The organism is Bacteroides sp. OF03-11BH, assembly GCF_003604005.1.
In the GTDB taxonomy this organism is placed as follows: domain Bacteria; phylum Bacteroidota; class Bacteroidia; order Bacteroidales; family Bacteroidaceae; genus Bacteroides; species Bacteroides ovatus.
In genome coordinates this window covers 1148-44572 of the sequence record NZ_QTMW01000047.1, presented here as the reverse complement: position 1 = coordinate 44572, position 43425 = coordinate 1148, and the positions used below count along the sequence as shown (strand labels likewise).

Annotated in this window: 39 protein-coding genes, 1 tRNA gene, 1 pseudogene and 1 riboswitch; of the genes and pseudogenes, 13 read left to right on the top strand and 28 right to left on the bottom strand. The window is 40.2% G+C overall.

The window, feature by feature from the left end; translation table 11 throughout:
* Nucleotides 1-53 precede the first annotated feature (53 nt).
* The 4 genes and pseudogenes from DXA54_RS23175 to DXA54_RS23160 form a co-directional block, all read right to left on the bottom strand.
* A pseudogene (locus DXA54_RS23175) lies at nucleotides 54-1241 on the bottom strand (MATE family efflux transporter); the annotation flags it as partial.
* 93 nt (nucleotides 1242-1334) lie between these two features.
* Nucleotides 1335-2069, bottom strand: coding sequence for an alpha/beta fold hydrolase (locus DXA54_RS23170; protein ID WP_120080802.1), 735 nt, complete (start codon nucleotides 2067-2069; stop codon nucleotides 1335-1337).
* 2 nt (nucleotides 2070-2071) lie between these two features.
* A complete protein-coding gene (locus tag DXA54_RS23165; protein WP_120080800.1) occupies nucleotides 2072-2710 on the bottom strand; it encodes a CatB-related O-acetyltransferase in 639 nt (212 codons plus the stop codon).
* Nucleotides 2711-2926: 216 nt separating this feature from the next.
* Complete coding sequence (locus tag DXA54_RS23160) at nucleotides 2927-3397, bottom strand: Lrp/AsnC family transcriptional regulator (RefSeq protein WP_004299136.1); 471 nt, start codon at nucleotides 3395-3397, stop codon at nucleotides 2927-2929.
* Nucleotides 3398-3575: 178 nt separating this feature from the next.
* Between DXA54_RS23160 and DXA54_RS23155 the strand changes: the two genes are divergently transcribed.
* Both DXA54_RS23155 and DXA54_RS23150 read left to right on the top strand, forming a co-directional pair.
* A complete protein-coding gene (locus DXA54_RS23155) occupies nucleotides 3576-4862 on the top strand; it encodes an O-acetylhomoserine aminocarboxypropyltransferase/cysteine synthase family protein (RefSeq protein WP_004299135.1) in 1287 nt (428 codons plus the stop codon).
* A 68-nt stretch (nucleotides 4863-4930) separates the two neighbouring features.
* Nucleotides 4931-5170, top strand: coding sequence for a hypothetical protein (locus tag DXA54_RS23150; protein ID WP_004306417.1), 240 nt, complete (start codon nucleotides 4931-4933; stop codon nucleotides 5168-5170).
* 102 nt (nucleotides 5171-5272) lie between these two features.
* Here DXA54_RS23150 and DXA54_RS23145 read toward each other — a convergent pair whose 3' ends face one another.
* Nucleotides 5273-6181, bottom strand: coding sequence for a mechanosensitive ion channel family protein (locus DXA54_RS23145; RefSeq protein ID WP_004299133.1), 909 nt, complete (start codon nucleotides 6179-6181; stop codon nucleotides 5273-5275).
* A gap of 127 nt (nucleotides 6182-6308) precedes the next feature.
* A riboswitch (TPP riboswitch) is annotated at nucleotides 6309-6405 on the top strand.
* 1 nt (nucleotide 6406) lies between these two features.
* Here DXA54_RS23145 and DXA54_RS23140 point away from each other — a divergent pair.
* Genes DXA54_RS23140 through DXA54_RS23130 form a run of 3 tightly spaced genes read left to right on the top strand, consistent with a single transcriptional unit; the run spans nucleotide 6407 to nucleotide 9903 of the window.
* Nucleotides 6407-8656, top strand: coding sequence for a TonB-dependent receptor (locus tag DXA54_RS23140; RefSeq protein WP_120080796.1), 2250 nt, complete (start codon nucleotides 6407-6409; stop codon nucleotides 8654-8656).
* Between the two features lie 12 nt (nucleotides 8657-8668).
* The gene (gene pnuC, locus DXA54_RS23135; RefSeq protein WP_004299130.1) at nucleotides 8669-9280 is read left to right on the top strand and encodes a nicotinamide riboside transporter PnuC; all 612 of its coding nucleotides are present in this window, start codon (nucleotides 8669-8671) and stop codon (nucleotides 9278-9280) included.
* Entirely contained in the window at nucleotides 9277-9903 is a 627-nt protein-coding gene (locus DXA54_RS23130; protein ID WP_008649998.1) for a thiamine diphosphokinase, read from the top strand. Before pnuC ends, DXA54_RS23130 begins: the two co-directional genes overlap by 4 nt.
* A gap of 132 nt (nucleotides 9904-10035) precedes the next feature.
* On the opposite strand, the gene thrC is transcribed toward DXA54_RS23130, so the two are convergent.
* The 3 genes from thrC to thrA are packed head-to-tail and all read right to left on the bottom strand — an operon-like array spanning nucleotide 10036 to nucleotide 15002.
* Nucleotides 10036-11337, bottom strand: coding sequence for a threonine synthase (gene thrC / locus DXA54_RS23125; RefSeq protein ID WP_004309069.1), 1302 nt, complete (start codon nucleotides 11335-11337; stop codon nucleotides 10036-10038).
* 13 nt (nucleotides 11338-11350) lie between these two features.
* Nucleotides 11351-12559 (bottom strand): cofactor-independent phosphoglycerate mutase, encoded by a 1209-nt coding sequence (locus tag DXA54_RS23120; RefSeq protein WP_004309068.1) that lies wholly within the window; start codon nucleotides 12557-12559, stop codon nucleotides 11351-11353.
* A gap of 7 nt (nucleotides 12560-12566) precedes the next feature.
* Nucleotides 12567-15002, bottom strand: a complete 2436-nt coding sequence (gene thrA / locus DXA54_RS23115) for a bifunctional aspartate kinase/homoserine dehydrogenase I (RefSeq protein ID WP_008649997.1) — start codon at nucleotides 15000-15002, stop codon at nucleotides 12567-12569.
* Nucleotides 15003-15403: 401 nt separating this feature from the next.
* Between thrA and DXA54_RS23105 the strand changes: the two genes are divergently transcribed.
* The 5 genes from DXA54_RS23105 (at nucleotide 15404) to DXA54_RS23085 (ending at nucleotide 22786) form a co-directional block, all read left to right on the top strand.
* Nucleotides 15404-16441 carry an asparaginase gene (locus DXA54_RS23105; protein WP_008777373.1) on the top strand — a complete coding sequence of 346 codons (1038 nt, stop codon included), beginning with the start codon at nucleotides 15404-15406 and terminating at the stop codon, nucleotides 16439-16441.
* An 86-nt stretch (nucleotides 16442-16527) separates the two neighbouring features.
* Nucleotides 16528-17895 (top strand): DNA repair protein RadA, encoded by a 1368-nt coding sequence (gene radA / locus DXA54_RS23100; protein ID WP_008777372.1) that lies wholly within the window; start codon nucleotides 16528-16530, stop codon nucleotides 17893-17895.
* Nucleotides 17896-17961: 66 nt separating this feature from the next.
* A complete protein-coding gene (locus DXA54_RS23095) occupies nucleotides 17962-19614 on the top strand; it encodes an NAD(P)/FAD-dependent oxidoreductase (protein WP_120080794.1) in 1653 nt (550 codons plus the stop codon).
* Between the two features lie 16 nt (nucleotides 19615-19630).
* Complete coding sequence (locus DXA54_RS23090; RefSeq protein ID WP_004306407.1) at nucleotides 19631-20233, top strand: response regulator transcription factor; 603 nt, start codon at nucleotides 19631-19633, stop codon at nucleotides 20231-20233.
* A gap of 90 nt (nucleotides 20234-20323) precedes the next feature.
* Nucleotides 20324-22786 carry a TonB-dependent receptor gene (locus tag DXA54_RS23085; protein WP_165863284.1) on the top strand — a complete coding sequence of 821 codons (2463 nt, stop codon included), beginning with the start codon at nucleotides 20324-20326 and terminating at the stop codon, nucleotides 22784-22786.
* A gap of 517 nt (nucleotides 22787-23303) precedes the next feature.
* Here the strand turns inward: DXA54_RS23085 and DXA54_RS23080 are convergent.
* From DXA54_RS23080 to metA, 4 genes are read right to left on the bottom strand one after another with little or no spacing between them, the layout of a single operon-like run.
* A complete protein-coding gene (locus DXA54_RS23080; RefSeq protein ID WP_120080792.1) occupies nucleotides 23304-23834 on the bottom strand; it encodes a GNAT family N-acetyltransferase in 531 nt (176 codons plus the stop codon).
* Nucleotides 23835-23870: 36 nt separating this feature from the next.
* Nucleotides 23871-25016, bottom strand: a complete 1146-nt coding sequence (locus DXA54_RS23075; protein ID WP_195537720.1) for a zinc ribbon domain-containing protein — start codon at nucleotides 25014-25016, stop codon at nucleotides 23871-23873.
* Entirely contained in the window at nucleotides 25013-26842 is a 1830-nt protein-coding gene (locus DXA54_RS23070; RefSeq protein WP_120080790.1) for a peptidase U32 family protein, read from the bottom strand. Before DXA54_RS23070 ends, DXA54_RS23075 begins: the two co-directional genes overlap by 4 nt.
* The gene (gene metA, locus DXA54_RS23065) at nucleotides 26839-27756 is read right to left on the bottom strand and encodes a homoserine O-succinyltransferase (protein ID WP_004299113.1); all 918 of its coding nucleotides are present in this window, start codon (nucleotides 27754-27756) and stop codon (nucleotides 26839-26841) included. The genes DXA54_RS23070 and metA overlap by 4 nt, the downstream gene beginning before the upstream one ends.
* A gap of 180 nt (nucleotides 27757-27936) precedes the next feature.
* Here metA and DXA54_RS23060 point away from each other — a divergent pair, with 180 nt between their 5' ends.
* A complete protein-coding gene (locus DXA54_RS23060; protein WP_002559159.1) occupies nucleotides 27937-28107 on the top strand; it encodes a DUF362 domain-containing protein in 171 nt (56 codons plus the stop codon).
* Between the two features lie 223 nt (nucleotides 28108-28330).
* Here the strand turns inward: DXA54_RS23060 and DXA54_RS23055 are convergent, their stop codons facing one another.
* The 4 genes from DXA54_RS23055 to DXA54_RS23040 form a co-directional block, all read right to left on the bottom strand.
* On the bottom strand, nucleotides 28331-29524 hold the full coding sequence (locus DXA54_RS23055) for a pyridoxal phosphate-dependent aminotransferase (protein WP_120080788.1): 1194 nt from the start codon (nucleotides 29522-29524) through the stop codon (nucleotides 28331-28333).
* A gap of 82 nt (nucleotides 29525-29606) precedes the next feature.
* A complete protein-coding gene (locus DXA54_RS23050) occupies nucleotides 29607-30824 on the bottom strand; it encodes a bifunctional 3,4-dihydroxy-2-butanone-4-phosphate synthase/GTP cyclohydrolase II (protein ID WP_004299085.1) in 1218 nt (405 codons plus the stop codon).
* Nucleotides 30825-30829: 5 nt separating this feature from the next.
* The gene (locus DXA54_RS23045) at nucleotides 30830-32728 is read right to left on the bottom strand and encodes an LptF/LptG family permease (RefSeq protein ID WP_120080786.1); all 1899 of its coding nucleotides are present in this window, start codon (nucleotides 32726-32728) and stop codon (nucleotides 30830-30832) included.
* Between the two features lie 76 nt (nucleotides 32729-32804).
* Nucleotides 32805-33191: an START-like domain-containing protein gene (locus tag DXA54_RS23040; RefSeq protein ID WP_004299081.1), complete on the bottom strand. Its 387-nt coding sequence runs from the start codon at nucleotides 33189-33191 to the stop codon at nucleotides 32805-32807.
* 223 nt (nucleotides 33192-33414) lie between these two features.
* On the opposite strand from DXA54_RS23040, the gene DXA54_RS23035 reads away from it, so the two are divergent.
* A tRNA-Met gene (locus DXA54_RS23035) sits at nucleotides 33415-33488 on the top strand.
* Nucleotides 33489-33834: 346 nt separating this feature from the next.
* Here the strand turns inward: DXA54_RS23035 and DXA54_RS23030 are convergent.
* Together DXA54_RS23030 and DXA54_RS23025 are read right to left on the bottom strand one after the other, a co-directional pair.
* Nucleotides 33835-35157, bottom strand: coding sequence for a leucine-rich repeat domain-containing protein (locus tag DXA54_RS23030; RefSeq protein WP_120080784.1), 1323 nt, complete (start codon nucleotides 35155-35157; stop codon nucleotides 33835-33837).
* A 223-nt stretch (nucleotides 35158-35380) separates the two neighbouring features.
* Entirely contained in the window at nucleotides 35381-35572 is a 192-nt protein-coding gene (locus DXA54_RS23025) for a hypothetical protein (RefSeq protein WP_120080782.1), read from the bottom strand.
* Nucleotides 35573-35869: 297 nt separating this feature from the next.
* Here DXA54_RS23025 and DXA54_RS23020 point away from each other — a divergent pair, with 297 nt between their 5' ends.
* Nucleotides 35870-36214, top strand: a complete 345-nt coding sequence (locus tag DXA54_RS23020; protein ID WP_120080780.1) for a hypothetical protein — start codon at nucleotides 35870-35872, stop codon at nucleotides 36212-36214.
* Here the strand turns inward: DXA54_RS23020 and DXA54_RS23015 are convergent.
* The 10 genes from DXA54_RS23015 to DXA54_RS22975 form a co-directional block, all read right to left on the bottom strand.
* Nucleotides 36209-36436 carry a hypothetical protein gene (locus DXA54_RS23015; protein WP_120080778.1) on the bottom strand — a complete coding sequence of 76 codons (228 nt, stop codon included), beginning with the start codon at nucleotides 36434-36436 and terminating at the stop codon, nucleotides 36209-36211. The two genes, DXA54_RS23020 and DXA54_RS23015, sit on opposite strands and share 6 nt — an antisense overlap.
* Nucleotides 36426-36596, bottom strand: a complete 171-nt coding sequence (locus tag DXA54_RS28285; RefSeq protein WP_243647677.1) for a hypothetical protein — start codon at nucleotides 36594-36596, stop codon at nucleotides 36426-36428. Before DXA54_RS28285 ends, DXA54_RS23015 begins: the two co-directional genes overlap by 11 nt.
* The gene (locus tag DXA54_RS23010) at nucleotides 36593-37174 is read right to left on the bottom strand and encodes a hypothetical protein (protein WP_120080776.1); all 582 of its coding nucleotides are present in this window, start codon (nucleotides 37172-37174) and stop codon (nucleotides 36593-36595) included. The genes DXA54_RS28285 and DXA54_RS23010 overlap by 4 nt, the downstream gene beginning before the upstream one ends.
* The gene (locus tag DXA54_RS23005) at nucleotides 37137-37775 is read right to left on the bottom strand and encodes a glucosaminidase domain-containing protein (RefSeq protein ID WP_120080774.1); all 639 of its coding nucleotides are present in this window, start codon (nucleotides 37773-37775) and stop codon (nucleotides 37137-37139) included. The genes DXA54_RS23010 and DXA54_RS23005 overlap by 38 nt, the downstream gene beginning before the upstream one ends.
* A 5-nt stretch (nucleotides 37776-37780) precedes the next feature.
* Complete coding sequence (locus tag DXA54_RS23000) at nucleotides 37781-38440, bottom strand: hypothetical protein (RefSeq protein ID WP_120080772.1); 660 nt, start codon at nucleotides 38438-38440, stop codon at nucleotides 37781-37783.
* Entirely contained in the window at nucleotides 38425-40068 is a 1644-nt protein-coding gene (locus DXA54_RS22995; RefSeq protein WP_120080770.1) for a trypsin-like peptidase domain-containing protein, read from the bottom strand. The genes DXA54_RS23000 and DXA54_RS22995 overlap by 16 nt, the downstream gene beginning before the upstream one ends.
* 2 nt (nucleotides 40069-40070) lie before the next feature.
* Nucleotides 40071-40757, bottom strand: a complete 687-nt coding sequence (locus DXA54_RS22990; RefSeq protein ID WP_133304695.1) for a hypothetical protein — start codon at nucleotides 40755-40757, stop codon at nucleotides 40071-40073.
* A gap of 734 nt (nucleotides 40758-41491) precedes the next feature.
* Nucleotides 41492-42079 carry a tyrosine-type recombinase/integrase gene (locus DXA54_RS22985; RefSeq protein ID WP_008021212.1) on the bottom strand — a complete coding sequence of 196 codons (588 nt, stop codon included), beginning with the start codon at nucleotides 42077-42079 and terminating at the stop codon, nucleotides 41492-41494.
* A 261-nt stretch (nucleotides 42080-42340) separates the two neighbouring features.
* Complete coding sequence (locus tag DXA54_RS22980) at nucleotides 42341-42601, bottom strand: hypothetical protein (protein WP_120080804.1); 261 nt, start codon at nucleotides 42599-42601, stop codon at nucleotides 42341-42343.
* Nucleotides 42602-42657: 56 nt separating this feature from the next.
* Nucleotides 42658-43425: DUF3871 family protein (locus DXA54_RS22975; RefSeq protein WP_243647675.1), on the bottom strand; the 768-nt coding region annotated here is incomplete at its 5' end.

Sequence of the window (43425 nt, the reverse complement as noted above, 5' to 3'; positions counted from 1 at the left end):
ATTACCCAATGCTCATTTCCAATAAATTACACTCTTTTCGTAACTTCGTGGCACAAGGCTATGAAAATAGATATTTTTGCTTGCCCCAAAGCTACAAACATATTTTGGCAGGCTCGCTGTAATCCGAAGATAGTCATACCGCCCAAGAAAACAGTCATTGTCCAACGGACTGTTTCTATCAGTCTTTCATCACTCGTAAAGGCGGAAGCTACTGTTGAGGGGAATAGAATCATAAATAGCATCAGCAGTAAGTTGAATGAGAACATAGTTATCAATGCGACACGGAAACAGTCTTTGACACGTTGTTTATCGCCGTGCCCATAATTATAACTCACAATAGGAACAAACCCTTGCGCAAATCCGGTTAATGGGACACTTGCGAATTGCATCGCACTTTGCAGAATGGTCAATGCGCTGACATAAATATCTCCAAAATCTTTCAGACTGCTGTTCAGAACAAAGCCAACCAGGCTTTCGGTACTTGCCATAATAAACGGTGATACGCCCAAAGCAAATATAGAAAGTATTATTTTCCGGTTCAACGCCATATAACGTTTTTCTAAAGGGAGAGAGGCGTGCCGGGAGAAAAGGAAAGTTAAAACCCACACTGCACTACATGCCTGTGAAAGTACTGTAGCCAGGGCCGCGCCTTTTACTCCCATATCGAGCCAAAAAATAAAAATCGGGTCGAGGACGATATTCAACAGTGCTCCTATTAATACCGAGTACATAGCGATAGCAGGACGCCCTTGTGCATTAATAAAGGAGTTTAATCCTGTGGATATTTCTACGAAGATAGTTCCTAATAAATAGATAGAAAGATAGTCGACTGCATACTCCAATGTATTTTCTGAAGCTCCTGTAAAGAGTAGAATCGGCTCCATAAAGGTATATGCGATGAGAGAAGTAAACAAGGTGAATAGTATCAGCAGGATAAAACCATTACCCAGAATTTTTCCGGCACGTGAACGATCCCCCTGTCCGAGTGCGATAGCCGCTAACGGCGCACCGCCACCTCCTACTATCGCTGAAAAAGAAGAAATCAGTATAACAAGAGAAGTCGTTACTCCTACACCCGCCAATGCATCCGTACCAATCCCAGGAATATGACCAATATAAATACGGTCGACCATGCTATAAAGCAAATTAACAAATTGCGCTGCCACAGCCGGAAGTGCCATCTTAAAAACAAGCGGTAACATGCGCTCTGTCCCCAGTCGTTCTTCATATTTATTTATCATCCCAAACTTCTTTTTCTAAAATCAGTTGCAAAGTTATAAGAAAAACAGGCTTTCGATTTAAAACCATTGGATAAAATAAATATAATACATCAGTTATCTCCATGTAAGAAATCCATAGATATACTGATTGATAAGGTTGTGTTGTTCTTCCGTCCCATTCTCTCCCATATTGCTATGTGTTACTCCATCTAATTTTACAACCTTCATCCGGAATTGTTCCTGCTCCTTTTCAGTAGGTAACACTCCAGAGTCTGTATCATAATCGCATCCTCTTAGTGTATAGAGTCGAGGTTTCTGTATTCTGGGCATTATCATTCTGCGATGATCCATAGATATGGCTTTATTTATCAACTCCGGATATCGGGTAGCAAATAACATGGTCATATCTCCGCCATTGGAATGTCCTATCAATATAAGGTCATTCCAATTTAATTGTGGCTTCAATTTCTTAAATTCCTGAATAGTAAAAAGAATATTTGCCACTCCCCTTTCCCAATTTGGCATGCGTGTTTCCATGAAATTACCTTCCATGGCCAAAAGAGGATCATCTACCAATTCATGTTGTATGCTTATTACGTAAAAGCCTTTCTGGGAAAGGAATCGTGTTAGATAGGCATAAGTCTGATTGGACTTATTGTTTTTATTTCCATCATAGCCATGGCTGAATATGATGACTTTCGTTTTCAAATTCACTTTGTGCGGCTGATAGACGGCTAGCGGTATCACTCTGTTTCTTGAAGTATCAAAAAGGCAAGTTGTAAACTCTGTTTGTGAGAAACAAGAGAGTGCCGATAATAAAAGAACAAATACAATAATTAGCTTCTTCATGTTTATAACGTAACATTTATCTTTTTCAATTCTTCAATCTTTCCACCTGTAATATAAGGTATACATTCGGATATCTTCTCAATACTCCAATCCCACCATTGCAATTTCTGCAATTGGGCAATCGTATTCTCATCAAAACGCTTCCGGATTTCTTTGGCCGGTGTCCCACCTACTATCGTATAAGGAGGAACATCTTTAGTAACCACTGCCCGCGACGCAATGACTGCCCCATTTCCAATATGTACTCCTGCCATGATAACAGCTTCATATCCAATCCAGACATCATTACCTATTACTATATCTCCTTTATTATCCCAGGCAGAAGTTACATCTCCCTTATCTAAATTCCATTCCTCAAAAAAGATAGGAAATGTATAATTGGATAAAGAATTCAATGTGTGATTTGCACTGTTGAAAAGAAACTTAGCTCCACAGGCTATGGAGCAGAATTTTCCTATTATCAAGCGATCTTTATTAATCGGATAATGATATAAAACATTGTTCTTCTCAAAAAGAACCGGATCATTTACAAAATCATTGTATATTGTATAATCACCTACGATAATAGCAGGATTCTTAATCACCGTATTCAGGTAAATAGTCTGAAAATCATTGGTACGAGGATATATGTTCGAATTCATTGTAATAGCTACTTTTATATGGTTTATTGAATAGAATAAATAAAATAACTTGTGATTTACGTTAAATCACAAACAGTTGTAACAGCAGAACTTTCTATTGTTACAATCCGTATGGGCGAAGCTATTTACAAAGTTGCCATTTCATTGTGTTAGCAGAACTGGATTTATATTACATAGCAAATATACAAGATAAATTTCATACTATCACGCAACGAACTAAATATGTATCCCATATTGATGCTTCACTTCCGCCATCACAAACGTACTTTCCAATGATCCCAAGCTATCAATCGTCCCCAACACATTCAGAATAAACTCCTGATAGTATTTCATATTGGGAGCATGAATCTTCAACAGGTAATCATAACTTCCTGATATGTTATAACATTCGGTTACTTCAGGAATATCCTGTATGATCCGCGTAAACTCGGCTGCTATATCCCTGTTCAGCCGTCTAAGCTTCACACTGCAGAATACGACAAATCCCTGATTCAGCTTTTCCGCATCCAATACGGCAATATACTTCTTTATATATCCTCCACTCTCCAACCGTTTAAGACGTTCAAAAACAGGAGTTGAAGAAAGGCTCACCCGTGCAGCCAACTCTTTTGTCGTCAATCGGGCGTTTTCTTGCAAAGTACGGAGTATTTGCAAATCGACTCTATCCAGTTTATCAAAAGTATCCATAAGAAAAATATTCTTCTAAAAGGTGATTTCTAGGAATAGCACAGTTATATTATTCCATATAATGGCACAAAAATAGCATTATTTTCTATATTTTAGATATATATTGTTCGATATATCTTCATCCAATAACTTTGCAAGAAAATAAAGAAAGAATATTAAACTTAAAAAATATACGATTATGGCAACAAAGAATTTACATTTCGAGACTTTACAAGTTCATGTAGGACAAGAACAAGCAGATCCGGCAACAGATGCCCGTGCAGTACCTATTTATCAGACTACTTCTTATGTATTTCACAACTCCGCTCACGCAGCCGCACGTTTCGGCCTGCAGGACCCGGGAAACATCTACGGTCGTCTGACCAACTCCACTCAAGGAGTTTTTGAACAACGCGTAGCCGCTCTTGAAGGAGGAGTAGCAGGGCTGGCAGTTGCTTCGGGTGCCGCTGCTATCACTTATGCTTTCGAGAACATCACTCGTGCAGGCGACCATATTGTGGCAGCCAAAACTATTTATGGAGGAAGCTATAACTTACTGGCTCATACCTTACCCAGTTATGGCATCACAACAACATTCGTTGATCCAAGTGATTTATCGAACTTTGAAAAAGCCATTCAGGAAAATACGAAAGCCGTATTTATCGAGACATTGGGAAATCCGAACTCAAATATCATTGATATAGAGGCAGTAGCTGAAATAGCCCACCGCCACAAAATACCTTTGATTATTGACAACACATTTGGTACCCCGTATTTAATCCGCCCTATCGAACACGGAGCAGATATCGTAGTACATTCCGCAACAAAATTCATTGGCGGACACGGTTCGTCATTAGGAGGAGTCATTGTAGATTCGGGCAAATTCGACTGGGTAGCTTCCGGCAAATTTCCACAACTAACCGAACCTGATCCATGCTATCATGGCGTACGCTTCGTTGATGCAGCCGGTCCGGCTGCCTATGCCATCCGTATCCGGGCTATTCTGCTGCGCGACACAGGTGCCACCATCAGTCCATTCAACGCTTTTATCCTGTTGCAAGGCTTGGAAACTCTTTCCTTGCGCGTAGAACGCCATGTAGAAAATGCATTGAAGGTAGTGAATTTCTTAAACAATCATCCGAAAGTGAAGAAAGTGAACCATCCGTCATTATCCAATCATCCTGACCATGCACTGTATCAACGTTACTTCCCGAATGGTGCCGGTTCCATTTTTACTTTCGAGGTAAAAGGCGGACAAGAGGAAGCACACCGCTTCATCGACAGCCTGGAGATTTTCTCCCTGCTTGCCAATGTTGCCGATGTGAAATCATTGGTGATCCACCCGGCAAGCACTACCCATTCACAGCTCAATGCACAGGAACTCGCCGAACAGGAGATTTATCCGGGCACCGTACGTTTATCAATTGGAACGGAACATATTGATGACCTGATTGCGGATTTGGATCAGGCGCTTGCCAAAATCTAACATTCAATCATTGAACTTTCCATGACTGCAAGATGTTATACCTATATAACATTAAAAACATTGCAGTCATGGAAAAATATTTAATACACAGCAACGAACTGCATCTGATAGACGCAGAGAAAATCCATCAAGCCGTAGAAAAGATGGTGGAATCACTCGATTTAGCCGCAGGATCAACCACTAACTTCGATCTCTATCAGGTTGTGGAAAACTACTTTAAAGATCTCGAGAAAAGGAGAAAAATTAATCATGTACTGGGAATCAAAGAAGATAGATATGAACTAGCCGAAGATTTCGGTATAAAATAAAAAAGAGATTTATTCAATCACACCAGACAAGTTTTCCAAAAAATAAGGGAGTTGCACGTTAAGTACAACTCCCTTATTTTTTGAATTATCAGAGTATAACAATCAATTTCCCTGATGCACAGTAAGCTGTGGGAAAGGGAAGTTGATACCTTTTTCATTGAAGGTTTCGTAAATAGCTTTATTGGTATCGAAATAAACACCCCAATAATCTCCGCTATTTACCCATACACGTACCACCACATTCACACTGCTGGCATCTAGCGCATGAAGAGCTATAAACGGAGCAGGTTCATTCAAGATACGTTTATCTTCAGCCAGAATATCACGAACTATCTGCTGAACCTTATTGTAATCTTCCCCATAATCTATACCAATAATCCATTCTACACGGCGGGTTTCCTGGTGACTGTAATTAATCACTACTCCACTACTTAATGAACCATTCGGTATATAAATCAGTTTATTATCCCCAGTAGTAAGGATGGTATGGAATATCTGAATTTCTTTTACTGTACCGGCTGATCCCTGCTGTGTTTCTATCCAATCGCCAACTTTATAAGGTTTGAACAAAAGAATAACCAGTCCACCGGCAAAGTTTTGCAGATTACCGGATAAAGCCATACCGACAGCGACACCGGCGGAAGCCAATAAAGCCGCAAATGAAGTTGTCTCAACTCCCAAGGCACCGACAACAGAAATGATTAACAGGATTGTCAACAGAATATTGACCAGACTTCTAACGAAAGTTTTGATACTTACATCTACTTTTCGTTTATCCATCAGACGCCTGATGAATTTGTTGAGCAGCGAGATGAGGAAACGTCCGACGACAAAGACAAGGACCGCAATCAATATACGTTCTCCGGCACGAATACCGAAGTCTATCAATTGTTGAGTAATCAGCGAAAGCTTATCCAATCCGTCAGCATTGGCAATCGCCTCTTTCATTAATTCGTCTGCAGCCACTTGCACAGAGTCCGCAGCTTGTGTTGCTTGCAATAATAGTAGCATAATTAAATATATATTAAGTGAATAAATGCAGTTTTGTTATTTCAACAATTTACAAAGTTATATTGTTTTTAGTGAATCTAAAAGTTTTTTTTGCTTTCCTCCTGCAAAAGCAGTATTTTTGTCACCGATTCACTGGTAGGGGTGCCTTAACATGACGGGCTGAGAACATACCCATAGAATCTGATCCGGGTAATGCCGGCGTAGAGAACTAATTAGTAAGCAAAAATGAAAAGAATTGTATGGATGGCCGTCGCCTTATTGGGCGCAGGTATCACTGTTCATGCACAGACGAGTGCAAAGGATAGTATGAGAGTAGTAAACCTGCAAGAGGTGCAGGTAGTGTCCACACGTGCCACAGCCAAAACTCCCGTGGCATTCACCAATATAGGCAAAGCAGAACTCAAAAAGGTAAACTTCGGACAGGATATCCCCTATTTGCTAAGTATGACTCCTTCCACACTGACCACATCGGATGCAGGAGCTGGTATCGGCTATACGACACTTCGCGTACGTGGAACCGATGGCACACGAATCAACATCACGGTAAACGGCATACCGATGAACGATGCCGAAAGCCATAACCTGTTCTGGGTGAATATGCCCGACTTTTCTTCTTCCGTAAAAGATATGCAGGTGCAGCGCGGAGCAGGTACATCGACGAACGGAGCAGGTGCTTTCGGAGCCAGTGTCAATATGCAAACCGAAGGCGCATCTATGAAACCATACGCCGAATTCAATGGTTCATACGGTTCGTTCAACACGCACAAGGAAACAGTGAAAGTGGGAACCGGCCTACTCAATAACCACTGGACGTTTGACGCCCGCCTTTCCAATATCGGTACGGACGGATACATAGACCGTGCTTCGGTGGACTTGAACTCTTACTACCTGCAAGGAGGTTATTTTGCAGAAAACACATCTGTGAAGCTCATTGCATTTGCCGGAAAAGAAAAAACATATCATGCTTGGGGATACGCAACAAAAGAGCAAATGGAAAAATTCGGCAGACGCTACAATCCTTGGGGGGAAATGTACACTGATGCCAACGGCAAAAAATATTATTACGACGACCAAACAGATAATTATCTGCAAAAGAATTATCAGCTTCTCTTCAATCATACTTTCTCGACAGCCTGGAATCTGAACGTTGCCTTACATTATACCAAAGGTGACGGTTATTACGAAGAGTACAAAGACGGCAGATACCTGATAGAATATGGTTTAAAACCATTTACAATAGATGGAACCGAAGTATCTAAAAGCGATTTAGTCCGTCAAAAGAAGATGGACAACAAATTCGGCGGCGGCGTTTTTTCTCTCAATTACATGGCTAACAGGCTAAATGCGTCTCTGGGAGGTGGTTTGAATCAATACCGGGGCAATAACTTCGGAAGAGTTCCCTGGGTGAAAAACTACGTAGGTTCTCTATCTCCCGACCATGAATATTACCGCAACAAATCCAAGAAGACCGATGGAAATATTTATCTGAAAGCGAACTACGATCTTACTAGAGGACTAAGTGCTTATGCCGATCTCCAGTATCGCCACATCAACTATACCATCGACGGAAACAATGATAAATATGACTGGAGTAAGAATGCGCTGCGTCCACTGGCAGTAGATAAAAAGTTCGATTTCTTTAATCCGAAAGTAGGATTAAACTGGAACATCACTTCCAACCATCGTGTCTATGCCTCTTTCTCGGTTGCTCAAAAAGAGCCAACAAGAAACAATTATACGGATGGCGATCCGGACTCGTACCCCAAAGCAGAAAAGCTGCTCGACTATGAAGCGGGATATACCTTTGCCAACCAATGGCTGACAGCAGGTGCAAACTTCTACTACATGGACTATACCGACCAACTGGTTCTGACCGGAGCCTTAAACGATATAGGTGAAGCACTGACCGAAAACGTGCCGGACAGTTATCGCATGGGAATCGAAATCATGCTGGGAATCAAACCGTGCAAATGGTTTCAATGGGATATCAACGCTACATGGAGCAAAAACCGTATTCAGGATTTCGTAGAGAGCCTGCCGGGCTACCACTATAATGACGACGGTAGCTCTACTTCTCTCCCGACTATTCAGATAAAGCATAAAGACACTCACATTGCTTTCTCACCGGACTTCTTACTCAACAATCGTTTCTCATTCAATTATAAGGGATTCGAAGCTGCCCTGCAATCACAGTTCGTGAGCAAACAGTATATGACAAACGCAGAAGTTGAAGAACTGACTCTTGATAAGTATTTTGTCAGCAACCTCAATCTGGCGTACAGCTTCCGTCCCAAGAAAGTACTGAAAGAAGTCACCGTAGGATTTACTGTATACAATCTGTTTAATGAAAAATATGAAAACAACGGCTGGGCATCAAGTGACTACACCGATACGCTGGAAAATCGGGGAAACTATGCCGGATATGCAGCTCAAGCAGGAACAAACGTTATGGGACATGTTTCTTTCCGCTTTTAATCACACAGAGTTATGGAATTGAATTTTCTGGAAATATTCGGTACGATTGTCGGGCTAGTCTACCTTTGGTTAGAGTACCGGGCAAGTATCTACCTTTGGATAGCGGGTATTGTGATGCCTGCCATCTACATCTTCGTATATTACAAAGCCGGATTGTATGCTGACTTTGGCATCAATATCTACTACCTGATAGCTGCCATCTACGGCTGGTTCTTCTGGATGTGGGGACACAGGAAAAAGAAAGGTCAACTGACGACAGCAGATGCTTCAACCGGTGACACCCCTAAAGATCTTCCTATCGTACATACTCCGGGAAAATGTTACTTGCCTCTTTTTCTGGTATTCGTCGTTTCTTTCCTCGGTATTGCATGGATACTGATAGCATATACGGATAGCAATGTTCCCTGGCTAGATAGCTTTACTACCGCATTGAGCATTGTCGGTATGTGGATGCTGGCACGCAAATACGTCGAGCAATGGTTTGCCTGGATTTTTGTGGATATTGTCTGCTGCGGACTTTATATCTACAAAGACCTTTATTTTACTTCCGCTTTATACGGACTTTACTCCATTATAGCTATCTTTGGCTACTTTAAGTGGAAAAAATTAATGAGCATACAATGAAATACGAACACTATACTCCCGAAGCCGTGATACTTGCCAATGGCGAATATCCCAGCCATCCTCTTCCCCTGCAAATGCTGGAAAATGCAGAATTTGTAGTTTGCTGTGACGGGGCTGCCAATGAATATATCCTGCGTGGGCATACCCCCGATGTAATTATCGGTGACGGGGATTCTCTTTCCCCGGAATATAAAGAACTTTTCTCCCCTATTGTACATCAGATAGCGAATCAAGAAACGAACGACCAAACCAAAGCCGTTCATTTCCTGCAAAAGAAAGGATTCCGGAGAATTGCCATCGTCGGAGCCACCGGCAAACGGGAAGATCATACGTTAGGAAACATCAGTCTGCTGATCGACTACATGAAAGATGGTATCGAGGTACGTACCATTACCGATTATGGTATGTTTATCCCCGCCAAAGACACGCAAACCTTCGCCTCTCATCCGGGGCAACAAGTTTCTATTTTCAATTTCGGAGCGAAAGGATTGCAAGGAGAGGGATTAGTTTATCCTCTTAGTGATTTTACTAATTGGTGGCAAGGAACGCTTAATGAAGCAACAGCAAATGAGTTTACTGTTCATTGTACGGGAGAATATTTAGTATTCTTAGCTTCTATATAAACTATATTGCAATTATCCGGTTTATGCCACCCTATTGTCACAATTGTGCCACCTTGTTGGCACGACCGTGACACTTCGATGGCACAACCGTGCCAACAAGGTGGCACAAATTCATTCATAGGAAGAAGAGGATTAAAGCGTCAACAAATACTTCTTGAAGTCCGCAAAGTCTTTTGTCATTTGAAGGCTTTTTTTCTCGCCTTTCATAAATTCCTGCAATTTGGCAGGGATTTCTACCGCTTCTCCAATAATGCTTTCCACTGTTTCGAGGAACTTGGCAGGATGAGCCGTTTCAAGGAATACACCTGTTTCTCCCTCTTTCAAGCCTTCTACCAACGCACGATATCCACAAGCACCATGAGGATCAAGGAGATAATGATGTTCTTTCCAGGTTTCCTTCACCGTTTCGCGGATTTGCTCATCGGTATAAGTTGTTCCTGAAATCTCGGCAGAGATATCAGCATGTGAACCACTATATAAATCGAGTACGCGGGCAAAGTTACTCGGATCGCCTACGTCCATAGCATTAGCAATCGTTGCGATAGACGGACGGGGATTATATTTACCTGTCTGCAGATATTGATAGAAAATATCGTTGCGGTTATTAGCAGCAATGAAACGCTTCACGGGTAAACCCATCTTCTTGCCAAACAATCCGGCGGTGATATTTCCGAAGTTTCCACTAGGTACACAGATTACAGCATTATCAGCTTTTCCGGCACGTTTCAATTGTGCATAAGCATAGAAATAATAGAATGCCTGCGGCAAGAAACGGGCTACATTGATGGAGTTGGCAGAAGTCAACGAAAGGTGTTCATTCAATTCTTTATCCATGAAAGCAGATTTCACCAATGCCTGACAATCATCAAATGTTCCGTCCACTTCAAGCGCAGTAATATTCTGTCCGAGCGTAGTGAATTGCTTCTCCTGTATTTCGCTCACTTTTCCTTTCGGATAAAGCACATACACATGAATACCTTCCACACCCAGAAAGCCGTTGGCAACAGCACTTCCCGTATCACCGGAAGTAGCTACCAATACATTGACATTCTTTTGTCCTTCTTTTTTAATGAAGTATCCCAAAAGACGCGCCATGAAACGACCGCCTACATCTTTAAATGCTAACGTCGGTCCGTGGAAAAGTTCAAGTGAATAGATGTTATCTGCCACCTTAACCAAAGGTACATCGAAACTTAATGTATCATATACAATCTGTTTCAGCGTATCGGCAGGAATATCCTCACCGAAGAAAGCATCGGCTACGCGATAAGCAATTTCCTGAAAGGATAAACTATCAATCGTATCGTAAAAGTCCTGTGGAAGAGGTTTGATAGACATAGGCATAAACAGCCCTTTGTCGGCAGCAAGCCCTTTTACCACCGCTTCTTGCAGTGAGGCAACAGGTGCTTGTTTATTCGTACTATAATATTTCATAATCTGTGGTGACTTATTTCATGAATTCTTTTATAAACTCGTCTTCTTTCAGAAGTCCGTAACTACCGTTGCAAGCGGCTATTTCATCATACGTCTGCACTTCGTCCGGCTCGATACCCGGATACCAGATAAGAAACGGAATGGGATCAGATGTATGAGTACGAAGCTCACAGGGAGTAGGATGATCGGGCAATACAGCAATGGCTACCGGTTCGTCCCAATCTTTCACTGCTTCATAAATAGGACCTACGGCACGTTTATCAAGATTCTCGATAGTGAGAAGTTTCAAGTCGATGTCTCCTTCGTGTCCGGCCTCATCACTGGCTTCGATATGCAGATAAACAAAATCATCCGTCTTCAATGCTTCCAAGGCAGCGGTCACTTTGTTTTCATAGTTCGTATTATAAAGTCCGGTCGCTCCCTCTACTGCGATGCGACGTAAATCAGCATAATAACCGATTCCGTTTATCAGATCGACAGCCGAGATGACTACTCCTTTCTTTACCTGTGGGAAAGTCTCGGAGAAAGTAGGCATCTGCGGACGGTAACCGGGGCTCCAGGGCCAAATACTGTTCGCAGGATCTTTACCTTCTGCCATACGTTTCAGATTCAATGGATGATCTTTCAGCAGTTCCTGTGATTTCAGAATCAGGTCGTTAATCAGATCTGCCGTTTCTTGTGCTTCCGGAACCAATGGTTTCACCATCAATGGACGGAAAGGTTTCAAAGGTACATCATGCGGAGGTGTACAATCCAGTTCTTTATTACCTCCCTTGATAACCAATAGATGGCGGTACTGAACTCCTGTATGAAAGCGTACGCGGTCATTGCCCAGTTTTTCTTGCAAATATTGAATCAATACATCTGCTTCTTCCGTAGATATATGTCCGGAGGAGTGATTCTTCAGAATATCTCCTTCCACACAAATCAAATTACAGCGCATTGCCATCTCACCCGGTTTCAGATCCACACCAATACTGGCAGCTTCCAGCGGTCCGCGACCTTCATATACCTTTGGCAAATTATATCCCAACACGGACATATTGGCAACTTCACTACCCGGATGGAAACCTTCCGCCACAGTAATCAGGCGGCCGTTACGTCCCATGCGAGCTAGCTTATCCATATAAGGCGTCTTTGCATATTGCAGGAGCGTCTTGTCCCCTAATGACTTCACTGGCCAATCGGCCATTCCGTCTCCCAATATGATAATATGTTTCATAAGGCGTTTAAACATTTGCGATGCTCATGATGTCGGCAAATACTCCGGCAGCCGTTACGCCGGCACCGGCACCGTATCCTTGAATCATCATCGGATATTCTTTATAGCGTTCCGTAGTGAGCAGGATAATATTGTTGCTGCCTTCCAAGCCGTAGAACGGATGGTTGGCTCCTACTTCCTGCAGGCCGACGGAGGCTTTTCCATTCTCCAGTTTGGCGACGAAACGCCAGTGCTTGTTTTCTTTTTCCAATACCTGGCGACGGGCTTCAAAGTCTGCGTCGAGACTTGGAACACGTTTCCAGAAATCTTCCAGAGAACCTTCGAAGAAGTCATTCGGAACAAAGAGGTTCTTTTCAACATCTTCCTGTTCCAGACGGTATCCGGCTTCACGTGCCAGAATCACCAGTTTACGGATCACATCTTTTCCACTCAAGTCAATACGTGGGTCCGGTTCAGAGTAGCGTTCTTCCTGTGCCATTTTGATGGTACGGCTGAAAGGAATATCGGCGCTGATTTTATTAAATATATAGTTCAGTGTACCGGAAAGCACCGCTTCAATCTTCAGAATCTTGTCACCGCTATGAATCAGGTCATTAATTGTATTGATGATCGGAAGACCTGCACCTACGTTTGTTTCGAACAGATACTTCACACCCCGTTGGCGGGCAATCGTTTTCAGTTCACGATAGTTTTCATAAGCGGAAGAAGCCGCAATCTTATTGGCTGCTACCACAGAGATATTGTGTTGCAGGAAATCTTTGTAAAGCGATGCGATGTCAGCGCTGGCCGTACAGTCTACAAATACAGAATTAAAGATATTCATTCCGATAATCTCGTCGCGGATGGTTTGCAAGCTGCTGTCCTTACCCTTTTCCAACAGTTCTTCACGGAAGTTGGCGAGGTCGAAACCTTCACGGCTGAACATTGCCTTGGCTGCATCAATGATGCCTACTACATGGAGTTTCAGTCCGTTTTCCATCATCAGCTTTTGTTGCTGGCAACGAATCTGTTCTACCAGACTACCCCCTACCGTACCGACACCACAGATAAAGAGGTTCAATACCTGATATTCGGAGAGGAAGAAAGAGTCGTGGATTACGTTCAATGATTTACGCAAGGATTTGGAATCGACCACAAAAGAGATATTAGTTTCCGAAGCTCCCTGTGCACAAGCGATAACGTTGATACCATTACGTCCCAGTGTACCGAAAAGTTTACCTGCGATACCCGGTGTATGTTTCATATTCTCACCTACAATAGCCACTGTTGCCAGATTTCTTTCCGCCAAAATCGGAGAAATCTCCCCCATCTCTATTTCTTTCGCAAATTCTTCGTTCAGCACTTCACAAGCCAGGTCGGCATCGGCATTACGCACACCGATAGAAGTACTGTTTTCCGATGAAGCCTGTGAGACGAGGAACACGCTGATTCCATTCTTTGCCAATGCTTTAAAAATGCGGTAGTTTACACCGATCACACCTACCATACCAAGACCCTGAACAGTAATCAGACTTGTGTCGTTGATGGAGGAAATCCCCTTGATAGCCTTGCTCTGCGGGTTGGAAACTTCTTGTTTGATAACCGTTCCCACTCCATCCGGGTTGAATGTATTCTTTATTATAATAGGAATATTCTTGTGACATACGGGATAGATAGTCGGCGGATAAACCACCTTTGCGCCGAAGTTACAAAGTTCGGTCGCTTCTACGTAACTCAATTCCGTAATCGTATAAGCAGTCGAAATGACACGCGGATCAGCCGTCATAAATCCGTCTACGTCCGTCCAGATTTCCAGACTTGTCGCATCTAGCGCCGCAGCAACAATGGCAGCCGTATAGTCCGAGCCACCGCGTCCGAGGTTTGTTACATCCCCTGTCGTTTTATCCGAAGAGATGAATCCCGGCACCAGCGCTACTTTAGGAATAGACTGGAAAGCCTCTTTCACCAGTTTATTAGTCAATTCGGTATCCAGCGTGTGCTTGCTATGCTTTCTTTCCGTCTTGATAAAAGTGCGCGAATCGAACCATTTTGCTCCCTCAATCAGTGCAGTGACGATGATCGATGAAAGGCGTTCACCATAGCTGACGATTGTATCCGAAGTCTTCGGGGAAAGGTCTTTAATCAGGTAAATTCCCTGAAAGATATCCTTCAATTCGTTCAGTAGTTCGCCAATCTGACGTTGCAACGATACTTGCTTTTCTCCGGCAGGAATCACCTCCTTAATCATCTCCACATGACGGTAAACGATTTCGCGGAACTCACCCTCATAGGCTGAATCTCCCACTGCCGCCATCTTCGATGTATTTATCAATTTGTCAGTGATGCCTCCCAATGCGGAAACAACTACAATTACCGGCTCATTTGCCGACTCTACAATTCTCTTTACGCTTAAAATGCTGTTCACGGAACCTACGGATGTTCCGCCGAATTTCATTACTTTCATGAAGATACTTATTTAAATGCAATGTCCTGCAGTTTGCTTTTTACAGAACGATTGGTTGTTTACGAATAAAATTGAATTTGAATTTTGCCTGCTTATACAAGCGTGAATCACGTAGATACACAAAAACTATCCATTAACCCCTAAGGGTCATGGTACACATGGATGTGACTGTATGTGGATAGTACTTCATCATAGTCCTTGTTTCTACTCTTGTTTTTGATAAGTGTCGCAAAAGTAATAATAAAAACGTTCAATCTATCACTTTTTTCGGTTTTTTTCTGATAAAAAGAATCTTTCGCCTGCGCTTTATCCGGTCATCCGCCTTCACTTTTATGACATTTTGTTACTTATTTATCAAATCTATTATTATATTTGCGAAAACAATCGCACAAAATCAGCTTATGAGCCCATTAAATACTTCCGTATTGTTAATATACACCGGTGGAACAATTGGTATGATTGAGAATGCCGCGACAGGTGCTCTGGAGAACTTTAACTTCGAGCAACTGCAAAAGTATATCCCCGAACTGCAAAAGTTCAATTTTCCAATTGACACCTATCAGTTTGATCCTCCGATGGATTCGTCGGACATGGAACCGGATATGTGGCGGAAGCTGGTACGCATTATTCATGACAACTACAATCGTTACCACGGCTTCGTCATCCTGCACGGAACGGACACGATGGCTTATACCGCTTCCGCCCTAAGTTTTATGCTGGAAGGACTGGACAAACCCGTCATTCTCACAGGCTCACAGCTTCCCATCGGCGTACTCCGCACGGACGGAAAGGAAAATCTGATGACCAGTATCGAGATTGCCATTGCACAAAACAAGGAAGGAAGGACACTGGTGCCCGAAGTATGCATCTTCTTTGAAAATCACCTGATGCGGGGAAACCGTACGACAAAGATGAATGCAGAAAACTTCAATGCATTCCGTTCTTTCAATTATCCGGTATTGGCGGAAGCGGGAATCCATATTAAATATAATAATGTACAAATTCACGGAAATGGTGAAGAACGGGAATTGAAACCGCACTATTTGCTGGATACCAATGTAGTGGTACTGAAGCTCTTTCCGGGCATCCAGGAAAATGTAATTGCCACCATTCTGGGGATTGAAGGTTTAAAGGCGGTTGTGCTCGAAACATACGGTTCGGGGAATGCTCCCCGAAAGGAATGGTTTATACGCCGGCTCTGTCAGGCCAGTGAACGTGGAATTGTGATTGTCAACGTAACACAATGCAGCGCAGGAATGGTAGAAATGGAACGTTACGAAACGGGATACCAGTTATTGCAGGCAGGCGTTGTCTCCGGATATGACAGTACAACGGAATCGGCAGTCACTAAATTAATGTTCTTACTGGGACATGGATATACCCCGGATGAGGTACGCGACCGGATGAACCGTTCGATAGCGGGAGAGATAACTCTGTAGGCTTCATCTATTTCTATTAGGCAGGGATAACTTATTTCTAATAAATTATCCCTATTTTTGTACCCTACAAGAAGAAAGGAATTTCGATGGCAAAAGAGAAAACCGTATATGTATGCAGTAATTGCGGACAGGATTCACCCAAATGGGTGGGTAAATGTCCGTCGTGTGGAGAATGGAATACGTATGTTGAAGAAATCGTACGGAAAGAACCCACTAACCGCCGTCCGGTGTCGGGCATTGAAACACAAAAGCCCAAGCCACTGGCACTTAGCGATATAGAGGCAGACGACGAGCCACGTATCAATATGCACGATGATGAACTGAATCGTGTATTGGGAGGCGGACTTGTACAGGGTTCTCTTGTCCTGATAGGCGGCGAACCGGGAATCGGTAAATCGACGCTCGTCATGCAGACCGTACTGCACATGCCGGAAAAGAAGATTCTTTATGTATCCGGTGAAGAGAGTGCACGACAGCTGAAACTTCGTGCTGACCGTCTCTCTGACACTTCCAGCGATTGCCTCATCGTTTGCGAGACTTCACTCGAACAGATTTATGTGCATATCAAGAATACGAATCCCGATTTAGTGATTATCGACTCTATACAGACTATTTCCACCGAAAGTATCGAATCGTCTCCCGGAAGTATAGCGCAAGTCAGAGAGTGTTCGGCGTCTATTCTTCGTTTTGCGAAAGAAACGCATACGCCTGTATTGCTGATCGGACATATTAATAAGGAAGGAAGTATTGCAGGACCTAAAGTGCTGGAACATATCGTAGATACTGTTCTTCAATTTGAGGGCGACCAACATTATATGTATCGTATTCTACGCAGTATCAAGAATCGTTTCGGTAGTACGGCAGAATTAGGTATTTATGAAATGCGTCAGGATGGGTTGCGCCAAGTGAGTAATCCTTCCGAACTTTTGCTAAGTCAGGATCATGAAGGGATGAGCGGGGTAGCCATTGCCTCCGCCATTGAGGGGATTCGCCCGTTTTTGATTGAGACACAGGCTTTGGTAAGCTCTGCAGTCTACGGAAATCCGCAACGTTCGGCAACCGGTTTCGATTTGAGAAGAATGAATATGCTGCTAGCTGTTCTCGAAAAGCGGGTGGGATTTAAGTTGGCACAGAAAGATGTGTTCCTGAATATTGCCGGAGGATTGAAAGTGAATGATCCGGCTATCGATCTGCCGGTTATCAGTGCAATCCTTTCTTCCAATATGGATGCAGCCATTGAGCCGGAAGTTTGCATGGCGGGAGAAATCGGATTGTCGGGAGAGATACGTCCTGTGAATCGAATTGAACAGCGTATCGGTGAAGCTGAAAAGTTAGGTTTCAAACGTTTCTTGCTACCTAAATATAACTTGCAAGGGATCGATACCCAAAAACTGAAGATAGAATTAGTACCGGTGAGAAAAGTAGAAGAGGCGTTCAGGGCTTTATTCGGATAAGACACTGATGCATAAATAGCCCGTTTTTCTAATTGGATAATCGAAAACAATATCAATAATAACTAAATGACACAAGAATACCAACTCCGTATACTTCCCGAAATCGCAGCAAACGAACAGAAATTAAAGGAATATCTTTCTAAAGAAAAAGGTCTGAATTTACGTGACATCACCGCTACCCGAATCTTGAAACGGAGTATTGATGCACGCCAGCGGACTATCTTCGTCAATCTGAAGGTAAGGGCATACATCAAGGAAATGCCGCAAGAAGATGAGTACGAACGTACTATATATAATAATGTAGAAGGAAAACCGCAAGTGATTGTCGTTGGCGCAGGTCCCGGCGGATTATTCGCTGCATTACGCCTTGTTGAACTTGGATTACGCCCTATCGTCATCGAACGTGGAAAAGACGTGCGCGAACGTAAAAAAGACCTGGCACAAATCAGCAGGGAACACACTGTTGATCCAGAATCGAATTACAGTTTCGGAGAAGGAGGTGCAGGAGCTTACTCGGATGGGAAACTCTATACCCGGAGCAAGAAGAGAGGAAATGTAGATAAGATTCTGAACGTATTTTGCCAGCATGGAGCTTCAACTTCGATATTGGTGGATGCGCATCCGCATATCGGAACAGACAAATTGCCACGTGTCATTGAAAATATGCGGAACACCATTATCGAATGTGGCGGAGAAGTACATTTCCAGACACGAATGGATGCATTGATTATTGAGAACGATGAAGTCAAAGGTATCGAAACAAATACAGGAAAGACCTTTCTCGGACCTGTGATACTGGCAACCGGACATTCTGCAAGAGATGTATATCGTTGGCTGGCTGCCAATAATGTGACGATTGAAGCGAAAGGAATCGCTGTCGGGGTACGTCTCGAACATCCGGCAATGTTGATCGATCAAATACAATACCATAATAAGAATGGACGGGGCAAATACCTGCCCGCTGCAGAATACAGCTTTGTAACACAGGCAGAAGGCAGAGGAGTATATAGTTTCTGTATGTGTCCCGGCGGCTTTATCGTTCCTGCTGCCAGCGGACCGGAACAAGTGGTAGTAAACGGCATGTCTCCTGCCAACCGTGGGTCACGGTGGAGTAATTCGGGAATGGTAGTGGAAATTCAACCGGAGGATTTGGGAAATGAAAAATTAAAAATGAGGAATGAAGAATTGGCTGCCCAACAAGATGAACAGCTGATGGCACTGAATCCAAATTTGAAAAGTTCACAACTTTCAGAGATTAATTCACAGTTACTATCTGTTCTTCACTTTCAAGAGGAATTGGAACGTCAATGCTGGTTGCAGGGAGGCAGACGACAGACCGCTCCGGCGCAACGCATGCTGGATTTTACCCGCAAGAAATTGAGTTACGATCTGCCCGAGTCATCCTATAGTCCGGGATTGATTTCGTCTCCACTTCATTTCTGGATGCCATCATTTATTAGCAAAAGGTTATCTCTTGGTTTCCAACAATTCGGACGCAGCAGTCACGGATTCCTGACTAATGAGGCAGTAATGATTGGTGTGGAAACACGAACTTCTTCTCCCGTTCGTATCATACGCGATAAGGATACTCTGCAACATGTCACCGTTCGTGGATTATTTCCTTGCGGAGAAGGGGCAGGCTATGCCGGAGGAATTGTGTCTGCCGGAGTGGACGGCGAACGATGTGCAGAAGCAGTAGCCAACTATTTCAATCATTAATTAAACTTACACTAAAATGAATTATCAACCCGAAATAGCAATTGTAGAAGCCAATACATTGACCTGTCTCGGTCTGAAAGGAATCCTGGAGGAAATGATTCCTATGGCAACCATACGGACTTTTCATCACTTCAGCGAACTGATGGACGATACTCCCGATATGTATGCCCACTATTTCATTTCCGCACAGATTTACGTGGAGCACAATGCTTTCTTTCTCCCCCGGAAACGAAAAACGATTGTATTGGCAAGCGACAGTCCGCAATTCCAACTGTCCGGCGTACCTGTACTCAACATTCACGAATCCGAAGAAGAGCTGGTGAAAAACATATTGAAACTTCACCAACATGCTCACCATGACGGTTATCCGGTAAAAGATATGCCACCCATGCCTCCGATGCAGCCTCATCAGGAAATTCTATCCGCCCGTGAAATAGAAGTGCTCGTACTGATAACCAAAGGATTAATCAACAAAGAAATAGCAGATAAACTGAATATCAGCCTGACTACCGTTATCACTCACCGAAAAAATATCACGGAGAAATTAGGCATTAAGTCCGTCTCCGGGCTGACTATTTATGCTGTAATGAACGGATATATCGAAGCTGACCGAATCTGACCTCTTAAAAAATAAGTCATAATCCTAATAAATGAGGATTGACTGTCATCTATATTTGCCGTTACTTTGCACCAGATAAATTAACAGCAGATGAAGACAAAGAATATTATGATTGCCCTCACGCTCCTGACGACAGGGACAGCATGGGCTGAAGATTTCCCCAAAGACTCACTAAAAATAGTAGACATCGAAGAGGTGGTAGTGATTGCTACTCCAAAAGAGAACCGTAAATTACGTGATCTGCCGGTAGCCGCCACCGTTTTATCGCAAGACAATATGCGCGCCAATCAGGTAAATTCCGTGAAGAACCTGACAGGTATTGTTCCCAATCTGTTTATCCCTGACTATGGTTCCAAACTGACTACTTCGATTTATATCCGTGGAATCGGTTCACGCATCAATACTCCGTCCGTAGGACTTTATGTAGACAATATCCCTTATATCGACAAATCCGCTTTCGACTTCAACTATGCTGATATCGAACGTATTGATATTCTTCGCGGACCACAAGGTACTCTCTACGGGCGTAACACGATGGGAGGGCTTATCAAGGTACATACTAAATCTCCTTTCACTTATCAAGGCACCGATATTCGCATGGGAGCAGCAACTTACAATAATTATAACGTTTCACTCACCCATTATCACCGTACATCCGACCGCTTTGCTTTTTCTACCGGAGGTTTCTACGAGCATACAGGCGGCTTCTTTGAGAATTCTGCACGAAATAACGAAAAGGTCGACAAAAGCAACGCCGGAGGCGGACGTTTTCGTGGAATTTACCTACCGACATCTAATCTGAAAATAGATATGGCACTTAGCTATGAATATAGCGATCAAGGTGGGTATCCGTATTATTATACCGGTATTACTCCCAGTGCCATAGCCAAAGCTCAAAAAGACGGTAAAGAAATGACAGAAGACCGGGCAGACTACATCGGTAAGATTTCATATAACGATCGTAGTAGTTACCGCCGTGGATTGCTCAACTCTGGTGTTAACATCGAATACCAAGCCTGTAACTTTATATTAAGTGCCGTGACAGGTTATCAGAACCTGAATGACCGTATGTTCCTCGATCAGGACTTCACAGAGAGGGATATTTTCAACATCGAACAAAAGCAGAGAGCGAACACCATTTCCGAAGAAATTGTCTTGAAAGCCAAACCTGGAAAAAGATGGCAGTGGGCTACGGGTGCTTTCGGATTCTATCAATGGCTACATACTACAGGTCCTGTTCTGTTCAAAGAAGAAGGAGTGAAGTCAGTCATTGAAAACAACGCCAATTCCGCTTTTGAAGAAGTCTCTGCCAAACCCGGAGCTCCCACCATGGGAATGACCGTGCACAACCCGACATTAAGCGTAGGAGGAACCTTCGATACCCCAACCCTTAGCGGTGCACTTTATCATCAGTCCACTTTCAACAATCTGTTCATCGAAGGGTTGTCCGTTACAGCCGGACTCCGACTCGATTACGAGAAAATCAGTATGAAGTATAATTCTCTTAGCACTCCTATCAACTTTGGTTTCGACTTCCACATGGCAATGGGGCCCACGCAAATAAATCTGTCCGATCAGAATATGAAAGCTCCGGCCTCTTTCGTAGGTAAGCTCTCGGCTGATTACGTACAACTTCTACCCAAATTTGCTATTCAATATGAATGGAAGAATCAAAATAATGTTTATGCCACCGTTACCCGGGGATATCGTTCGGGAGGATATAACATCCAGATGTTCTCTGATTTATCACAAACTGAATTGAAAAATTCGATGATGAATGCCATCAAAGAAAGTCCGACAATAGGGCAAGATGCCACATGGGGGGCAACCATTATAAAAATGATGGACCAAATGGTACCAGCAAAAGAGATTGACGTAAAAACTTCTACTACTTACAAGCCCGAATATTCGTGGAACTACGAAGTAGGTAGCCACCTTACTTTATGGGAAGGCAGACTTTGGGCCGACGTCGCAGCATTCTACATGGATACCCGCGACCAACAACTCTCCCAATTTGCAGAAAGTGGTTTGGGACGTATCACGATTAATGCAGGAAAAAGTCGCAGCTATGGTGCAGAAGCAGCTCTTCGTGCCAGTGTGACTAAAGAACTTAGCCTGAATGCCAGTTATGGATATACGTATGCCACCTTTACTGATTATATAATCACCGAAGAGAAAAAAGATGGCACTCCCATAATTACGGATTACAATGGCAAATATGTTCCCTTTGTTCCCAAGCATACATTAAATATCGGTGGAGAATATGCCATCACCTGCAGCCCACGTTCTATCTTCGACCGGGTTGTATTCCAAGCGAACTATAACGCTGCCGGACGTATCTACTGGACTGAACAAAACGACGTCAGCCAATCCTTCTACGGCACACTCAACTGGAGAACGAATCTGGAAATCGGTGATGCAATGATTAGTTTCTGGGCACGCAACTTCCTGAATAAAGACTATGCCGCCTTCTATTTCGAAACAATGAACAAAGGTTTCATGCAGAAAGGACGCCCAATGCAATTTGGGGTAGATCTTCGCTGCCGCTTCTAATCATTTTTACTCATAAGGATATTATTTAGTCTTTTTATTGTCAGCTAAAGATTTCATCCATATAGAATAATGATTTTCAACGTATTAACAGCTGACAATAAGTGCTGACAATAACCCAAAACAGGCTGACAATAAAAGATTCGGACTTTTATTGTCAGCCTGTCTCTTTGTAGATTAACAGCATAGAATACGGGATAGAAGAACGTATGTCCCTATGAAGTTTGCATTATAAAGCCGTTATACTTGATTTACCCAATCGGTATTGTTCTGTCAGAGCTACGCTATCCTTAACTCTCCACGGCCGTGGTAGCATCTCTTCACGGCCATGGGAGGATCTCGTCACAACTGTGGGAAGAAGTTACCACGGCCGTGGGAAGGTAAAGATAGCGGTACCCTCACACAACTATACCGGCACCTTACCGGAACTTTATCAATGCTTCGGCATTAGTTTACCTACTGCTTGCTATCAGTTTGCTTATACCTAAGACTGCTTCGTTCATAATCCAACGTGCCTGACCTATACTTCAGTACGATCAGATTCCTCCACCCCACCATGCAAACGCTTCATCTGATAAGCAATACGCTCCGTCCCATTCTTTACATAAATGATGCCGCAACGTTGAAAGCCATACTTCGTCAGTATATGTTGCATGACCTTATTATCCCGGTGAGTATCTACCCGGACATTAGGCCAACGTTCGAAACACCAGTCCAGACAAGCTTCCGACACCCCTTTCTGCTTTCCGTTCGTTGCCAACCGGTGAATCACTCCATAAGGTTCGTCATTGAGCCATGCACCTTTATAAATTTGTTGATAAGTAGGATCTTCTCCCAAGATGAAACAAAAAGTTCCCAAGATTTCTCCTTGTTCACCGGTACAGACAAAGCTATGACCGTCTTCAATCTCCTGGCAGATCAATGCTTCCGACGGATAACCGTCAATCCACTGGGTAGTATTCCCGGTTGCACGCATAAAGGCACGGGCATAGTCATAAATCTCCATCACTAAAGGGAGATCTTTTATTTCGGTAGGTCTGATTTCCATCATTTGAAAAGTTATTCAGAAATAAAACAGATAATAAAATCACTCGTTAATCGCTCCACAATGGGGGCATATACCTTTCTCTTTTAGTTTCTCCCCGCAATGTCCGCAACGATACTTATACCCAATGTTTCGATAGACCTTCTTCGCAAAAACCAAAATAAAAAAGGCCAGGAATAGATAACCGATATAGATATGTGTCATCAGGATAAAGAAGAAATAACAGAAAATACAGCAGGACATCAGTCCCAGCAGATAAAAGATAGCCGCAGCAGGAGTCAATTGTCGGAACAAATCATCCAACACCGCCAAAGCAACTATCAGAAACAACCAGATACTCAACAGGAAAACAGAGAGAATGAAAGGTACTTTGAACGGCGACAAAGTTGGATTGAAATAAAAATGTTCCCACGTTTCCGGTACAAAGACCTGCATTGATTCGTAAATCGTTGCACTGAAAGCCATCAATAAACAAAGAAACAGGGGATAAACACTGTCAATATCATTAAAATAAACCATCTGCAACTGCTTCCGACGGAAAGCGCGAAACAAATAAGCTCCAACAAATAAAGCAAAAATAACCACAAAATAAGAGGCATGTGTATCGCTGAAAAGATGAATAGCCTGCGAAATACTATCAGTCGGTACAAATGACTTCTTGAGTTCTTTCTCACGTATCCAACCCTGTTCATCTTGTGTATGTGCCAGTTTCACCCAAATGCTGTCTACACTATCGGCAGGATGAACCGCAAACTCTGCAACCACTACCCTATCCCCCCTATTCAACTGAATAAAAGTATCTTTTATTGGGAGGCATTCCAAAGAGATGGAATCATCGACTACTTCCAAGTTTGTATTCCATGTATAATGGCGTTCATACAGGTAAGTCAGCGAATCTTTTGTTTTCTTCGACAGCTCCTCCGAATCCAGAGCAGGCGTTTTATAATAACAAGACGAAAGCAGAAACAGACACAATAGCAAGCCCATGACAGACTTCACCATAGAGAATGCAGAGAACACAAAGTTACTATAAGACACGGATGACATAGAAGACACAGAGAACATGGAGAATAATTTTCCATCTCTCTTCCACAAACCGTTCAAACGACCGATACCGGAAGAATGAGTTGAAACGTTGTCTCCTCTACGTCCTCTGTGACGAATGATTCCGTGATTAATTATCCTCATTGTGCCGCCTTTACTTTCATTTGACAATTCTTACAATCAAATTCCAGACGAAAACGTTTGCCGTCATTCGACACCAAATAATAGGGCTCTTTATAAGGCGAACGTACCCGTTGATGGATAGGACACCAGCCCATACTATAGCGCAAACAATGTTTGCAGAACATCAGTACCGCATCTTCCACTGCTTCTTTTTCGTATGCTGCCGCTACCTGTTGTACCCCATGTTCTTGATAGAAAGAAGCTGCACGGGTATTCATTACATTCCCCAGATATGTTAATGTAGTTTGTGGGAAAGCATGACTCGTTGACTTCCATACTGCCAATTCCTGACGATAATTGATTCGACGGGCAGTTATCAATTGGTCGATTGCCTGTCTGCGGAAATCGGCTAACGCTGAAGCTGGCAAAAACCAATTTCCGGTAAAGGATATTTCTATTTCTTTTGCTTCAAAAGGTGTATTCCCCAGTTTGGACAGTTGCGTTTTCAGATTGTCCGTCTGTGGAGTGCGGGCAAGTTCTTTCTCACGAGGGAGGGTGATTGTGACGCTATTATCATCTTCATCAGTCAATGTCAGGGAGAAACCAAAATTATTGTCGGCAAGCAAGATTTTCACTGCGATCTTTCTTTCGGCAGATTTGCGGGAAAGGATTCGCTCAAATTCCTGGTCGAAATTACGATACAGTGTAGTGCGGGGTTTGATACGGGGCATTTCCTGCGGATAGAGTTTGTTGCTGTCCACCCGGTTGATACGGAAACCCTGCAAATGTCCCTGTTCGTCGATATAGCAAACACCGTCTCCATTGTTAAAGGATTTAAGTCCGGCAACTGTCAGATAGTTGCCCCGGGCCTCCTTCATGGTTCCCATCTCTTCGCCCAGCGATTTAGGAGTGTCGAAAGAGAATATCTCTTTATCACGTCCATTCAGGAAATAATGCGTGAATCCACGACTGAAACTCTTATCAAGTTGTGGTTTAAATTCGAAACTACACGTACCCGAAGAAGCACGTACATATTCCGGACGACGGGCAAAGATCGCATCCAGTTTCTGGCGATAAGCGGCTGTCACATTCTTCACATAAGATACGTCTTTCAGTCGTCCCTCTATTTTAAATGAAGAAGCTCCGGCATCCAGTAGTTGCTCCAGTTCGTCACTTTGATTCATATCTTTCAGGGAAAGCAGATGTTTGTCTTTGACAATCACTTTCCCGTCCGCATCTACCAGACTAAAAGGCAGACGGCAGAATTGTGCACACTCTCCACGATTGGCACTACGACCGAAACAGGCTTGACTAACATAGCATTGCCCGCTATAGCTGACACAAAGAGCACCATGTACAAATACTTCCAAAGATACTTCCGGACAGCTTTCATGAATCTTCTTTATTTCACGCAACGATAACTCCCGCGCCAACACCACTTGACGGAAACCTGCTTCCCAAAGGAATTTCACTTTTTCCGGCGTACGATTGTCCATCTGCGTACTGGCATGAAGTGGTATCGGAGGAAGATTCAGTTTCGTGATTCCCATATCCTGTACAATCAGTGCATCGACACCGATCCGATAAAGTGCATGAATCATCTCCTCCGTCTCTTTCAACTCTTCTTCTTTCAGAATCGTATTGACCGTGACATAAATACGTGCATTATACAAATGAGCATGCTGCACCAATGCTTCAATATCTTCCAATGAGTTCACAGCTGCCGCACGGGCACCGAATTTCGGAGCACCGATATATACAGCATCTGCACCATGGTTGATAGCTTCAATACCACATTCCAGGTTTTTCGCCGGAGCGAGAAGTTCTATTTTACGCTGCTTTATCATTTAATATCATTGATGTTGTAAGGTGTTTCCTGATAAACAAAGTAGTTCAACCAGTTGGAGAACAACAAATTGGCATGAGCACGCCAACGTACCAACGGACCTTTTTCAGGATCATCGTCTATATAATAATTGCGGGGAATCTCTATTGGCAGGCCTTTATCCAAGTCACGGCGGTATTCCGTATCCAGTGTCAGCGGAGAATATTCAGAGTGCCCCGTGACAAAGAACTCACGTCCGCCCCGTGCCATCGCCATATAGACACCGGCCTCTTTCGATTCGGAAAGCAACGTCAGTTCCGGAACTTTCAAAATATCTTCCCTGCGCACTTCCGTATGACGGCTATGCGGCACATAGAAACAATCGTCAAAACCACGGAAGATGGAATGGAAAGGTTCCAGTACACGATGCTCAAAGATGCCGAACATTTTCTCTTCCAACGGATATTTAGGAATTCCATAATGATGATACAATCCGGCCTGCGCTGCCCAACATATATATAAGGTAGAAGTGACATGCGTACGTGCCCAATCAAAGATTTCCGTAATCTCATCCCAATAGGTCACTTCTTCGAAGTCCATCTGTTCTACAGGAGCTCCGGTGATAATCATACCATCATACTTCTCATGACGCATCTGATCGAAATCCGTATAGAACGTTTTCATGTGTTCTATCGGTGTATTCTTCGACGTGTGGCTCTTAATCTTCATAAACGAAATCTCCACCTGAAGAGGTGTATTCGAAAGTAAGCGCACCAAGTCTGTTTCCGTTGTAATCTTCAACGGCATCAGGTTCAGAATCACAATCCGTAGCGGACGAATATCTTGCTGCGTAGCGCGGGAAGTGTCGATCACAAAAATATTTTCTTCCTTCAAAAGCTCTATCGCAGGTAGTTTATCGGGTAAATTTAAAGGCATAATCGCTATATATTAGTAATTTGAGTGCAAAAATACGAAAAATATAGCAGATTATAGGGAGGTTGCTTATTTAGAAGACGTACAAATTAAGTCAATTTAATCATCGAAGCATAACAACTAATCAATAAAAGCCTTATTTTTGCCGAAGAAATTAGTACTAATAATTTAAATCTTAGAAAAATGGCTTACGTAATTAGTGACGATTGTATTGCTTGCGGAACTTGCATTGACGAGTGTCCGGTAGAAGCTATCTCTGAAGGTGATATCTATTCTATCAACCCAGATGTATGTACTGACTGTGGTACTTGCGCAGACGTTTGTCCGTCTGAAGCAATTCACCCGGCTGAATAATACAAGCTACAAAAAATGTACAGGCTGCTTTCTACGGAAGGCAGCCTTTTTTATTTCTTGTCTTCACCACAGATTACACAGATGGACACAGGTTATTTATATTCAACTAAATAAAAATTCCCTCACTGCAACATATTACAGCAAGGGAATCACAATTTAAACATATATTGAACAATAAAAAATCTTTTAATCTGTGTTCATCCGTGTAATCTGTGGTGAACTCTTATTTCAATTTAGCTAATGCTTCCTTGATACGACGGATAGCCTCTACGATATTTTCATCGCTTGTAGCATAACTCATGCGGATACATTCAGGAGCACCAAAAGAGGCACCACCTACACAAGCCACATGAGCTTCTTCAAGTAAGTACATTGCCAAATCATCCGAATCTGCAATCTTACGTTCGCCGTTGCTCTTTCCAAAGAAAGTATCGCATTTCGGGAACAAGTAGAAAGCACCTTGCGGAACGTTTACTTCAAATCCCGGAACTTCTTTAGCCAACTTCACAATCAGGTCACGACGACGTTCGAATGCTTTCTGCATCTCTTTTACCGGTTCTTGTGTTCCTGTATATGCAGCTTCAGCAGCTTTTTGAGAAACAGAGCAAGGACCTGAAGTGTACTGACCTTGCAACTTGTTGCAAGCTTTTACAATCCATTCCGGACCGGCAATAAAACCGATTCTCCATCCTGTCATAGCATACGCTTTGGATACACCGTTTACAATCACTGTACGTTCCTTCATTTCAGGGAATTGAGCGATACTTTGATGTGCGCCGATATAATTGATATGTTCGTAAATCTCGTCAGCGATTACGATTACCTGCGGATGTTTAGCCAATACAGCAGACAGTCCGGCCAATTCTTCTTTTGTATATACAGAACCTGTCGGGTTGGACGGGGAACAAAGAATCAACGCTTTCGTTTTCGGAGTAATAGCAGCTTCCAGCTGTTCCGGAGTAATCTTGAAATCTTGTTCGATACCTGCCGAAACGATAACAGGAGTACCTTCTGCCATTTTCACCATTTCCGGGTAGCTTACCCAGTAAGGAGCCGGAACGATTACTTCGTCACCCGGATTTACCAATACAAGAATCGTATTACAAACAGATTGTTTTGCACCATTTGCACACGAAATCTGGGCGGCTGTATATTCAAGACCGTTTTCTTTTTTCAGTTTCTCAACAATAGCATTGCGCAAAGCCGGATAGCCCGGTACCGGAGAGTAGCGGGAAAAGTTATCATCTACGGCTTTTTTCGCAGCTTCTTTGATGTGGTCAGGAGTATTAAAATCAGGTTCTCCTACACTTAAGTTAATAACATCAACGCCTTGTGCCTTGAGCTCGTTGCTCTTTTGAGACATGGCAAGCGTCGCCGACGGCGACAAGCTGTTCAAACGATCTGATAATTGATTCATTTTGTATCTATTTTATTGTTGTTGAGTGAAAATCGCTGCAAAATAAGCGATAATATTTGATATATGAAAACAAAATGGCAATTTACTTATTAAAATGTAAAGTATGTCCCATTCTTTCTTTCTTTGTTCTCAAGTATCGCTCATTATACGGATTAGGAACTGTTTCAACAGGCACATTTTCTACAATCTCCAATCCATAGGCTTCCAAACCAACACGTTTTACCGGATTATTTGTCAAAAGTCTCATTTTGTGTACTCCCAGCTCACGAAGGATCTGTGCACCTACTCCATAATCACGTTCGTCAGCAAGATGTCCTAAGCAAATATTCGCATCAACGGTATCCATACCGTCTTCCTGCAACTTATAGGCTTTCATCTTTTCCATCAGACCGATGCCACGTCCTTCCTGATTAAGGTAAACCACCACACCTTTTCCTTCTTTTTCGATCATTTCCATCGCTTTATGCAGCTGCTCGCCACAGTCACAACGCTGCGAACCAAGGATATCTCCAGTAGCACAAGAGGAATGAACACGTACCAGGATAGGTTCGTCTTCACTCCACGTACCTTTAAATATAGCCATGTGCTCCAATCCGTTTGATTTCTGGCGGAAAGGAATCAGACGGAACATCCCGTGTTCAGTAGGCATGTTTACTTCCACTCCTTTTTCCACAATGGATTCCTGTTTCAAACGATAGACAATCAGGTCATGGATAGAGATCAGTTTCAGTCCATGTTCATCTGCCATCTGGCGGAGTTCGGGCAAACGTGCCATTGTTCCATCTTCACTCATGATTTCCATCAAGGCGCCTGCAGGGTAAAGTCCTGCCAGACGAGCCATGTCAATCGTAGCTTCCGTATGTCCGGCACGACGAAGCACTCCTTTTTCTTGTGCATATAACGGATTGATGTGTCCGGGACGACCGAAGGTTGCCGGTGTAGAAGTAGGATCGGCCAACGCCTGAATAGTAGCGGCACGGTCGGAAGCAGAAACACCTGTTGTACAGCCTTCCAGTTTGTCAATGGTAACCGTAAAAGGAGTTCCCAACACGGAAGTATTGTCACTTACCTGATGCGGCAAATCCAACTCCTTGCAACGAGACACTGTGACAGGTGCACAAAGCACCCCACGCGCATGTTTCAACATGAAATTTACTTTCTCGGGAGTTATCTTTTCAGCGGCAATAATCAAGTCGCCTTCATTTTCGCGGTCCTCATCATCCACTACTATGACAAACTTGCCTTCTTTGAAGTCGGCAATCGCATCTTCTATTCTATCCATTTTAATAGTCTCTTTCATAACACTTATTTATTGATTTTCTGTATGATGAATTGAATTTGTTCATTGTTCTTTATAATCCGTTCCATATCCTTAGCCAGACGAACGCGGAACGCCCAGATGCGGAAATAGAAAAATAAACCGATAGGGAAAATAACTCCGGCTACCAGATTCAACCAATATATATGGAACGGGCGCACATGGGCAGAAACGGAAATAACCGGATAATTGTTTAATGCACCGATCAAAGTGGCAGATTTCGTATTGGACATTTCTTCAACCAACGCTTCCAGCTTCTCATTGATAGCCATTACTTCGTTGTCATCTTCGCTTGACATCCACAATTTAAAGTAATTGGGTGCTTTTTCCAATCGTTTCTTGGCAGCATACGCTCTGCACTCTGCTGTGAGTTGTTCCAAATCACCAGTCAGACGTGGATAATCAGGATCATGGATAATCACTTCTTTCTTAAATATATGGCGTACACTACGGATTCCCATAATCTTCTTGAACCAGTTGATATAGGCATCTGCATTAAGCACAACAGAATCCTTATTCGATTTATAGGTAAGGAAAACTCCTAATGGGGCAAGGACCGCACTACTTGTCCACATTCCCATCCATACTATCCACTTACCGTCACGGGCCATTTTATATCCTGTATTATCAATGATATAGTAAATAATAAATACCAACACGGATACAATTACCGGCATTCCCAACCCTCCTTTGCGGATGATTCCACCCAATGGAGCTCCGATAAAGAAGAACAGCAGACAAGAGAGTGAAATCGTTATCTTCTTATGCCATTCCGTCTTATGTTTGCGAATACTATAATCGTTGTTCTCCATCGTGAATTTCTTGAACCCAAGATCGTTGGCCACATTCTCCGCCCGACTGACAGCAGAAGAAAGCACCTTCTGTTTCTGCGTTAAAGAGGCTACTTCGTAAAGGCTGTCCACATTATATTCATGGATATCCGCCTTTTCTATTTTGACCGTATCTTCTTTTGTCAATCCATAAGAAGGACGGAAATTTCCTTCTGCCACTTCCCTGTAATACTGTCGTCCGATACTATCTCCCACTACCGTCATTGAGTCGATAGAGCTTTGCAACTGCGCCATATCCTTAGCACTGGACTGCTTGCCCATAATGTCGCCATCAACCATATTGAAATCGGAGTTAAATTCAATAATGGTATGTTTTTCCCGGAATGATTCACGCCGATAAGGCACATTCTGCGATTTCAGGCTCTGCGATTTCAGGTTCTCGAATAAATCGCCACTATATAAATGCAACCAGAGATGTTGTTTATCTGCAGTCATCTCCAGACGTCCGGAGTCGGCATATATAATATGTGCGTTTTCGAATCCGTCCTTCATATTATAAATCAGCACATCATATAGCATACCGGTCTTCCGGTTCTTCTTAGCTACCTTTAAATTATAATCCTTTATTTCAGAATAGAAAACTCCTTCCGGAATATCCAACTCCGGAGATTTCTGTTTCATCGAAAGAATCAGGGTTCCCAGCTTAGCCTGGGCGATAGGACCAACAACATTTTGGAAATAGAATGAGACACCGACAAGTCCGCAAACAAAGAAAGCGAGCGGACGCATGATTTTAAGTAGAGAAATACCCGCAGCTTTCATTGCAAGTAATTCATAACGCTCGCCAAAGTTACCGAAAGTAATCAAAGAAGCCAGTAACACTGCCAATGGCAACGATACTGGCACTAATGTTAATGCGGAATAAAAGAAGAATTGAGCCATAACGCTCATCTCCAACCCTTTTCCGACCAATTCGTCTACATATCTCCACAGGAACTGCATCATGAATATGAACAGACAGATGAAGAATGTACCAATAAAGAGCATCAAAAAACTCTTTACGATGAATATATCTAATTTCTTTATGCGTAGCATCTTAATAGGTTCGTGCAATTAGGATGCAAAATTAGCACAAAAAAAGGAGCATCGAAAATTTTTAGTTGAAAGTTAACTAAAAACCACAAGTTCTTCTTAATTTAGCTACTTGCGACTCCCACAATTCTTTCATATCATCTACTTCATCCGGCTCTGCGAAATCGGTAATTTCCAGCACATAGTCACTAGTCAGCTCATTATAAGTCATCTTGATTTCAAAATAATCGCGTTCGTTTTCATCATCCTGCCAACGGAAGCGGATAAAAGAGAAAGAGCGAATAGCAATAATCTCTGCTTTCCTCTGTTCTGTCTTCCCCCAATGAAACTCTACTATTTTATCGTCAGAAATAACTTTGTCTGCAAACCAGTCCTCCAACCCGGTCGGTGTACTAATAGCTCCCCAAAGAATATTTTTAGATGTTGCATTCAACAAATACTCCAAATGAATCTTTTCCTTTTTCATAGCAATTTCGAATTGTTTTTACGTGTGCCAAGATAAATACTTTTTTCTAAATACGCTGCATAAATCAGACACTTTATTAATTATTCTTTCATTATCGGGCATCAAACTCCCTATTTATAGGGAAAATCAAGGCCCGTATTAAAGAAAAAACACAAAAAAGTTATGAATTGTTTTGGAGATTATAAAAAATCATCTATCTTTGCACCCGCAATCGAGAAACGATGGCGGGATAGCTCAGCTGGTTAGAGCGCATGATTCATAATCATGAGGTCCCCGGTTCAATCCCGGGTCCCGCTACTTGATAAGAATAAGGCATTTGAGAGGCTTCCACTCTTGGGTGCCTTTTTCTTTTATACATCAATTGGTGGCAGGTGACGCCATAGGTGACGCTAATTAACGATTTCCTAATTACCTGTTCTGATTTGACATTAAGTTATCATCACAAAAATACGAAAAATCCATTTCTTAATAAAGAAACAGATAGAAAACTATAAAAAACAGCAAATGAATTTCTTCAAATGCTGCCTTCTATTCTACTTTCTAACTAACAAAGTTGATGAAAGTCAAACAAAATCATCTTTAATCCAACTCTCTACAATTGCAAATTTTGACATCTAAGCTCCATATTTCAAATAAATTATAGTCATATATCCTCCTCATATATATTAAAAAAACGCCATCCTTCCTGTATCTTATATCTATTACTAAATCCTTTTGGCACATATAGATTCATACTTCGTTTATTACTTCCATGCCAATGTTTTTCTAAAACTGAAGGAGGATTCTTGCTTTTACAATATATTGTACGTAAATTTAGACTTTCTTTAAATGCATTATGTTGAATTGAAGCCACATTTTCAGATAAAGTTATTTCTTCGAGATTAGCACAATGCCCAAAAGCACTATGCCCAATGTAAGTTATATTATCACCGATATAAAGCTTTACCAATCCAGAGCAACTATCAAAACTATAGTTTCCTATATACCTTAAACTTTTGGGAAATACTAAAAATGACAATCCTGTACAACCATAAAAAGCATTATCCCCAATTTCCGACAGTCTACTAGGCAGTACAATAAAAGAAATATTGGAACAATATTCAAAATCTCCATAATCAATAACCTGTAGATTTTGTCCTAATTGTACAAATTTTAAGTTTTTACATTTACTAAATGTAAATTTACCTAAATCCTCTAATCCATCACCAACAACAGCAGTAGTCAAATTTGGAGAATCTGCAAAAACACTATGCCCTATCGTTCTCACTGTATCAGGTATCGTTACAGTAGCCAAGCCCGTACAATGAAAAGCAAAACTTTCTATCGAATCTACAGTTTTAGGAAAGCTGATTGATTGTAGTTTTTTACAACATTCAAATGCCGCTCTTCCAATAATTCTAATAGATTCAGGCAGTACAACAGAAACTATATTCATGCTTTTAAATGCAGCCTCTGGAATCGAACCAAATTGTTTAGACTTCGCATCAAATATTATGGTATTCCTTAGATTGATAAAAACCAAGTTCTCCATTTTTCTAATAATATCAAAATCTTCAAAACAAAGTATTCCCTCTATTTTTAAATTATGAATTATCGGAAATATATCTGATTTTATATATTTAGCTAGTTTATTTGTAGGTATACTCCATTCCAAATTTACATAAACAATAAAACCATCTATATCCCAATTCTGCTCTATCAAGTCTCTGGTTTCTTTTTCATTTGTGGCAAAGCCAAATATACCTTCATAACCATCTCTATCGTATCTAATCAATTCGTTTTGAATTAGACCTAGACTTTGTTGTGATGGGACTATCCCATTATCTTTTAAATAGTTTAAGGCAGAAGAGATTACCTCTCTCCTACCTTCAACTGAATCTGGTTCTAAATTGTCCGGAAAGTTTTCGATAGCTGCATCATAAGCAGCACCGATTTCCACTAATTCGGAAATAGCTCTATACCTCATATCTTTCTATTTATCTAAAAACAATATTACCAATTTTTTATTATATTGTAGCATTAAAACATACCCACAAATATACATTCAATTCTAAAATATACCATTCTTCTATTATGTTTATTGGCATTACTAGCCCTATTTTATCATTTATATAAAATTGATAACAAAGAAATATTATAGGTTAATAGAAAAGTTTGCTGTTTATATTTAAAACAGCAAATGAACTTCTTCAAATGCTGTTTTTATATATGGAAAGAGTTTTCGAATACTCTTTACCTACCGATAAACCTGCTGCTAGACCTATACCTAGCCAAATATTAATACTTCCAGCAATTAACATCACTAAAAGATTAACTAAACAATGTTTTAGTTTATCACTTTGTTTTAGGAAGTTTACTATTTTCTTCAGAATTTCCTTCATTGCTTTTAAATTTTTTCCAAATACCTGTTACTGAATCTATTCCTAATAAAGCCATAACACATATTAAAAATGTATCTATCATTAATGGTGCTTGTATACACATTATAGTACAATATATAAGTACTGCAACTGCAACAACCCACCCTATTACTCCACACACTCGCTTAGACGAGATTCCTGAATGTGAAGTAAACATTTGTCTTACGAAAGTTATGAATCTCATTTATTCATGAGCATTTGTTATTATATCATTTTAATTACTATCTTTGCGATTATTAGTTTTAAAATTGTAAGATTATGCAGTCTCCTTTTATTCTCTATGGTAAATCGGGGAAGAAATATGAATTTCATTCTATTTACCCTATTTCCACTCTTCCAAATCTAAAATTTCAAAAGGATTTTGGAATCATATATGTATATCTCCATATTGATTCTAATGATAATATACGTCTTATTTACTGTGGTAAAGACGAAAACCCTCCCAAGAGATTTAGAGAGCATGAAGAAAATGATAAAAACATAATCGGCAAATCTAATTTTGTTGCAATATGTCACTATCTATATCTAAAGGAAATGGAAAATGACGAAATTGATTTAATAAAAGGTAATCCATTCGAGGAGAATATTCAACATAATTCATAGATTTTTCAATATTTCTACTGGAATGTAAGTTGCCAATTTCCAATCTGTACTATTTATTTCCGCTTCGTTGAACGTGTATGCATTATCTATTTCACATACACATATCTTTTTTGTATCATTTCTAAATATGGCTATTAACGTTCCATATACATTATTATGTAGTCGTATTTTAAGTCCTTTAACCTCCGTGTCTTTAATCCATTTATTTAATTCATTTTCCATAATTCATTTGTTTAATTATTAATACGATATCTAATATAATGAATGCCACAACATCTTGTATATCCCAAACACAAGGCCCTTTTAGTATTATCTCACATGCCTTATCAAACATAGTAATTATAATAGCTATGAGTATTTGGGCAATAATTATCTTTTTCATTTATATCGTCTTATTAGTTGGTCAACTTCTTTCTTAGCCCATTTTTGCAATGGACTAGCATTATATGGCAAGTATCCGTTCTCAACTTTATAAAGTTCAGGCTTAGCATCTTTAGTCCATATAGTATCTCTAATTTCTAGTTCATAACCTTTGTTCCTATCTGGAATTGGAATCCAACTAGGATAATCATAAGTATCTGCTATATCGAATATCCCACTGTTATTGTTATTACGCAATCCAAATTTGCCCAATCCAGATAAAGCATTACCTGTTCCTCTTTGGTCTCTGCTTCTTCGAACATTGTCCTTAACCTGCGCCCAAACTCCTTCTTTTAGTTCTGATTGCATATTAGTAACCACATTGTCTCTAATAGCATCCTTTTGTTCTTTAGGTAATCCAACATACTCTTTATTAGGATATGCATTATCAGTTATATCATAATCCCTGCTAAATCTAATTGAAGTTTGAGGAAGTTGTGTAGCATCCCTCTTACCTCCTAGGTATCTTAAATATAGTGCTTCTTCGTGTGGAGTACCTTTATTATCTCTGCTGGAATCCCATAGAGTTCTCCATCCCATTTGATATCCAATCACCAGGACTATAGAAGTTTCCAGTAGGGTCAACGTTTGCATATCTACTCTGTCTTTTATTAAAGTTGTCTTGTCCTTCCCAACCATAATTTAAACTATCAGCAATAGCTTTCTGACTTAACCTCTGAATCCCATTAGAAGGATTCTGATATTTAATAACACCGCCATTCTCTAACTGCTCACTTTGAGTAGGTGTAGTTTCTGGCTTAGGTTTATTAGATTTATATCTACTCCAATTGAAGCCAATTAATTGTTCTTCATTTCTGTTGGCAGCTTTTTCTCTATTGAACTGTCTTAATATTCTAGCTCTTAACTCTCCTGCCCCCTTTAATTTAGGAATCTTCATTCCTTCTTGGGCTTTAGCTATCTGATTATATACATTAGATAATGCTCTCTTATAATTAGGGTCAGTAGCATATCCTCCTTTAACTACTCTATCAATAAAATCTCCACCACTAAAAGCTTGATATCTTTTGTTATTTAGTAATGATACATGATAATTGGCATAATCATTTATATCTTTAAAGTCTCTAAAGCTATCATTTATATATACACCAATGAAAGATATATCTTCAATTCGTAACACCATTGTTTTTACAACTCATTTATTGAGACATATTTGAATATATTTGGTAAAAGCTTCTCTACCTCTTTTCTTCTTGAATCTGTATACTTTAATTTCACTGTTACAACAATCTCACGTTCATAAGCTTTTTTACAAGTAGCTTTACCGTAAAAACATCTACCCCCCTTAGTATTGCCTTCAATAGTATAACTATGGTCTGTAATATCTTTCTTGACAATTCTATTACCTTGTTCTAATTCTGTATCAATCATAATATCAAACCATTCATGAAGCGAATAATCATCTTTAAAAACATCGAAGTAAGTAGCATACACATTCAAACAGATTGTACTATCTTCATTTACGAAATGATTGCCATTACTTAAATCTGATTCTTCTCCATGCGTAAAGCTAGAAGGATATACCAAGAAATAATCAAAAGTTCTATTCCAATAAAACCTTGTATCATCATATTGGTATATCCCATTTCTGCAATCAATCAGTTTAACACCTTTTACTCCTAATACAGAATCTACCCATTGCAAATGCTTAGCTTCTGATATTTTCAAAGTAGGATGATTGTCATATATAGATAAGCTATCAGTAATCAGTGTATCAGTATTCTTATTACCAATACATAATAGTAGTATAACTATGCATAAATATTTCCTAATCAATAACAACCACATTTATTCCACAAGTCATTCAATTCTTGTTCTAATTCTGTATCATTAGTTAGATTATATGCAATCTGAATGTCTTCACAAGCTACCTTTTTCTCATTCAAATAGATACGACAGATAGCCCTATTATAATACGCCATTGCATCTCGTTTAAAATCATCTGTACCCAATGCTTTAGTCCAATCAGATTCAGCTTTATCCCACATATTCATATCCATATAAATAAATGCCCGTTGAGCATAATTATCTGGCTGTGCATTATTCAAATTTATCGCTTTTGTTATATCTTGCAAAGCTTCTTCATTCCTTTTTTGAGACCTATATAGGTGACAACGGTTTATATATCCTATTGGATTATTAGGATGATATTCTATTGCTTGACTGAAATAAGATTCTGCATCTCTATTGTTATCAACAACATAAGATATTATACCTAAGGCATTTAGAGATTGAATATCTTCGGCTTTCTCATTTAATATACTTGTAAATATATCAATAGCTTCATTAAAGTTTCCTTCATGCATAGTAGAATAAGCATATTCTTTTTGATAACTATCCATATCAACAGTAAAATTTGATTTGTATTTATCTAAATCAATATTTCTAAATTGCCATCCTCTTGAGGTATTTCCATAAGTAATACTAATTTTATGCAAAGTCGATTTGATTGGTGGAAAAAACACTTTGAACTTATAATTAGAAGCCAAAGATACTTTTGTCCCATTCATTTTATCTACTCCTATCGTTGATGAAGTAACATAATATTTACTATTGTTATCTAAGTCATGAATAAGAAAACCGTCATCGCCTTTATCTATCTCGCACCATATATACATTTCCCCCATAGATAGATTCAGATTCGTATATGAAAGATATGCGATTGTTACATCATCTTTAAATTCTATAGCATTCAAAACCACTTCACTATTCCTTTCATTAGGTATATTCAAGATAATAAAATTTTCTTTATTGTTAAATTTGGGATTAAAACGATTAAAATCATTACTCGTCAATGCAGTAAGTCTTTCTTTATTTATAGATACCCCAAAATTAAGATTTTGCCCTCCTGTACGATTAAATGTCGCAACAGCAAACACTTCACCTTTTTCATTCAATAATGCACTACCACTACTTCCTGGAGAAATAGGTGCAGTTACCTGTATAATATCACCATGTTGTTTATCATTCCTTAATGACGCCACAATTCCATCAGAAACACTTTTCTCTAATCCTAAAGGACTACTTATATTATAAACTCTATCTCCTTGTTCTATGCCTTTAGTAGCAAATCCTAAATAAGGAAATTTTTGATTAGATAGAGCTATTATCGAAAACTTAATAATATCCCATTTTTTATCAGAAGCCAATACCTTATCTATTTCGTACTCTTTCCCATCGCTAGTTTTAAGCATTGCTTTTACAGCACCATCCAACACGTGGTAATTTGTTATCCCTGTACCATCACTATCAATAAAGAAGCCAGAGCCACTACCTAATGGAGCTCCGTATTCATCGTAAGTATAGATTATAAATGTTGCACTCTCTGTATCATGTATAATATCCTTCAGATTCTTTTGACATGAACTAAAGAATGCTAATATAACACCAAGTATCAAAAATATATTCTTATTCATATTTATTCAATTTTAAAATTAGGATTCTTTTGTAATGTTCTCCGTTTATTTGGTGTATTTGAATTCTTTGATTTGGGTGTATGCGTTTTCACATTTTTATCTTGTTGTATAATATCCATGCTCCCTTGAATCTCTGTTGTGTAATACAGAATATTATTATCTGTTGAGATTTGTACAAAAGCCATATTAGTATATTCTCGTTGACCTATTGCAACTAGTGCAACACCTGTTTTATTATCATAAGAATTTTGATAGTACCATTTTGCATAACTAATCTTATCTATACTCCCATCATTAGTTCTTGCTCTCTCATAGTCTTCAACAATCAGTTTCCCCCATGATTGGCTGTTATGTAAAGGATGTACATTAGCCAAACAAAGCTCACCGTTATCTAAGTATAACGTTAAATACGCCCTTCTGCTCTTAATAATAGAAGTAATGTCTCTGTCATTTTCGTAAGCGTTAATAATACTAAGTCGACACAATTCCTGTTGATTAGTATTATTGCTTTTTAATTGAACTCCAAAGAAATGCCAAGACCCTGTGTCTCCTTCAATTATATCCAATTCTTCTGTGTTTTCAGGTATAGCCTCAAAAATTGCAGAAAATTCAATTTCTTGCCCTGGGTGACATACCGTTTGTCCATCTTTATTAGCTATTCCATTAGTAAATAAAAGTTTATACTTCATATTCTTTACCTTTAAATACATAGAGTTGTTTCCATCTTTAGGGAGTGATAAATAGATATAACGTGAATTACTCTCATTAGACCTGTACAGGAAATCCACTTGTGTATGTGCACTCAATATCGTTATTTTCTTTATAAAAATATTATTTTGAGATGCATGTTTTACGTTAGGAAATACAATATCTTTAGAATATGAATAGGTACATTGCCATATTGCTAATATGAATGTTATAACTGATAGAACTTTTCTCATAAGTATAAAAATTGATATTCTTTAATAGAAATGGATTACGATTGTTTTTCAAAATTGGCAACATTGCTTAATAAGCCTTGCTACAGTAGGTATAATTATATATTTGTTTCCATATTATTCAACACATTTATGTACCCTATTCCCTTTAGATACTGTTATACAATAAAAAAGGTGTGGGAACTATATTTGTTTTATCCTTAGATTAGGTCTTCGCATTACCTTTAGCATGGATAAAACAATAGCAACCCACACCAGTTTGATAATATCTAAAACCTTATAAAACATATAAGATAGGTATATACCAAATGATGTGGTGCTATTGCTATCATCTTCATGCTAAAAATTAAAGTTGCGAAGTTTAATCTAAGAAGATAATTTCAATAACACCTTTCGTAATATGTCCTTTCAGTCCTAACACATTAGGCATCTGAAATTGCCACAAAGTTACGAAAAGCGTTTGTAATAGCAAGAACTATTGTTTATTAAAAAGTAAGGCAATCATAAGTATTTAATAGCTCTTCTTGTCTCAACCCTAAATATCTCTTAGTAATTGATACACTAGAATGATTAAATAATTCCATTAGCTTAACAAGTGCCAACTCTGAATTATCGCTATTCATATTATACACCTGTCTACCAAATGTTTTTCTTAATGAATGGCATGAAAAGTTTTTAACCGATAGCTTGTATTTGATTTGCATTTTTTTCAATAATACATCAATACTTTGCACTCTGTAAACCGTTCCTTTCTGACTTACTAAAATAGGTGCATTTATTCCAATCGGTTGTATCTGTTTATAACAATCTGCAATGTGCCGTTTTAACTGCTGATTAATTCTGATAGTACGCTGCTTTCCTGTTTTCTTCTCTACTATCGTAAATTCATCAACATTTAAAATCTGTTTCCAATGTAAGGCAAGCATATCACTTATTCGTAGTCCCCAAAAACAACCTATTGCAATAAGTAGGGACATCTTATAATCTTCATCTTTATAAAGAGAACGAACTAGATTCATAGCTTCTCCCCATTGTAGATAATCGGCTGTTGTATTACTATATTTCAAGCTCATAAATATTCAATTTTATAAGTAAATAAATAAAAGTGAATATTCCACCAATACCACCAAGCAACCTATAAAGCTAACTTACTGATTTATAATGAAATATTCACTTTGTATATTAGTGACGATTATTTGCTTCTTCAATATCCCATAAGCCAACTAAAAGAATAAGCAAGATTAACGGAACACAACCTGTTATAAAAGACAATGCCACCCAAAAGAGCCAAACAAGTATCTTATAATAAAACATGATTCTTTATTTTAAATAGATTAATAATTGAACGGTTTATTTCCATATTGATAGTCTGTTATTGATAAACAGATTCTATCAAAGAAAGAATGTCCCTTATCTGAATAGAAATACTTTCTATAAATCTCATCATTGGAATTATCCAATAAGACATCTAATTTCAGCAACCAATATTTCAATGTTTGCAACCTCTTTATATATTGGAGATTATTCTCACAATGACAAATTGTTTCTTTCAGATATTCAATCTTTCTAACCATAGTTTCTTTCTTTTTATCCATTGCAATACAATTAATAAAATAGGAGAATACCCATTTCTGAATATTCCCCTGTTTAATCAATCAATAAACCACTTATATTTAGTGTCTCCATGCAAAGCGGCATTTATTCCCGTTGCTATTTCGGTTGCATTTACCGCTCTATCCAAAAACGTGTCGATATAACTATTTTTACACGCTCCAGTTAACAAATTAAAGAATTCCCACATAGACAAGCCACTTCCCAAGCTACCAAAGTTCTCATCATTGATATAAGCCCTAGCCACATTGTTAATCTGTGTATCAGTAAATAACATACGTGGAATATCTTTCTGATAACCTTGTGGCAATGATTGATAAAGTCTCATTCTCCCAAGTAATTGGCAAAATTGATGTTCTGTGAGATATGAGTTACCAAGTGTTTGCATTAAATGCAGATGTTTTGCAGGTTGGTAACTCTGAAACATTTCCAATACAGCCCGATATAAATCTTTGGTATTAGTTACTTCCAAACAGCTAAGAAAACCGTCTGTTGATACACACAAATTGCAGCAAACAAGATTCTTAAACCCTATGCAAATTTTAAACTTCTCCGCTCCTTTCTTTGAATAAAGATTAGTGTGATTATAAGCACGAACACCACCAATAGTAAGAGTTAGCTTATTTCCGTTCACCGTTTCGTAAATCGTAGGAATCTGAATAATAAAAGCACATCTTTCGTAGTAGATAGTCTTATCACTTTCAAGAAGTTGATTTGCAGGTTTGTGTATTGCTTCGGGTATTCTCCCCTTGATAATGTGACTTACACGAATATCGGGCTTATCAATACTTTCACCACTGAAAAACGT

Excerpts from the sequence above, each read along its gene's own strand:
- DXA54_RS23170 (WP_120080802.1), bottom strand. The coding sequence starts at position 2,069 with ATGAAGAAGCTAATTATTGTATTTGTTCTTTTATTATCGGCACTCTCT.
- DXA54_RS23165 (WP_120080800.1), bottom strand. The coding sequence starts at position 2,710 with ATGAATTCGAACATATATCCTCGTACCAATGATTTTCAGACTATTTAC.
- DXA54_RS23160 (WP_004299136.1), bottom strand. The coding sequence starts at position 3,397 with ATGGATACTTTTGATAAACTGGATAGAGTCGATTTGCAAATACTCCGT.
- DXA54_RS23155 (WP_004299135.1), top strand. The coding sequence starts at position 3,576 with ATGGCAACAAAGAATTTACATTTCGAGACTTTACAAGTTCATGTAGGA.
- DXA54_RS23150 (WP_004306417.1), top strand. The coding sequence starts at position 4,931 with ATGGAAAAATATTTAATACACAGCAACGAACTGCATCTGATAGACGCA.
- DXA54_RS23145 (WP_004299133.1), bottom strand. The coding sequence starts at position 6,181 with ATGCTACTATTATTGCAAGCAACACAAGCTGCGGACTCTGTGCAAGTG.
- DXA54_RS23140 (WP_120080796.1), top strand. The coding sequence starts at position 6,407 with ATGAAAAGAATTGTATGGATGGCCGTCGCCTTATTGGGCGCAGGTATC.
- pnuC (WP_004299130.1), top strand. The coding sequence starts at position 8,669 with ATGGAATTGAATTTTCTGGAAATATTCGGTACGATTGTCGGGCTAGTC.
- DXA54_RS23130 (WP_008649998.1), top strand. The coding sequence starts at position 9,277 with ATGAAATACGAACACTATACTCCCGAAGCCGTGATACTTGCCAATGGC.
- thrC (WP_004309069.1), bottom strand. The coding sequence starts at position 11,337 with ATGAAATATTATAGTACGAATAAACAAGCACCTGTTGCCTCACTGCAA.
- DXA54_RS23120 (WP_004309068.1), bottom strand. The coding sequence starts at position 12,559 with ATGAAACATATTATCATATTGGGAGACGGAATGGCCGATTGGCCAGTG.
- thrA (WP_008649997.1), bottom strand. The coding sequence starts at position 15,002 with ATGAAAGTAATGAAATTCGGCGGAACATCCGTAGGTTCCGTGAACAGC.
- DXA54_RS23105 (WP_008777373.1), top strand. The coding sequence starts at position 15,404 with ATGAGCCCATTAAATACTTCCGTATTGTTAATATACACCGGTGGAACA.
- radA (WP_008777372.1), top strand. The coding sequence starts at position 16,528 with ATGGCAAAAGAGAAAACCGTATATGTATGCAGTAATTGCGGACAGGAT.
- DXA54_RS23095 (WP_120080794.1), top strand. The coding sequence starts at position 17,962 with ATGACACAAGAATACCAACTCCGTATACTTCCCGAAATCGCAGCAAAC.
- DXA54_RS23090 (WP_004306407.1), top strand. The coding sequence starts at position 19,631 with ATGAATTATCAACCCGAAATAGCAATTGTAGAAGCCAATACATTGACC.
- DXA54_RS23085 (WP_165863284.1), top strand. The coding sequence starts at position 20,324 with ATGAAGACAAAGAATATTATGATTGCCCTCACGCTCCTGACGACAGGG.
- DXA54_RS23080 (WP_120080792.1), bottom strand. The coding sequence starts at position 23,834 with ATGATGGAAATCAGACCTACCGAAATAAAAGATCTCCCTTTAGTGATG.
- DXA54_RS23075 (WP_195537720.1), bottom strand. The coding sequence starts at position 25,016 with ATGAGGATAATTAATCACGGAATCATTCGTCACAGAGGACGTAGAGGA.
- DXA54_RS23070 (WP_120080790.1), bottom strand. The coding sequence starts at position 26,842 with ATGATAAAGCAGCGTAAAATAGAACTTCTCGCTCCGGCGAAAAACCTG.
- metA (WP_004299113.1), bottom strand. The coding sequence starts at position 27,756 with ATGCCTTTAAATTTACCCGATAAACTACCTGCGATAGAGCTTTTGAAG.
- DXA54_RS23060 (WP_002559159.1), top strand. The coding sequence starts at position 27,937 with ATGGCTTACGTAATTAGTGACGATTGTATTGCTTGCGGAACTTGCATT.
- DXA54_RS23055 (WP_120080788.1), bottom strand. The coding sequence starts at position 29,524 with ATGAATCAATTATCAGATCGTTTGAACAGCTTGTCGCCGTCGGCGACG.
- DXA54_RS23050 (WP_004299085.1), bottom strand. The coding sequence starts at position 30,824 with ATGAAAGAGACTATTAAAATGGATAGAATAGAAGATGCGATTGCCGAC.
- DXA54_RS23045 (WP_120080786.1), bottom strand. The coding sequence starts at position 32,728 with ATGCTACGCATAAAGAAATTAGATATATTCATCGTAAAGAGTTTTTTG.
- DXA54_RS23040 (WP_004299081.1), bottom strand. The coding sequence starts at position 33,191 with ATGAAAAAGGAAAAGATTCATTTGGAGTATTTGTTGAATGCAACATCT.
- DXA54_RS23030 (WP_120080784.1), bottom strand. The coding sequence starts at position 35,157 with ATGAGGTATAGAGCTATTTCCGAATTAGTGGAAATCGGTGCTGCTTAT.
- DXA54_RS23025 (WP_120080782.1), bottom strand. The coding sequence starts at position 35,572 with ATGAAGGAAATTCTGAAGAAAATAGTAAACTTCCTAAAACAAAGTGAT.
- DXA54_RS23020 (WP_120080780.1), top strand. The coding sequence starts at position 35,870 with ATGCAGTCTCCTTTTATTCTCTATGGTAAATCGGGGAAGAAATATGAA.
- DXA54_RS23015 (WP_120080778.1), bottom strand. The coding sequence starts at position 36,436 with ATGGAAAATGAATTAAATAAATGGATTAAAGACACGGAGGTTAAAGGA.
- DXA54_RS28285 (WP_243647677.1), bottom strand. The coding sequence starts at position 36,596 with ATGAAAAAGATAATTATTGCCCAAATACTCATAGCTATTATAATTACT.
- DXA54_RS23010 (WP_120080776.1), bottom strand. The coding sequence starts at position 37,174 with ATGGGATGGAGAACTCTATGGGATTCCAGCAGAGATAATAAAGGTACT.
- DXA54_RS23005 (WP_120080774.1), bottom strand. The coding sequence starts at position 37,775 with ATGGTGTTACGAATTGAAGATATATCTTTCATTGGTGTATATATAAAT.
- DXA54_RS23000 (WP_120080772.1), bottom strand. The coding sequence starts at position 38,440 with ATGTGGTTGTTATTGATTAGGAAATATTTATGCATAGTTATACTACTA.
- DXA54_RS22995 (WP_120080770.1), bottom strand. The coding sequence starts at position 40,068 with ATGAATAAGAATATATTTTTGATACTTGGTGTTATATTAGCATTCTTT.
- DXA54_RS22990 (WP_133304695.1), bottom strand. The coding sequence starts at position 40,757 with ATGAAGTATAAACTTTTATTTACTAATGGAATAGCTAATAAAGATGGA.
- DXA54_RS22985 (WP_008021212.1), bottom strand. The coding sequence starts at position 42,079 with ATGAGCTTGAAATATAGTAATACAACAGCCGATTATCTACAATGGGGA.
- DXA54_RS22980 (WP_120080804.1), bottom strand. The coding sequence starts at position 42,601 with ATGGATAAAAAGAAAGAAACTATGGTTAGAAAGATTGAATATCTGAAA.